Raw genomic sequence first — 56,478 nt, forward strand, 5'->3', positions numbered from 1 at the left:
CTTTGCCCCACCACTCGGTGCCTCGCTAGGGCTCGGCATGCCCTCACTCCGGCATTGCTCCGTGGGTCGCCGCGATGGGCCATCCATGGCCCAGCGCGGCTAAACCGGCGTCCTGCCGGTTTCCCCACTGCGCAATGCCTGCGTTCGGCCAGCGTGGTTTAACGGGGCACCCAGATCAAAAACAAAAGCGAGGCGGCCTGACAGCCGACCTGACTTTTACGGGGGTACCTGATCCCCTGTAGGAGCCAGGCTTGCCGGCGAACCAGGCGCTGCAGTGTGTCTGTTACACCGCATTATCGTTCTTCGCCGGCAAGCCTGGCTCCTACAGGGGGAAATGCGTACGGCTCCCGATCAGGTCGGCTGTCAGGCCGCCTCGCTTTGGCTGTTGATCTTGATCTGGCTTTTGATTTTCTTGCCCCATCGAGAGGCCGAGTGGAGGTTCTGCGCAGTGGCTAANNCCATGGATGGCCCATCGCGGCGACCCACGGAGCAGGACCGGAGCGAGGGTACCCCGAGCATTAGCGAGGGGCCGAACGCCAGTGGCAAGAGCCCTCGGTTACTTGGGGCTTTTCCAAGTGACTCGCTGTAAGAGCGAAACCCTAAGTGGCCGTTACCGCAGGAATGGATATGTACACCTGCAAGACAATCATCGTCTGCCAGGACGCCTTCGCCGGCAAGCCTGGCTCCTACAGTAGATCGGGGATATCCGCCCGCACCGAGACGTCAGCGTGAAGAAAAGCTGATCTTAAATCCAGGCCACCGCCAACAAACCTGCCCCCAGCACCACACACAAGGGCGAATAAACCCAAGTGTCCCAGTAGGCAAACCGCGACCCCTTGACCTCCTTGAAAAACCCCATCAGTTCCGAGTCGCCAATCGCCCGGGCAAACAGCAATAGCGCAATGGCGCTGATCATCCACTGCAACCCTCGATGATCCACCTGCGGCAGCCACCAGCCAACCCGCAAGCACACCAACAGGGCAATAATCAGCAACCCCGCCGCCACCAGCATCGTCATCCAGCCACGGGGATTGAAGGCCGGCTGCAACCGCGCACCGCCCTCCACTGGCACTTGCGGCACCACCGCCACGGCGGCCCATTCACCACCCAACGCCCAATACACGTGTACCAGAGCGATCGCCGAAATTACCGTCGCCAGCCATTGAGCCAACACGAAGGTCATGGTCTGAAATCCTTGAAAGGGATTTGAACAAACACATCCTAGTCGGCTTTTTTTGCCGTGCACGCCACGACGCCAGCGACCCGACCAACGTAACCCATGGGCCATTTTTGCAGCCGGCATCTACAGGGCGGCAGACACCTTGTCCGCGATCTCCTTGGGCAACCAGGCCTTCCAGACTTCTGGATGCGCCTTCATGAACGCTTCGGCGGCCTGACGCGGTGGCGTGTGTTTTTCACTCATGTCGGCCAGCGCGCGGTTCAACGGATCGATGGGGAAATCGACCTTGGCGAAGAACTCGGCAATCTGCGGGTACTGCTTCTGGAACGACGTGGACACGCCGATGGACAGCTTCGAAGGCAGCGAACGGGTCGGTTGCGGATTGGGGTTGTCGGCGTCGGTCAGGGTTTTCCAGGCCTGCGCATCGAAGGGCGGCTCCTCCAGCTGGATCAACTTGAAACGACCGAGCAACGGCGTGGGCGACCAGTAATAGAACAGCACCGGTTTGCCCCGGCGAATCGACGAGCTGATCTCCGCATCCAGCGCCGCGCCCGAACCGCTGCGAAAGTTTACAAAGCTGTCATCGAGCCCGTAGGCCTTGAGCTTCTGCTTGTTCACCACTTCCGAGGTCCAGCCGATGGGGCTGTTGAGGAAGCGTCCCTTGTTCGGGGCTTCCGGGTCCTTGAACACGTCCTTGTACCTGGGCAGGTCCGCGACACTGCGCAAGTCCGGTGCCTGCGCCTTGATGCCCTTGGCCGGGTCGCCCTTGATCACGTACTCCGGCACCCACCAGCCTTCGGTGGCGCCCTTGACCGTGTCGCCCAGGCTCACGACCTTGCCTTCGGCCTCCGCCTTGACCCAGACCGGGCTGCGCCCCGCCCACTCTTCGCCAATGACCTGGATGTCATTGTTGGCCAGTGCGGTCTCCAGCGTGATGGTGGTGCCCGGCAAGGTGTCGGTCGGCAGCCCATAACCTTTTTCGACGATGATCCGCAGGACATCGGTGATCAGGCTGCCGCTTTCCCAGTTGAGGTCGGCGAAGTGGATCGGTGTGCTGGCAGCCAGCACCGGAACGGGTGACGCCAACAATCCGAACGTGGCCACGACAGCGGCCAGCAACCGGCGAATGCCTTTCATGCTTGTGCACCTCGTGCTGTTCACAGCAATAGCAGGATGGCCTGGCAGAAGACCGCGAAGCCTCTGAATACTCAGTCAACTGACTGTAGTAGAGGTTCCTGCTTTCGAGGGAGGTGGATCAGTTTTCACACGTTTGCTGCAAAAGGGCCAATTCTCTCCTCACCATGCTGGCGTACGCCGCAGGTCGCAACGTGTAGATCTGCGAGGCCACCCAGTTCAGCCAGGCACCCTGCAGGACAGCCTTTTGCTCAAACAGACGCTGGGCCTCGGCTTGCGCACTGGCCTGGTGCTGCTGGTGGAAATCGGCGCGGGGCAGGTCCACTACTCACTGGCCTTGAACGTCACCAGTTCACCCTTGCGCCACTTGGCGGCCTTGCCAGTCACGGCCTTGAGGGTCTTGGTCAGGCCTTCCTGCAGCTGCTGGTGGGCGGCGAACACCGTCACCACGTTGTGGCCTTCCTTGAACAGGATGGCCTGGCCGTCGGCGGTGGTCACGAATGCGTAGTCGCCCAGGCCGTAGACGGTCAGTTTGATGTCGCGGAACTTGATTTCCAGTTTGCCGCCTTCGCGACTGGGCAACACCGACGCGCTGAAATGATCGCCGACCTTGAGTTTGAGCCCAGGTTTATCGTCCACCACCAGCGCTGACTCGGTGTCGATCTCGGCAATGTAAATGCCTTCAGCGTTCTGTTCGGTAATGTAAACGAAACGTGACTGAAACTGTTTAACCAGCTTTGCGCGCAAATCACCCAGCACAAACAAAGCATGCATATCGAGATTACTTACTGCCAAGGAAACATCCCCACATCTGAAAATGACGCCGCACGCGAAAAAAGCGCACGGCCAAAAAAGCGGCAATGCCGAGGTGAAGCCAGATAACCCGGGTTGAGATCCTGGATGAGCAGAGCGCTCATCCCTCTCGAAGCGTGAGCAGATTACTGGATGCCGCTCACATCGTCTCGCCCGGCGTTCGACAAAGGCTGAAGGAAAACGCCCTTGGAACGGCCAGAGAAATACGGACTATCAACTTTAAGGAAAAAACTCTTATAAAAAAGCACTTTTCTTACATATCGCTAGCCAGAAATTGCTTTAGATAAGCCGTGTCCACCCACCAGTGACGCTGATTCTAGAGCAGCGATGCTCACCGAGACTACCCATGACGACGTACATTACGTCGGCAAACCCAAGAAAAGGACTTCATATGTGCACACTGACACACTTTGCCCATCCCCAGGCATCTTACTCCAACACCCCACCTTCCCTGCACCCTGCGGTGTTTCTTGCTACCGAAGCCGGCCCCCGGGCCCCTTCGCCGCCACGATTTCACGTGGTCCTGGCGGGCAACGCCTTCTTTCATATCAAGGAAACTTCCACGGGGCACGTAAGAGGTTTCCGCGGCGATCATAACCAGGCCTGCGCCCTCGCCCGCGCGCTTGAGTCACGTATGTGACACTTTCGTCCCATTTTCCCTGGAAGGTTTCGTCAGGCCGGCGACTTTACCCAGCCGCCGGACTGCAACTACTGCCATACTGCCCGACCAATCAAACGCGCCTTCCCGTGGCAGGCGCGTTAAACAACAATATTTTTCATGGGATGGCCGCAACGTGACGGAATTTGATATCGGCGAGTTTTTCATCCGGGGCGAAGCCAGGGAGATCGACGGCGAGTTCCAGGCCGTGATCGTGATGCGCGCCAAGCCGCCGCTGAAAACCGTGACCTATCATCAGGTCGAGAAAGATCGCTGGTTCAAGTCCGGCGACATCGCCGCCCTCGCCGCACAACAATCGGCCAGGGATCTGAAAGCTGCCGTCGATGCGGGTGCCTTGAAAAGCTGATACGCGGATTTGCGGTCTATGCTCACTGCTGCGTTTGCACATCGTTTTCGAACTTACTGAAGCACGTCTCCCTCAGAAGTAACAGAGGCGTCCTTCATCTCTCTCATTCGACGCGACCTAGAGCTGCCAGGAGATCAAGATGGAATCACCGACCCACGACTTGAAAGGCTTGTTCGACCAACTCGGCCTGGACTCCAGTCAGAAAGCCATTGACGATTTCATTGCCAGCCACTCCCCCCTGCCCAACGACAAAAAACTCATCGATGCCGAGTTCTGGACCTCCCAACAGGCAGGCTTCCTCAAGGAACAACTGCGTGAAGATGCCGATTGGGCGCGGGTGGTCGACGACCTGAACCTGCGCATGCATCAGCGTCACTAGCCTCAGGCGCAGTGCAGGTTGCCTGGCGTTTCGGCGCGCAATTGCGCCAGCCAGGCCGCCTTGCACTCCTCGGCTTCATTGCGACTGGAATAGGCCGTGCCACGGCGTTCGCCATTGAGCAGCACCACCCAGCAGATGCTTTGCCCCAACGCCCGCAGAGTGGCGGGTACTCCGCTACCGATCATGACCGCGACATCAACTTTATTGTGCATGCTGCGCCTCGAATTCCGTTAGCAACCTAACTAATATAGGTATGGTAACGACTTCACAGGCGCGAAAACAATAACGACTTTGTACAGCTCAGTTACCAAAATTGTAACAATCCTCATCCATCATCGAGGGTTTTCCGGCTTGTAGCCCAAGCGCAAACCACCCCAATGACGCCCCTTGAGCATGATCGGCACCGACAGGTCATGCATCAGCTCGCCGGTGTCACGGGTGTAGGTTTGCAACAGCACCGCCTGCTGATGACTGCCACAGCGAATCCCCGTTCGGTCGGTGAACTTGCGTTTGCTGCGGTTGTGCTGAGTATCCCGTTGTATGTCGCCGGTCAGTGGCTGGCTGAACGCTTTGTTATGCGTCGGCACATAGCCCTGCTGGGTGCAGGCGATAGCGAACACCAGGCCTTCGTGGCGAGGCAGCAGCGGCTCCTGGATCGCCGGCAAGACCTGATCGGTGTAACGATCGAAGCGCGTGCGGTATTTGGCCGGCTGGGTATCGGGAATCGGCTGGTACTGGCGGTCGAACAGGTCTTCGAGGCTGATCTGCCCCGCATCAATGTCCGCCTCGAAACGCGCCGCAATCTGGCTCGCGCCTTCCCGGGCCAGGTCGTAGATCCGCTGATGGTAGTCATCCAGCCCGACTTCGGCGAGGCGCTCGCTGATGGTCTCGGCCTGGCCTTCCATCTGCACCGCTGCCAGGGCCAGGCGCTGGGTCTGTTGGTCACTGATCGCGAGGTCGCTGCGCATCTGCTCGATGGCGTGAAACAGGCTATCGAGTTGTTCGCGGTTGGTTTCCGCACCGCGGGCGATTTCCCCAACCTGGCTTTCGACACCGGCAGCCAGCCGGGCAATGTTGTCCAGGTGCTGGCCAGTCTGTTCGACCTGGCCGACGCCGGTGTCGAGGTCGCTGGACAGCTGGCGGATCTGCTCGACCACTTGCGCGGTGCGTTGCTGGATATCGGCCACCATGTCGCCGACTTCCCCGGTGGCCGTGGCGGTGCGCGCGGCAAGCCCGCGCACCTCATCGGCCACCACCGCGAAGCCACGACCGTGCTCACCGGCCCGCGCCGCCTCGATGGCCGCGTTCAAGGCCAGCAAGTTGGTCTGGCTGGCAATGGACTGGATCACTAGCGTGACACGTTGAATCTCGTCACTGCGCTGGCTCAGGGCTTCGATCAGCTCACGGCTGTTGTTGGCCCGCTGGCTGAGTTGGTGCATGCGCGCAATGGACTCGATCAACTCGGTACGCCCTGCCACGCCGCTTTGATGCGCTTCACTCGCGGCACTCAGGGCCTGGCGACTGAGATTTGAGGTGGCCTGCTCGGTGGCGATCATGACGTCGGCATTGCCGACGATTTGCGCTGCCGCCCCCAGTTGCGATTGCAACTTGTCGGCCAGTTGCTTGACCGAAAAGGCCACGCCCGCGGCGGACAAGGCGTTATGACTGGTGGTGTAGGACAGTTCGCGGGTCAACGCCGAGAGCGCGCTGGACGTATCGACAGGCACGGCTTGGGGGATTGCGCGCGAGCGCAGGCGCGGCAGCCAGATGATCAGCACGGCCAACGGCAGGCCAAGGTAGAGCGACCAGCCACCCAGGGTCATGCCACACAACAGCGGCACCAGGGCGATGCTTTGCAGTGTCGGCGTCAACCAGCGGTTGTTCGGCAAAAGCACGGGTGCAGGCACTGCCGCCACCCGAGATCCGTCTCTCGTCATCTTTTTCACCCCGCCACTTTCTAGTTATTGTCTTCGCATTAAACGCCAGCATAAGGCTATTATCCATGAGCCTTTAGTCGGGGACGTTGCAGCAGATCAATAGAAGTTGGGGGGGAATTTTGTAGACGTCGAAAAGCAAAGATCGCAGCCTTCGGCAGCTCCTACAGGTGTTCACTTGAACCCGTAGGAGCTGCCGAAGGCTGCGATCTTTTCCAGGCAGCCCCGGTTAATTGGGCTACCCGACAGAATCACGCCTGACGCTGGTGCTTGTCGATCTGCTCGTGACGTTCTTGAGCTTCGATGCAGTACTTGGTGGTCGGGCTGATCAGCAGGCGCTTGAGGCCGATTGGCTCGCCGCTGTCATCGCACCAGCCGAAGCTGTCTTCCTTGATGCGTTCCAGGGCTTGCTCCAACTGCGGCAGCATGCGCTGATCACGATCGATCGCGTTCACCAGCCAAGTGCGCTCTTCTTCGACAGAAGCGGCGTCAGCCGGGTCGGCCGGGGTGTCCAGGCTTTCGATGGCGATGCGGTTCTGTTCGATGCGCTCATGGGTTTCGACTTTCATGTTCTGCAACAGCTCGGAGAAAAAAGCATGTTGCTCAGCATTCATGTAGTCATCCGCCGGCATGGCCAGCAACTTGTCCTTTGTCATTGATATCTCTATAAAAAAACGTGCATTAAGGCGAATTAGGGAGCGTTGCGGCGGACCATCGAAGGTCATCGCAAAGGCGCCGTTTATACCAAGCGCCACCCGGCACTCAATTTACGAGGGGCGGCAGTCTAAGGCCGACTTGAGGCCTCAGCAACTGAAAAGACAGCGAATTTGTCCGACAAAGCCTCGAAAATGCTCTAAGACAGGCATCCAGGCGCATATCGGAGTGCGTTTATAGCAAGAAATTCAATCCTGCGAAGCTTATATGGAAGACAAACCGCTGAGCTGCATGCCCCGGTTTGCACGTCGACCGGGCTCAGCTAAGGTTGTCCCTCGCGAAATGGCTATCTCAAGGAGCGGTTATATGAAGCTGATCGGCATGCTGGATTCACCTTACGTGCGACGCGTCGCCATTTCTGCCAAACGCCTGGGCATTGCCCTGGAGCACGAATCGGTGTCGGTGTTCAGGACTTTCGAACAATTTCGGCAGATCAACCCGGTGGTCAAGGCGCCTACCCTGCTCCTGGATGACGGTGAAGTGTTGATGGATTCGACGCTGATCATCGATTACCTGGAGGCGCTGGCCGGCCCGGAGCGCAGCCTGATGCCCGCGGGTATCGAACATCGCCTGCGCTCACTGCGCCTGATTGGCCTGGCGTTGGCCGCCAGCGAAAAGTCGGTGCAGCTTTTTTATGAGCGCAACCTGCGTCCGGCGGAGATCCAGTTCCAGCCCTGGGTCGAGCGCGTCGAGGGGCAATTGGCGGCCGCCTATTCGGCGCTGGAACGGGAGCTGGAAAAGCAGCCGCTGAAAACCGATGGCTCGATTGGTCAGGATGGCATTACGCTGGCGGTGGCCTGGAGCTTTACTAATCTGGTGGTGCCGGATCAGGTGAATGTGGCGCAGTTTCCGCGGATCGCTGAATTTACCGCGTATGCCGAGGGGCTTGAGGCGTTTCTCACAACGCCGATTGATGGATGAATTTGTTGCGCCTAATCTGCCCTCTTCGCGAGCAGGTCGAAACGTCGCACCGTCGCTCCCACATTTGGAATGCATTCCTCCTGTGGGAGCGAGCCTGCTCGCGATGACGCAATCACAGCCAACATCTATGTACCTGTCCAAACAAAAACGCCGCTCCTGCCAAAGAAGGCAGAAGCGGCAGAGGCACAAGCCCCGCAAGATCAGTGCATGAACAAGGCGATCAGGATGATGATCGGGATCGGTACGCCGAGAAAGAACAACAGTAATGAACGCATGATGATTCTCCAGGGTTAACGAATCGCAGCGGTGGTGACGTAGGTGTCGGTTTCCAGATACACCACGGCATCCCGGCGACGACCGCCGAAGGTGGCGGCAAGGCTGGCGAAGAACGCACCGGCCAACAGCGCGACGAACATCCACAAGGTGGTCCAGGCGGCGACTTTGGCGGCGGTGTCAGCCGCTTGTTGCGCCGCCAGCTTGGCGTCGGCCACGGCTTTTTGCGTGCGGGCATAGACCTCGTCGACACGACGTTCGGCGTCTGCCTGCGTCATGTTGGTCCGCTGCGCCACCAGTTGCGCCAGGTAGGTGCGATCTTCAGCAGACAACTGGCCGTCTTTCAGGGAGCGCACGAAAATGCGCGTCACAGCGCCTCGGGCGGCATCATCGCTGACGGCGGCCGGTTGGTCAGTACGAAACAGGCTGTCGATGTAATACCCATACTGATCGCTGTCAGTGTTGGCTGCCGCGGTGCCCGCCGCGGCTGTCATGGCCGTGGCGGCGCCACCGGCAACCTGCGCCCCGGCCTGAACGCCACCGCTGACAATGCTGCTGACTGAACCCGCCACCAGCGTGGCCGTCACCAGCGTCGCTACGCACCAGGCCAGAAAGCCGTGGGCGGTGTCGCGGAAGTAAACTTCATCGCCATGCATATAGGCCCACTTCACCCGCAGCCGACCGGCAATATAGCCGCCGGCCCCGGAAGCGACGATTTGCGTGACAGCCAGCCAGACAATCGTCGAGATGCCCAGGCCCTTGGCGCTCATACCTTCATTGGCCCACGGCGAAACCGCCGAGAACCCGAGGCCAAATCCGAGCAGCACCAGGATCAGCGACAACGCCGCCGCAGCCGCGGCCCCGGCGAAGATCGCCCCCCAGGACACGCCCGACGCCGCACTCAACTCTTCGGTGACGGGATAGAAACCCTCAGAGGATCTATTCATTGTTATATCGCTCCAGGCAGAAAGATGGTGTTACAAGTCTCGAAGGAGCAATTGCAGTCAGCGTGCCAGTCGCGGTTTTTTAATAAATGCTGCGCTTTCAGCGGCTTAGAAAGTTTGAACTTCCCGGACCCATGCAATTTGCAACGAAAGGGTGGCCACAGCGGGTTTTATGCATTGACCAACACTGGATTTGTCCATGAACTTTTATTTAGTCAGCGGTCGATCATTTCTTGGCAAAATGGCCCACCACGTTGTGAATACCTAATCAGGCCAGCCTTATGACCCGCATCTTGACCATCGAAGACGACGCCGTGACCGCCCGGGAAATTGTCGCCGAACTGAGCAGCCACGGCCTCGACGTCGACTGGGTCGACAATGGCCGCGAGGGACTGGAACGTGCGGTCAGCGGCAACTATGACCTGATCACCCTCGACCGCATGCTGCCCGAACTCGATGGCCTGGCAATCGTCACCACGTTGCGCACCATGGGCGTGGCCACGCCTATCCTGATGATCAGCGCCCTCTCGGATGTCGACGAGCGCGTGCGCGGCTTACGTGCCGGGGGCGACGATTACCTGACCAAACCCTTTGCCACCGATGAAATGGCCGCCCGGGTCGAAGTCCTGCTGCGCCGGCAGAACAACGTGACGGCCCAGGCCACTACGCTGCGGGTGGCGGACCTGGAGCTGAACCTGATCAGCCATGAAGCCAGCCGAAACGGCGAATTGCTCACGCTGCTGCCCACCGAATACAAACTGCTGGAATTCCTGATGCGCAACACCGGGCAGATCCTCTCGCGGATGATGATTTTCGAAGAGGTCTGGGGTTATCACTTCGACCCCGGCACCAACCTGATCGACGTGCACATCGGTCGCCTGCGCAAGAAAATCGACCCACCTGGCAATGTTCCATTGATTCGAACCGTACGAGGCTCGGGTTATGTCATTGCCGAACCCGTCTAAAGGCTGGCGCTCTTCCACCAGTCGTTTGCTGGCGCTCTACAGTGCGCTATTCGTGGCCTGGAGCGGGATTCTCATGGGGGTCATGTACTACGAGGTGTCCGCTTACCTCGACAACCTGGCCAAGCATTCGCTGATGCAACGCCAGCATCTGTTTTCACACTTCCAGGGCGATCAACTGACGGACGCCCTCGCCGTCAGCATGACCTTCGACATTCGCGGCATCGACGCCTATGGCCTGTTCGATGCCGAGCACCGTTACCTCAGCGGCGCCCTGCGCCACATTCCAAAAGGCCTGCCGCTGGACGGCAAGATTCACATGCTCAACGATTGCGCCGAGTCCGACGACCCGACCCTGCCCATCGACAGCTGCGACGCCGTGGCCACCCAGACAAGGGATGGCCGCTGGCTGATCCTGGTGCGGGACAACGGTTCGTTGTTTGCCGTGACCCGGATCATCCTGCATGCCTTGTTCTGGGGCGTGACCCTGACCATCCTGCCGGGCATCGTCGGTTGGCACCTGTTGCGCCGCCGGCCGCTGCGACGGATTCGCGCGATCCAGGGCAGCGCCGAAGCCATCGTCGCCGGTGACCTGACCCGGCGCCTGCCGCTGTCCAACCGCCGCGATGAACTGGACATGCTGGCCGCCATCGTCAACGCCATGCTCGAGCGCATCGAGCGTTTGATGAACGAGGTCAAGGGCGTGTGCGACAACATCGCCCATGATCTGCGCACCCCGCTGACCCGCCTGCGCGCGCAGCTTTACCGCATGCAGCAACAGGCCGGCGAAGGGTCGACGCAAGCGACGCAACTGGATGCGGTGCTGGCCGAGGCCGACACCCTGATGGCGCGTTTTCGCGGGTTGCTGCGGATCTCCGAACTGGAGGATCGCCAGCGCCGGTCCGGTTTCGTCCAGCTCGACCCGGTGTCGTTGCTGCAGGAACTGCATGAGTTTTATCTGCCGCTGGCCGAGGACGATGGCCTGACGTTCGAACTGCAACTGCCCGCATCGCTGCCTTCGCTCAATGGCGACCGCGCCTTGCTGTTCGAAGCGGTGGCCAATCTGCTGAGCAACTCGATCAAATTCACCCCACCCGGTGGCCAGGTGATTTTGCGTGGGGTCAATGAGAACGGGCATACCCGCATCGAAGTGCACGACACCGGTCCCGGTATTCCGGAGGCTGAACGCGAGGCGGTGTTCCAGCGTTTCTATCGCGCCGAGGCGGGCAATCTTAAAAGCGGTTTCGGCTTGGGGCTGTCGATCGTCGCGGCGATTGTCAGCCTGCACGGGTTTGCGCTGGAGGTGGGGACGAGCGAATTGGGCGGGGCGCGGTTGGTGCTCGATTGCCGGGAGAGTTTGATTACCCCCTCATGATCGTTCCCACGCTCTGCGTGGGAATGCCTCAAGGGACGCTCCGCGTTCCAGCTTGCGAAAGGGACGCGGAGCGTCCCGGGCTGCATTCCCACGCGGAGCGTGGGAACGATCATCTGTGGTGTTTATCAGGCTGGGTAGTTGGCCCGCAGTGCCTCAAGCCCACCCTGATAGATCCCGGTAAACAACGCCACCACTTCCTCGTCACTCACCCCCACCGGCTCAAACCGCCCGGACCAGGTCACCCGGGCGCCCTGCCCCTGCGCTTCAACGCGGATCGTCGCCAGATAATCAGTGGCCGGAAACGGCGCCTGCAGGATCGAGTAACTGTAGGTCTTGCCATCGTTGTCGAACGCTTGCAGACGCTCGACTACCACCGCGCCGTCCGCCGTCTGCAAGCTGCGCACTCGCCCTCCTTCGCTGAGTTCGCTCTTGGGAATGAACGGCAGCCAGTCCGGCAGCGAATTGAAACCGCCGATCAATTGCCAGACCTGATCGGCCGAAGCCGGAATGTCGATGGATGCTGAGGTTGTTGCCATGAAAAATAGACTCCAGATTGAAAAAGGTTCAGATGGCCAGGCTGTCGACGACGCCGCCGTCGACCCGCAAGGCTGCGCCGGTGGTGGCCGAGGATAAAGGCGAAGCGATGTACGCCACCAGGTTTGCCACCTCCTCGACATCCGCCACGCGCTGGATGATCGAGCTCGGCCGGGCTTTGCGCACGAACGCGTCGGCTTCTTCCCGGACGCTGCGTCCGGAAGCGGCGATGGCATCCTTGAGCATTTCCTCCACACCGTCGGTGAGGGTCGGTCCCGGCAGGATCGAATTGACCGTCACCCCGGTGCCCGCCAGGCGCTTGGCCAGGCCATGGGACACGGCCAGGTTGGCGCTTTTGGTCACGCCGTAGTTGATCATCTCGGCGGGGATCGCCACGCCGGATTCCGAAGACAGGAAAATCACCCGGCCCCAGCCCTGCTTGACCATGTCCGGCACGTAATGCCGGGCCAGGCGCACACCGGAGATCACGTTGACTTCATAGAAGCGTGTCCACTCGCTGTCCGGGGTCTCGAAGAAGTCCACATCGTTGTAGATCCCGAGGTTGTTCACCAGCACGTCGGCGCGGGGTTCGGCGGCGAACAGTTTTTCCGCGCCTTCAGCCGTACCCAGGTCGGCGGTCAGCCCGCGCAGTTGAGCATCGGGCACTTGCTGACGAATGCTCGCCAGCGCCTGCTCGACCTTGGCCGTATCGCGGCCGATCACCACCACCGTGGCGCCGCATTCGGCCAGCGCCTTGCTGATCCCCAGGCCAATGCCCGCCGTGCTGCCGCTGACAACCGCCAGTTTTCCACTCAGATCGATTTTCATGCTCAAGCTCCAATGATGGGTAATGGGGCACGCTCGGAGACCAGCTTCGCGTCACGCAGTGCCTGCCAGAAAGCGGCGGGAATCACCTCGGACAATGCGGCGACATCTTCGGCAATCCGCTCGGGACGGCTGGCACCTGGAATCGCCGCCGCCACCGCCGGGTTGGCCAGGGAGAACTGCAAGGCAGCCGCTTTGATGCTGACACCGTGGGCAGCGGCGATGCGCTTGATCTGCTCGACTTTATTGATGATCTGCGGGCTGGCCTTCTGGTATTCGAAGTGCGCGCCACCGGCCAGGATCCCCGAGCTGTACGGACCGCCGACCACGATCTCGACGTTCTGCGCCAATGCCGCGTCCATCAGGCGCTGCAAGGCACGATCATGGTCGAGCAGAGTGTAGCGGCCCGCCAGCAGAAAGCCGTCCGGCTGCGCTTCGCTCAAGTCCAGGGTCAGTTCGCACGGCTCGACCTTGTTCACGCCCAGGCCCCAGCCCTTGATCACGCCCTCTTCACGCAGGCGGGTCAGCACTTTGAACGCACCGGTACGCGCCTGGTTGAAGTACTCCAGCCATTGATCGCCGTAGAAGTCCTGGGCGATGTCGTGCACCCAGACGATGTCCAGGCGATCGGTTTGCAAACGCTTGAGGCTGTCTTCGATCGAGCGCAGGGTCGCATCGGCGCTGTAGTCGTTGACGATCTTGTTCGGCAGACCGTGTTCGAACACCCCGCTCTTCTCGCCCAGATCACGGGCGGCGGCGTCTTCGACTTCGTCGAGAATCACCCGGCCGACCTTGCTGCTCAGTACATAGTCATCGCGGTTGTAGCGCGACAGTGCCTGGCCCAGGCGAATTTCCGACAGGCCCGAACCGTAGAACGGCGCGGTATCGAAGTAACGCACCCCGGCATCCCACGCGGCGTGCACGGTGGCTTGCGCTTCTTCCTCGGGAATGGCGCGGAACATGTTGCCCAAGGGTGCAGTACCGAAACCCAGCGCGCCGGGCAGTTTGTCTTTCAAGCTCATATCTAAATCCTCGTCAGTTCAGAGGTCATTGGCTGACCGTTGAGCAGATCCTAGATTGCGACCATCGGACCGTCCAAGACATAATGTGCAGCACTTGAGTCCCTAGAGGTCTGACATGATCGACATCCGCCAATTGCGCTACTTCGTCGCCGTCGCCGAGGAAGAACACGTCGGTCGCGCCGCCGAGCGCCTGCACATTTCCCAATCGCCCCTGAGCAGGCAGATCGCCCAGCTCGAAGAACGCCTGGGCCTGACCCTGTTCGAGCGCAGCCAGCAACGCATCCGCCTGACCCGCGACGGCCAGACCTTCCTCGCCGAAACCCGCGCCTTGCTGACCCACGCCAATCGCCTGGAATCTCTCGGCAAACGCCTCGGTCGCGGCGAGGAAGGCGGCCTGTGCATCGGCTACATCGAAAACGCCATGCACGCCGGCGTCCTGCCCAATGCCTTGCGCGTACTGCGCAGCGACCGGCCGAACGTGCACGTCGCGCTGTACAACCTGAGCTCCAGTGAACAACTCGAAGGTCTGCGACAGCGTAGTCTGGATATCGCCCTGGTCAGTGAACCGCCGACCGATGACGACCCTGACCTGCTGGGCTTCCAGGTGCTGGACGACCCGATGTTGCTGGCCCTGCCCGAACATCACCCGCTGGCCAGCCAGGCGCAACTGACCGCCGCCGACCTCGCCGAACAGGAGTGGATCGGCGTGCAGCACCAAAATGTCACCGGCCGCGAGTACTTCGTCAGCGCCTGCATCCGCGCAGGCTTCACCCCGGATATCCGCATGGAAGCCACCGGCCCCTTCACGGCAATGGCGCTGGTGGCCTCGGGGCTGGGCATTGCCATGATCCAGAAAGGCTTGAGCCGCAACGCACCGCCGGGCGTGGTGCTGCGGGAAGTGCCGTGGATTCCACTGACCAGACCGCTGTGGGCGGCGTGGCATCGGATCAATTTGCGGCCGTTGGTGGAGACGTTCAGGAAGGTGCTGACGGAGTCAGAATCCAGCACATGACAATGTGGGAGATTCTGTGGTTCGCGGATGTACGCGTTCCCTGTAGGAGCGATGCTTGCTCGCGATGGTCGTGAACGATAACGCGGCCGGTCTGAATGATCGCGTCGTTCGGACCTCCATCGCGAGCAAGCATCGCTCCTACAGGGGAATGCATTCAAATGTGGACGAGCCCAGCTTTCTGCAGGGAACATCGAGCAAAAAACCTAGCAGTTCTGATAGTTCCAACACACAGCGCATAAGCCAATACTAAGCGTCTGCCTGTTGGACCTTTGGAGCACTCTCCCATGCCATCGTCACACCAGTCCCTGCTATGCCAGTATCGCTACGACGCCCTTGACCGGCTGATCAACCATGCTCCAGCGAACGAAGCACAGCATCAGCGTTTCTATTGCAAAAGCCGCCTTGCGACCGAGATACAAGGAGCACTTCGCCATTCCATCGTTCAGAATGGCGAGTTGTTGCTGGCACAACAGCAAACTTCGGGTAGTACACTCGACACCACGTTGCTGGCCACCGATCAGCAGCGTTCGGTGTTGCACGTAGTTTCCAAAGCGGATCAAAAGCCAAAATCCATCACCTATTCACCCTATGGTCACCGCGGTACTGAAAATGGGCTGCTGAGTTTGTTGGGCTTTAATGGCCAGCGACCAGATCCGATAACCGGGCATTATCTGTTGGGAAATGGGTATCGAGCGTTTAACCCAGTATTGATGCGTTTTAACAGTCCGGACAGTTTGAGTCCGTTTGGGAAAGGTGGGTTGAATGCATATACGTACTGCTCGGGGGACCCGATCAATTTAAGCGATCCGACCGGGCACACACCTGGAGCATTTGGATTAATATCAACATTCAATCAATCCAAAAAAACTACAACACAATGGTTGAAAAAAACAGCTAAAAGATCTTCCACACCAAGAATAGAAAACCCGCAATTATCCGCGTACACAAAACTGCAAAACCGCTTCACACCAGAAGACCTCTTGAGTGAACACGTGACACACAAAAACAAGGAAAAAGAATTAGGAAAAAAACTAATAAAAACAATCTCAAATTCGAAAGATTTTAGAAAATTAAAAAGCAATCACGAATACGTATTCGTACTTTCAGATCAAGGCAAGTTTCTAATTGCCGCTCCATACAAGGCAACATCAAAAAGTGGCAGCGTCGCCCAGCTACATGCAACTTCACACGCCGTATTAGCCGATCTTAGCGGCGCCAATATCATTAGTGCTGGACACATACAAACCAAGACAATGCCAAACATCACGATAGAAAACTTCTCAGGACATTTCCATCCCCCTAGCGAAACACTAGGGCCTGCTGTAAAACTTCTAGAACAACTCGGCGCCAACATCATCGAAGTAATTAGACTGGGTTAGATCCTCCACACTATTAATTTGAGATTCACACCCCATTAGTTAAGGATAAGTTCCTTGCACAATGGAGCTGAGTAGACCAAAAAACGCCGTTCGCCTTAGGGTTTGATGCTTTACTGAAAAGACCCCAAACCCAGCGAGCCTGCACCATGAACCGCAACGACCTGCGCCGCGTGGACATGAACCTGTTGGTGATTTTCGAAACGCTGATGTTCGAGAAGAACCTGACCCGGGCCGGGGAAAAACTGTTCCTCGGCCAGCCCGCCGTCAGTGCAGCCCTCGCCCGGTTGCGCGATTTGTTCGATGACCCGTTGCTGGTGCGCAACGGGCGGGTGCTGGAGCCGACGCCGCGGGCGCTGGTGATTCTCAAGGAGCTGCAACCGGCGATGGACACCATTTCCGGGGCGGTGAGCCGGGCCAAGGATTTCGACCCGTCCGTCAGCCGCGATGTGTTTCGCATCGGCCTGTCCGACGATGCCGAGTTCGGCCTGTTTCCGCCGCTGCTCAAGCAGATTCGCGAAGAGGCGCAGAACGTCGTGGTGGTGGTGCGCCGGGTCAATTACCTGTTGATGTCGTCGATGCTGGCCAGCGGTGAGATTTCCGTCGGCATCAGCTACACCACGGAGCTGCCGGCCAACGCCAAGCGCAGGAAGCTCCGGGACCTGAGTGTCAAGGTGCTGCGCGGCGATGACCGGCCTGGCCCTCTAACCCTGGATCAATTCTGCGAGCGTCCCCACGCGTTGGTGTCGTTTTCCGGGGACTTGAGCGGCGCCATCGACAATGACCTGGCGCGCATCGGCCGCTCCCGCCGCGTGGTGCTGGCTGTACCGCAGTTCTCGGGCCTGCGCGCCTTGCTGGCGGGCACCGACATGCTGGCCTCGGTGCCCGATTACGCCGCCTGCGCGCTGATCGAAGGCAGCAGCCAGTTGCGTGCCGACGACCCGCCGTTCGAGATCGTGCCGTCGGAACTGTCCATGGTCTGGAACGGCGTCAACGATAACGATCCGGCAGAACGTTGGTTGCGCTCGCGAATAGTGGAGCACATGTCAGCCCCACTGCCGGGGCATTGAGCGCGTTGAAGTGCGGGTCGGTCTCGCGCAGGTAGATCGGCATGTCCGTCATCGGCGGCATGGCCGGGATTTCGAAATACATCTGGATCACCCAGCCACGGTGATAGCTGGCGTGGTTGACCACGTGCATCAACATCGCGCCGGCGCTCATGGTGCCGCTTTCGCCGGAAACGAAAGTGAACCTCAAGGGTTTGTCCAGCGAGGCATCGGTTTGCCGCGCGCTCCAGTTGCAGTACCAGCGATCCACGTCCTGTTGCGCCAGGCGCAGCACCGCCAGCTCAGGGTGCACCAGGTCATAGGAAGTCTTGAAGCCGTGCCCTCGGCCTTCGAGGTGAGCCTGCCAAATACGGTCCACCACATAGATGTGATTGAGCGTGCCGATCATGTTCTTGAAGACTCCGGCGCGTTCTTTTTCGACTTCGCCGGGTGGCAGTTGCGCCAGGTTGTCGAAGAGGCGCTGGTTGGCCCATTGTTTGTAATCGGTAAGCATGCGGGCAGTGCGTACGTTGATCATCAGATGTCTCCGATGGCGAAGAGCACATCCTCCAAGGATAGCGCTATCTGCGCGTTGCGGCGCGGGTACTGATTATCGGTCGCCCACCCCTCCCCTGCACTTGTGGCGAGGGGATTTATCCCCGTTGGATTTGCAGGAATCACGACTGCTTCGCAGCCGAACGGGGATAAATCCCCTCACCACAAAATCTTGCTCGGCCGTTACCTATCCAGCGCACCCGTCACACGCTCGGCCAACGCCAGGCAACTGGTCAGGCCCGGCGATTCGATGCCGAACAGATTGACCAGCCCCGGCACCCCATGCTCGGCCGGACCGCTGATGCGAAAGTCCGCGGCCGGCTCGTTCGGGCCGCTGATTTTCGGGCGAATGCCGCTGTAGGCCGGTTGCAGGCTGTCATTCGGCAAGCCCGGCCAGTAGCGCCGGATGGCTGCGTAAAAGCCGTCGGCCCGGGCTGGATCCACCCGGTAGTCAACCCTGTCGACCCATTCCACATCCGGCCCGAAACGCGCTTGGCCACCGAGGTCGAGGGTCATGTGCACGCCCAGCCCGGCGCTTTCCGGCGCCGGGTACACCAGGTGGCGGAACGGCGCGCGGCCGCTGAAGCTGAAATAGCTGCCCTTGCACAATCGCGCCTTGGGAACGTATTGCCCTGGCAGGCCGGCGATGCGGCTCGCCACTTCCGGCGCGGACAATCCCGCACAGTTGATCAGCTCGCGGCAGCTCAAGGTCATGGGCTCGACACCGCCCATGTGCAACTCGAAACCCTGTTCGCTGCAACGGGCCGACAACAACGGCGTATGCAAGGCCAGCGACGCGCCCCAGGCCTCGGCATCGGCCTGCAGCGCCAGCATCAGGCCATGGGAGTCGACGATGCCGGTGGACGCCGACCACAGCGCGGCAACACAGGACAACTCAGGTTCCAGCCCCCGCGCCTGACCGGCCTCCAGCCATTGCAGGTCATCGACGCCATTGCGCCGGCCCTGCTCCAGCAAACCCTGCAACGCCACACGCTGCGCATCGTCGGTGGCGACGATCAACTTGCCCAGCCTTTGATAATTGACGCCGCGCTCGTCGCAGAAAGCGTAAAGGCGTTGCTTGCCCTCCACGCACAACTGCGCCTTGAGACTTCCGCTCGGATAATAGATACCGGCGTGGATCACCTCGGAATTGCGCGAGCTGACGCCCACCCCAATCCCTTCGCCGGCCTCGACCAGGATCACTTCGCGCCCGCCCATGGCCATGGCCCTGGCCACTGCCAGCCCGACCACACCGGCCCCGACCACCACGCAGTCGACATCAACGCTCATCACACCAGCCCTCGCTCCCGGTAATCGATCAGGCTGGAGAATATCGCCAGCAGCATGGCCATGACCACGAAGAAGATCAGCACCAGGAAATACGAGCCGGTGAACTGCACGATCAAGCCGATCAGGATCGGCACGATCACCCCGGCCATGTTGCCGCAGAAGTTCATGGTGCCGGCCAGCACACCGGTCTTCGACGTGCCGCCGAGGATCGACGGAATGCACCAGTACATGCCGCACCAGCGAATGAAAAACATCGCCACGCACAGCAGGCCGATCGCCTGGCTGGCCTCGGAGGCGTAAGCCGTTCCCAGCATGCAGAGTGCCGCGACCAGCGCCGAACCGCTGAACATGCTGCGCATCACCAGGTTGGGCGAGGCGCCGCTGGATTTCCATTTATCCCCCAGGTAGCCGCCGACCAGTTCGCCGACGAAGCCGCACATGAAGATCAGGAACGTCGCGCCGCCCATGCCGGAAATGTTCAGGCCGTGGGTCTGGTGCAGGTAGCTCGGCATCCAGGTCAGCAGGCCGTAGAACACGCTGAGGATGCAGCAGTAACCGGCGAACATCGCCAGCACCGAACGGTCCTTGAGCAGTTCCTTGAACGCAATGCTGGTGACCGCGCCGGGCTGGCTGACCGTGGCGTTGCCCTCGGTGATGTGCGCCAGTTCCGCGGCATTGACGCCGGGGTGTTCGCTGGGGTGGTTGCGGATGTACTTCCAGGCCAGCACACCGGCGAGCATGGTGCCGACCCCGGCGATCACGAAGGCGATGCGCCAGGAGTCAAACCAGCCGATCAGCCCGGCAATGATGATCGCACCGAAGGCACTGCCCAGCGGCGCACCGCCGTCGACCAGTACCGCGCCGCGCCCGCGTTCATTGGGCGTCAGCCAGGCGCCGTTGAGCTTGGCGCCGGCGGGCATGATCGGCGACTCGGCGATGCCCAGGCCCATGCGGGTGAGCAACAGGGTGATCCAGTTATGCGCCCCGGCCGCCAGGGCCTGGAACGCCCCCCAGGCCACCGTCGCGACGACGATGACACGGCGGGTGTGGAAGCGGTCCAGCAACATCCCGCCGGGGATCTGCATCAAGGCGTAGGACCAGAAAAACGCGCTGAGCATCAGGCCCTCGAGGGCCGGCGGGATCTGGAACTCGCTGGAAATCAGCGGCAACGCCACCGACAGCGAAGCGCGGTCGATGTAGTTGATCGCGGTCAGCAACAACATGATGAGGAAAATTCGCCAGCGCACGTTGGTGGCGCGCATCGTTGCGTTTGCGGCTGGCAACGCCAGGCTTTCGGCACTCGGATTGTTCATGTGGGGCGCTCTTATTGTTGTGGATACGAGCAGCCCAATGCCTGTCAGTTAAGGTTTGAAATCCACAATCCACTGTAGGAGCGAGCCTGCTCGCGATGGCGGCAGCACATTCAACATCTATGTGACTGACCTACCGCTATCGCGAGCAGGCTCGCTCCTACAGGTTCAGCTTTTTGACTGACTGGCATCAGGCAAGCGGCCCCACTCTAATCACGCCCCCGAGTGCTGAATAATGATGGGATCTGATTGGGGGATCACCAACGGTCATCCCCCCTGCGATCAGAACGTACCTGGGTAACTACCACCATCGAGCAACAGGTTCTGCCCGGTGAGAAAACCGGCTTGGGCGCTGCAAATGAACGCGCAATAAGCACCGAATTCATCGGGCTGGCCGAAGCGCTGGGCCGGGACGTTTTTACGTCGTTGCTCGGCGATGCTTTCGACGCTGGTGCCCTTGGCCTCGGCGGCGGCATTGAGGGTCTTGTGCAAGCGTTCGGTCTCGAACGGTCCCGGCAGCAGGTTGTTGACGGTGACGTTGTTGCCGGCCAAGCGGGCCTGGCGTGCCAGCCCGGCGATGAAACCGGTCAAGCCACTGCGGGCGCCGTTGGACAAGCCCAACACATCGATCGGTGCCTTCACGGCGCCTGAGGTGATGTTGACGATGCGCCCGAAACCACGCTCGGCCATGCCGTCGACACAGGCCTTGATCAGCTCGATGGGCGTGAGCATGTTGGCATCCAGCGCCTTGAGCCAGTCTTCGCGCTGCCAGTCGCGAAAATCCCCCGGTGGCGGCCCGCCGGCGTTGTTGACCAGGATATCCACCTGCGGACACGCCGCCAGCACCTGTGCCTGCACCTCAGATGTGCTGATGTCCCCGGCTACGGTTCGCACTGCAATGTTCGGCGCCAAAGAGCGCAGTTCAATGGCCGCCGCCTGCAACGTTTCGTCGCCACGGGCGTTGATCACCAGGTTCACGCCCTCCTTCGCCAAGGCCCGCGCACAGGCCAGGCCCAAGCCCTTGCTGGCGGCGCAGACAATGGCCCAGCGCCCCGAAATACCCAAATCCATGACGATGCTCCCGACTGTTCAAAGCGCTCACGTTACCACCGCGTACCCGCCACTCGGGGGATGACAAAGGGTGATCGCTGGATCAGGTCTTTTCATTATCGACAGGCGGCGGTGCTCATTACTGTTTCTGGACCCAATAAGAAACCGGAGACTCCTATGAACCCGTTCCAGTTCTATTTCCCCACGACCCTGAAAAGCGGCAACGGCCTGGTGCGCCAGGCCGGCGCGTTGCTCAAGCCCCATGTTGGAAAAAAACTGCTAGTGGTCACCGACGAAGGCTTGATGGCGTCGGGGGTGATGGAGAGTTTTTTCGCCTCGCTGGCCGGGAGTGACATTGGCTTTGAGGTGTTCGCCGGCGTCGAACCCAACCCCACCACGGATGTGCTGGAGCGCGCCGTGGCCTTCCTGAAAAACCACGAATGCGACGCCGTGATCGGCGTGGGTGGCGGCAGCAGCATCGACACCGCCAAGGGTGTCGCGGCCATGGCCACCAACCCGGGCAACATCCTCGACTATGAAGGCTACGACAAACTGCTGCACCCGCCCCTGCCGATCTTTGCCATTCCCACCACCTCGGGCACCGGCAGCGAGTGCACGGCGTCCACGGTATTCACCAACACCAAAACCCTGTTCAAGACCGTGATCATCAGCCCGGCACTGTTTCCAAAACTGGCGATTCTCGACGCTGAACTGACCCTAAAGCTGCCGCCGTCGATTACTGCCGCTACCGGCATGGACGCCCTGACCCACGCCATCGAATCCTACGTATCGAAGCAGGCCAATCCGGTCAGCCAGGCCTTGGCCCTGCAGGCGATCAAGATGATCTGCACCCACCTTCCAAAAGCCTTTTTCAGTGGCTCTGACCTGTACGCCCGGGAGCAAATGCTGCTCGGTTCATTCCTCGCCGGGGTCGCGTTCGCCCAATCGAAACTGGGCAACGTGCATGCGATCTCCCACACCTTCGGTGGAGTGTTCAACATCCCCCACGGCATCGCCAACGCCACGCTGCTGCCCTACGTCATCGAATACAACCTGCCGGCCTGCCCGGAGCTGTTCCGCGACATCGCCCTGGCCATGGGTGAGGACGTCAGCGGCCTGAGCCCCGCCCGTGCCGGGCACAAGGTGGTGGAGCACGTGATGGCGCTGAACAAGGCCATCGGCATTCCCGACAACATCAAGGACCTGGGCGTGGACCTGGACTACATGCCGCAAATGGTCAGCGACTCGATGCGCAGCGGCAACGTGCTGGTCAACCCGCGCCTGACCCGTGCTGCCGACGTCGAGCGAATCATCGGCAACGCCTTCCACGGCATTCATTCCTGAGAGAGAAACCCCATGTTCTACGAGATGCGCACCTACACCCTGCAGATCGGCAAGATGCAAACCTACCTCAAGCACTTCGAGGAAAACGGCCTGCCGGTGATCTCCCGCTACGCCACGCTGGTGGGCTGGTGGTACACCGAAATCGGCGAGTTGAACCAGGTGATTCACATCTGGGCCTACGAGAGCCTGGACGAGCGCATCAAGAAACGCGCCGCGCTGTACCAGGACCCCGACTGGCTCGAAGGCTTCGTGCCGATCGCCTTCCCCATGCTGGAAAAGATGGAATCGAAGCTGCTGATGCCGGCGCAGTTTTCGCCGATCAAATAGTTCCTGAATCCACCTCCCCTGTAGGAGCGAGCCTGCTCGCGATGGCGGTGTGTCAGACACCATTGATGTGCCTGAGACACCGCCATCGCGAGCAGGCTCACTCCTACAGGGACTGCGCAATCCGCTCGAACAAGGACAGATCCCATGTGCGACCACAACACCAATAACACCGCCGCCGACCGCTCTCCCGACATCAAGGCCTTGCTCGAAGGCCTGCCCACCAACTGGGGCAAATGGGGACCGGACGATGAAGTCGGCGCCCTGAATTACCTGCAAAGCGCCGAGATCCTGCGCGGTATCGCCGCCGTGCGCCAGGGCAAGACCTTCACCCTGCAAGTGCAGATCGGCCATCCCAAGGGTGAACCGCTGTGGCCCGGCCGGCGTCCGTCGATGCGGGTCAACGTGCTGGACAAAGGCCACTTCCTGGCCGGCAAGACCCACTTCGACGGGCACGTCGAATACGCCGACGACGTGATTTTCATGCACCTGCAAGGCTCGACCCAATACGACGCCCTCGGCCACGTCTGGCACGACAACAAACTGTGGAACGGCTACGACGCCATGAGCACCATCGGTGGCATGGACAAGGCCAGCATCCTGCCGATTGCCGAGCGCGGGATTGTCGGGCGCGCGGTGCTGATCGACATGGCCCGCCATCGCGGCAAAGCGGTGCTGGACAAGGGCGAAACCTTCAATCACCTCGACCTGCTGGCCGCTGCGAAAGCCCAGGGTATCGAGATCCACAAACGCGACATCCTGATCATCCGCACCGGCTGGATCGGTTCGTTCTATGAACGTGAGCCGGAGGAGTTCTACAAGGATTTCGCCGAGCCGGGCCTGACCTTCAGCCGTGAACTGGTGGAGTGGTTTCACCAGATGGAAATCCCCAACCTGGTGACCGATACCATGGCCAACGAAGTGGCGGTCGACCCGGCCACAGGGGTGTTGATCCCGCTGCACAACGCCTTGATGCGCAACCTTGGCGTGACCTTCACCGAAGTCGCGATGCTCGATGACTTGGCCAGCGATTGCGCCGAAGACGGTCAGTGGCAGTTCCTCTACACCGCCGCACCGCTGAAGATCGTGGGCGGTACGGGAGCACCGGTGAACCCGATCGTCATCAAGTAAGCAGATCTCGCTGCAATTCGTTGATCAGCAGGGTCGCCGCCGGAGACAGATCGGCGCCGACCCGGCTGATCACGCCATAGGGCTCGATCAGCGCACGCATGGACACCGGCAGCTTCACCAGCAACTCGTGTTGTTCGCAGAACTCGGCCACTTCCACCGGGATCACTGCCAGCAACGTCGGGTCCTGTTGCACCAGCAAAATGGTGGCGAAGGTCGACGAGGTTTCCAGCGGATACCGCGGAATCTCCAGTCCCGCCTCGTTCAGTTCGCGCTCCAGGGCCTGGCGCATCGGCATGTCCTTGGGATAGACCACCCAGCGGTAATCGCTCAATTGCGCCAGCTGCAGCGACTCGGCACTGGCCAGCGGATGATCCTTGCTGGCAACCACGGCCAACGGCTCTTCGCTCAGCTCGATGCAGTCATAGGCATCAGAGCGCTGGCCGACACTGGTCCGACAGATCGCCAGGTCCAGGCGCCCCTGATCCAGCAGCCCGAGCAAAGTCGCGCTGGTGTTTTCCACCAGCTCCACCGACAGCTCCGGTTGCTTGAGCCGCAACTCGGTCAGGGCCCGGGTCAGCAACGGCACTGCGCCCATGATCACCCCCACCGACAACCGTCCGCCCTGCCCCTGCATGATGCTGAGCATTTCTTCGCGCAGATGCTCCACATCGCTGTAGATCAGCCGCGCATAACGAATCATGCAACGCCCCATTTCATTGGCCACCAGGCCCTTGGGCTGGCGTTCGAACAAGGGCATGCCGAGCAATGACTCGACCTCATGCAGGGCCTTGGTGGCGCCGGACTGGGAAATCGAAATCTGCTCGGCGGCCTTATGCAGGGAGCCGCGGTCATCCAGCGCGATCAACAAGCGCAGTTGCTTGAGGCGCAAGCGTGAAGCGATGCTGCCAAGGGAAGGAACCATATCGGTGTGTACTCGATTCAATGTGCAATCCATCAAGGCCCACGCCAGCCGCGCCGACGTGGGCGGCGGGTCAGTTCAGGGGCAACCGGCTCCACTGGCCGTCGACCAGTCGATCGAGGCCCAGCGGGTTGGCGTTTTGCAGCGCGGGCGGCAGGTACTCATCAGGATAGTTCTGGTAGCACACAGGACGCAGGAAGCGATCGATGGCCAGGCTGCCAACCGAGGTGCCACGCGCGTCCGACGTCGCCGGATAAGGCCCGCCGTGCACCATCGCATCGCTGACTTCGACACCAGTGGGATACCCGTTGAGCAGCAAGCGCCCGACCTTGTCCTCCAGCAGCGGCAGCAGTTCACTGAAGCGATCCAGATCCGCCGGTTCTGCGATCAACGTGGCGGTCAGTTGGCCGTGCAAACCGTCGAGCACCGCGCGCAACTGGGGCTGGTCAGCCACCTCGACCACCACCGTGGCCGGGCCGAAAATCTCTTCCTGCAACAGCGCATCGCCGTCGAGCAACAGCTGCACATCGGCCTTGAACAACTGCGGTTGCGCCTGGGAATTTCCCTGGGGCTGGCCGGCCAGATGATCGACAAGGTCGTGCGCCGCGATGTGCACAAGGCCTGCGCGATAACTCTTTAGCGCGCCTGCGTTGAGCATGGTCTGGGGCGGCTGGCTGCCCATGTTCTGCGCGAACGCCTGCAGGAACTCGCTGAACTGCGGCGAGCGCAGGCCGATGATCAAGCCGGGGCTGGTGCAGAACTGGCCGCAGCCGAGGTTGACCGAGGCCGTCAGTTCCTCGGCGATCTTCTGGCCACGCTGGCCCAGGGCTTCGGGCAGCACGATCACCGGGTTGATGCTCGACATCTCGGCGAACACCGGGATCGGTTGCGCCCGCGCGGCGGCCAGGTCGGCCAAGGCCCGACCGCCCTTGAGCGAGCCGGTGAAGCCCACGGCCTTGATGCCATCGGCCATGACCAGCGCCTGGCCCACGCCCGCGCCGTAGATCATGTTGAACACACCCGATGGCATGGCCGTGCGTTGTGCCGCGCGAACGATGGCGCCCGCCACCCGCTCGGCCGTCGCCATGTGCCCGCTGTGGGCCTTGAACACCACCGGGCAACCGGCGGCCAGGGCCGAGGCGGTGTCGCCGCCAGCGGTGGAAAAGGCCAGGGGGAAATTGCTCGCACCGAACACCGCGACCGGACCGACGCCGATGCGGTACTGGCGAATATCCGGCCGTGGCAACGGTGTGCGCTCAGGCATTGCCCGGTCGATCCGTGCAGCGAGAAAATCACCCCGGCGCAGCACCTGGGCAAACAGACGCAGCTGGCCGCTGGTGCGGCTGCGCTCACCGCGAATCCGCCCCTCGGGCAACGCGGTTTCCTGGCAGACCAGGGCGATGAAATCATCCCCCAGGCCATCGATTTCCTCGGCGATGGCGTCGAGAAATTCGGCTCGGCGCAGCGGCGACAGTTGACGAAACGGCGCAAACGCGCGCGTTGCTGCCGCGACCGCCAGCACCACTTCCTGCTCGGTGGCCTGATGGAAAACATACGGCAGCGCATGACCGGTGTTGGCGTCGACGCTGTGCAGGGTCTCGCGGCCCAGGGCGCTGCGCTGCCCGTCGATGAACTGCTGGCCCAAGATATCGGACATCAAAAATCTCCCTCGCCTGGGGTCGCCAGGCGATGACTGGAATGAAAGGGATGCGCCAGAAACGCACGCTTCACTCTAGGGGCCGGGGTCATGGGCAAACAAATGACAACAACGGGCCGGGGGATGAGCGTTTGTCATCCCCTTGTGGGAGCGAGCCTGCTCGCGATGGTGTATCAGCCACATAGATGTCGACTGACACTCCATCGCGAGCAGGCTCGCTCCCACAGGGGTTTGTCAGCGAATCGCCACCGGGTTGATGTTGACCTGGGTCGAGCCCTTGTACAGCGGCTGCCCGAGCACGAACATGAAGGTCCAGGCCTTGTCCCGCACCAGCGCACGGCTGTCGATCAGCTCAAGGTTGTAGATGCCGTTTTTCGCCAGCATGAACTGGTTGACCGGAAACTCCTGGCCGTCGGTGCCGGGGTAGATTTCCGAGGCCCAGGTATCGCCGCCGAACGCGACGATCTGTTTGTCCGCCAGCCATTTGGCCGCTGCCATGCCGATGCCCGGCTCCACGGCGAGGAATTTCTCGTTGTCCTTGCCCAGCAGCTCCAGCCAACCGGTATTGAACAGCACCACATCGCCCTTCTCGATGCGGATGCCTTGCAGGTTCAGGGCTTTCTGGATATCGGCGACAGTGAACTCGGTTGTCTCCGGCACGATGGCGCTGCCGTACACGGCGGTCATGTCCAGCACCACGCCACGGGTGACGATGGGCGGGACTTTTTCGATGCCGAGTTTTTGCACGCCTTCCACGGTCACGAAGTCCGCCGCGCGGTTGCCGTTGTAGTAGACGTTGTCGATGCCAATGTGGCCGATGCCGTTGAGTTGGGTGCCGACCCCGGTCCAGCCCACCACCAGCTCATCGTTGAAGGTGAACTTGTTCGGGCCCATGGTGGTGCCACCGGCTTCGCCGGGCTGGACGTTGGTCAGGTGAAAACTGCGATGCCGGAACGCCGGCAGGTTTTTATCGATGGGCACGGCCAAGGGGTAGGTCTTGCCGGTCTTGATCAGCTTGGCGGCGTTCAGTACCGAGTCGGCATCAAGCAGGTTCAGCGCACCGATTTCATCATGGGCGCCAAACCTGGACGGGTACCAGTTTTCGCCATCGGCGGCGTGTGCGGCATTGAAGGTGAGCAGCAGGGCAAAAGGCAGGGCCAATCGATTGAACATGAAGGAGGTCCGTGTCTGGTTTCAGTGAAACCAAGGTACGCAGCCCTTTTGTGCGGAAACAGACAGCCATGGACAATACAATTGTTCTGGATTTTCACGAGTGGTTGAACTTGAAGTTTTCCTGCCTGAGTGACATAAAACCCTGAAATCCGGACAGCCGACCAACTGCGATAACGCTTATACCGTTTGCGAATTATCATTATTCCAACGCGTCAACACAGAAGCTTATGAACGATATCGCCAGCAATCCCGACACCTACCAGTTACCATCCGACCAGCCACGCTTGATCGTCTTCCTTGCCTACCCCGAAATGGGCCTGCTCGACCTGACCGGCGCGCAAACCGTGTTCTGGGCTGCCTCCAGGTACAGGCACGCGCTCAATTTGCCAGGTTATACGCTGCATACCGCCAGCCTGGCTGGCGGCTTGATACACACCGCAGAGGGCCTGGCCGTTCACACGGCGCCCTTGAGCGACTTCGACGTTCACTCAATCGACACTTTGATAGCACCCGGCGCGCCGAAGATTCTCGACGCGATGAACCTTTCGCTGGACCTGGTCGCTTGGCTCGCGCAGGCATCGGGCAAAGTCAAACGCACCGCGTCGGTGTGCAGCGGTACCTTCCTGCTGGCTGAGGCCGGCTTGCTGGAAGGCCGACGCGCCGCTACCCACTGGAAGATGTGCGACATGCTCAAGGAGCACTATCCCTCGATTGAAGTCGACAGCGATGCGATCTTCGTCAAGCAGGATTCGGTCTGGACGTCCGCGGGTGTCAGCGCCGGTATCGACCTGGCCCTGGCGCTGGTCGAAGAAGATTGCGGGCGAGAAGTGGCGTTGCAGGTGGCGCGGGAAATGGTGGTGTTCCTCAAGCGCCCGGGTGGCCAGGCCCAGTACAGCCAGTTGCTGCAGTCGCAAACCAGCGAAGGTGCGGCCTTCGACGACCTGCACCTGTGGATCACGCAGAACCTGTCCGGTGCCAACCTCACCGTCGAGACACTTGCACAACAAGTCCAAATGAGCCCGCGCAACTTTGCCCGGGTCTACAAACTCAAGACCGGCCGCACGCCGGCCAAGGCCGTGGAAGTGCTGCGCGTGGAAGCCGCGCGACGCCTGCTGGAAGATTCAGAGCGCAACATCGACCAGATTTCCCGATTGTGCGGCTTTGGCGATGAGGAGCGCATGCGCCTGACCTTCCAGCGCAACCTCGGGGTTTCGCCACGGGATTATCGCAACCGGTTTTCGCGCTGAATACCGGGCTGAAAACAACGACAAGGGAACTCCTGACGACCGCCATGCATCCTAGAGGTGAGAGACTTCCTTTTTGCGTCATGTCTTCAGAGGACACCGTCATGCGCCGTCTGATTATCATTTCTTCCCTTGCACTGTGTTTACCCGTGGGCTCCGCGATGGCCGATGTCGATGCAGGCGATGTCGCCACCTCGGCCGGGGTTTCCGCCTCGCTGTATTCCACGTTCAAGGATGACAAACTGATGATTCCCGCCCGGGATGACGCCTCCAGCTTCGTAGCCAGTGGCGGTGCGATTCGTGGCGTTTATCTGGAGCAGGTATTGCAGCGTGTCCGTCAGGAACACCCTGACCTCAGCAGCGCCAGCGACGAACAGCTGGCTCGCGCCATCCTCGTCCAGGAAGGCGTTCCGGCGGGTCAATAGATCGCAACGACGTGAGTCCTGAACCTGTAGGAGCCCGGCTTGCCGGCGAAGAACGATAACGCGGTCTGCCTGTAAGACCGTGTCATCGTTCTTCGCCGGCAAGCCGGGCTCCTACAGGTTCGCGCTTTATTTTCGTTTAACGATAACGCGGCGCCGATTCTGAACTGCCAAACAACCCGGACAGCACCTGGCGCTGGGCTTCGTATCGATCCCACTGCTCACCGTCGTGCAATCCCGGAATCGTCACCACTTCCCCCCTTTCCAACCCCACCAGAGCGGCATCGACCATGTCTTCGGCAGACATGACGATCTCCTGCGGCAAATTCTCCACCGGGTTGCCGGCCTCGCTCCAGAAGTCCGTGGCGGTCGCGCCCGGCAGTACCGCCTGGATACGAATGCCCTTATCCGCCAGTTCGCGCTGCATCGATTGGCTCAGGCCCAGGACAAAGGCCTTGGTCCCGCCATACACACCGTTGAGGATTTCCGGGGCGATGGCGACGATCGACGAAATGTTGATCACGGTCCCGGCACCGCGCGCGACGAAGCCCGGTACCACTGCGTAGGCCAGGCGGGTTAGCGCGGTGATGTTGAGGGTGATCATGTCTTCCATGTCATCCACGGGGCTGCCGAGCAATGGCATTACCGCGCCGACGCCAGCGTTGTTGACCAATAAGGTGATGCTCGCGTCATTACGCAGAATCTGTTCCACCCGCAGCAAATCGGCCTTGTCTTTAAGATCCGCAGCGACCACTTCCACAGTGCGGCCGGTCTGGTCGCTCAGGCGATTGGCCAGCGCGTTGAGTTTTGCTTGACTGCGCGCGACCAGAATCAGGTCGTAACCCTGCCGGGCGAGACGGTCGGCATAGACCGCGCCGATACCGGAAGAGGCGCCAGTGATCAGTGCAGTGCCTTTGGAGGAGAGAGCCATGTTCAATTTCCTTCAATGTGAGGCGAGACAGTCGCCAGCCATGAGCCGTTATAAATGGACTCGTGCCCGTCGCAAATGACGTTTAAACTACGTTTTTCGGACATCAGGTTGAGGACGCGGCGATGATCAGCGTGGCGTTTGTAGTTTTCGAGGGTTTCCAGTCCATGGCGCTGGCGGCCATGCCAGTGTTCGAGTACGCCAATTTCAGTGCCGGGCAAGCGCTGTATGACGTGCGTTTACTGTCTGAAGACGGCCGCACCTTGCGCGCTTCCGGCGGCCTGAATGTCGGCACCGAGGCGTTCGACGAGCGGGTGTTCGATACGGTGATCGTGGTGGGTGGCGACACCATCCTCGAACAGGCGCCCGAGGGCGTACTCGACTACGTGCGAGCCAGCGCCAGGACCGCGCGCCGCACCGCGTCGATTTGCTCCGGAGCCTTTGTCATGGCCCAGGCCGGATTGCTCGAGGGCCGACGGGCAACCACGCACTGGGCCTATGCACAGCAACTGCAAGAACGCTTTCCATCGATCACGGTAGAACCCGACCGCATCTACGTGATCGACGGCTCGATCTGGACCTCCGCCGGCATGACCGCCGGCATCGACCTGGCGCTGGCCATGGTCGAAAAGGATCACGGCGCCGATCTCGCGCGCTCTGTGGCGCAGAAACTGGTGATGTACCACCGCCGTGCCGGCGGCCAGTCACAGCACTCGGCGCTGCTGGAACTGGCGCCGAAATCGGACCGCATCCAGACCGTCCTCGCCTACGCCAGGGAACACCTCGCCCAAACGCTGTCGGTGGAACAACTGGCGCAAGTGGCACGCCTCAGCCCGCGGCAGTTCAGCCGTGCGTTCCGTACCGAAACCGGTCAGTCGCCCGCCAAAGCCATCGAAAACCTGCGCCTGGAGGCAGCACGGCAGATGCTCGAACGGGGGCGCCTGACGCTCGAGCAGATTGCCTTGGAAACCGGCTTTGTTGATCCTCGGCGCATGCGCGAAACCTTCCTTCGCGTGTTCGGGCAGCCGCCGCAGGTGATCCGGCGCAATGCGCGATCAGCCGCACATTGATCGTTCCCACGCGCAGCAAAGGAATGCCTCAAGGGACGCTCCGCGTCCAGTGACGCGGCGCGTCACGGGCTTCATTTCCACGCAGAGTATGGGAACGATCGGCGCTACACTGAAACTATGAAAATCTCCGCAAAACTGGCGTTTTTTGCCATCGTTTCGACCCTCGCTTACCTCTGGCTGGCGATCTGGGGGCTGGGCGGCTTCGCGGCGTTTTTTTCCCATGCTGCCTTGGTGGTCGTTGTGCTGGCAACGCTGGCCATGGCCATCGTTTCGCTGTTTACCGAGGTCAACCTGAGTTCCGGCGAACGTGAGGATCGGGCCAATCGCTGGGTGCTGCCCACGTTCGGGGTGATCGGTTTGCTGAGTGGTTTTTTGCCGGCCTACACCGACCGGATCGACGTCTGGACCTTCGGTGGCGAAGGCGTGCGTTGGCTCGGGGCGCTGCTCTTTATCATCGGTGGCGTGCTGCGGATGTGGCCGGTGTTCGTGCTCGGCAAACGCTTCAGTGGGCTGGTCGCGATTCAGCCGGGCCATCGCCTGGTGACCGAGGGGATCTATCGCCGCTTGCGCAACCCCAGTTACCTGGGGATGTTGGTGATTGCCGTGGGTTGGGCGCTGGCCTTTCGTTCGGGGGTCGGGCTGCTGCTGGCCGCGCTGACGGTGATACCGCTGATCGCGCGCATTCATGCCGAGGAAGCGCTGCTACGGGCGCAATTCGGGGGTGAATACGAAGCTTATTGCGCCCGGAGCTGGCGGTTGATTCCCAAAATTTACTGAGACACATAGCCCCCAATGTGGGAGCGAGCCTGCTCGCGAATGCTGATTTCCAGCCGACATGGATGATGACTGACACGCCGCATTCGCGAGCAGGCTCGCTCCCACATTAGATTGAGTGAAGTCGAATCATTCCGTCGGCATCCAAACTTGCCACCACTTCGTCATACTTTGCCAACGTGGCATGCGCCGTCGCAATCGGCTGCTCATGCGTCGCCGTGACGATCAGCAAGTCCGCCCCCGCCGCCTCGGCCGCAAGAATGCCGACCGTCGCATCTTCGAAAACCAGGCAATCCGCTATCTCGACACCCAGCCGCCGCGCAGCCAATTGATAACCGGCCGGGTCGGGTTTGCCAGCGCTGACGTCTTCGGCGGTGACCATCACATCCGGCTCGGGAATCCCCGCGGCAGCCATCCGCCGCAACGCAAGCGCCCGCGGTGCAGAGGTCACGATCGCCCATTGATGAGCCGGCAAGGACTTGAGAAAGCGTGCCGCGCCGGCCACCTCTTCCACGCCATCGACATCCTCGATTTCGGCTTCGGTGATCCACGCCGCCTCGACTTCGGCATCGACCCCGGGCAAAGCCAGGCGGTTGATGGTGTCGATGGCGCGAGCGCCGTGAATGGTCGGCAGGAAGGTCTCGACATCGACACCGTGACGCACGGCCCAGGTGGCCCAGACGCGTTCGGCGGCGGCAATAGAAGTGAGGATGGTGCCGTCCATGTCGAACAGGAAGGCGCGGTAAGGGACGTTCAAGACGGATTCGGGAGCAGACAAAGGGTCCTTCCTATTTCGAGGATCTGGCGGTAAGTCCCGACAAATGTACAGGAACCTACAGGGTACGGCGTGACTTCAGCGCGCCATCCACGCAATCAAGCAACTGCCCCAGCGCCCAGGGTTTCTTGATGAACGAGACATCGTGCCGCACGCCAGAGCTTTCAGGGGTTTCGAAGCCGGACATGATCATGATCGGCTTGTCCGGCCAGCGATCACCGAACACATTGGCCAGGTCCGCACCGTTGAGCGTGCCCGGCATGGTGATGTCCGTCAGCAACATCCCGACTTCGGGCGCATGCTCCTGCAAATACTCCGATGCTGCGTCGGCACTGGTCTGCGGTTGCACGACATAACCTTCGTCCTGAAGAATTTCGCAGAGAAACTCCAGGATCAGCGGGTCGTCTTCAACCACCAGAATCAACCCGCCATGAAGGTGTCCGCCCGCCGTCGATTCTCGACTCATGACCTTGCCGCTCCCTGATCGCATCAATGATTTCGCGGGCTCAGAATCCGCTACCTACAGGTATGAGCAACGGTATCTGCGGAAATTCATTTTTGATACCACAAGCCGACGAAATCAGGCGTCTTGCAAAATCAGGTCTGCCCCCTTCTCTGCCACCATCAGCACCGCCGCGTGGGTATTGCCCGAGGTCACATTGGGAAAAATCGATGCGTCGACGATGCGCAGCCCCGCTATGCCATGCACCTTCAGGCGTTTGTCCACCACCGAGTTCTGCTCGTCTGCACCCATGGCACAGGAACCGCACAGGTGGTAGATCGAACCGCTGTTTTCACGGAAGTACTGCAGCATCTGCTCGTCGGTGTCGATGGCCGGTCCCGGCAGCACTTCCTCCACGGTGATGGCTTTGAGCGCGGGCGCCTGCATGATTTTGCGCATCAGCCGACTGCCCTGGATCACCTCGTCGATGTCCTTTTGCGTGCTCAGGTAGTTAGGGTCGATCCGCGCCGCGTCCCGTGGGTTTTTCGAAGCGATCTCGATGTGCCCGCGACTGGTGGGCCTGCAAGGATTGAAGCACAACAGGAAGCCTGAGTACGGCTCGGGCTTGAGGCTGGCCTTGTTGTTTTTCGGGATCTGGTACGACAGCGGGTTGAAGTACAACTGCAGGTTCGGGTTGGCCTGCTGCTCGTTACCACGGAAGAAACCACCGGCCTGGTTGACGCTCATCGCCAGGGCGCCCTTGCGAGTGAACAGGTACTTCAGACCGAGCTTGAACTGGCCAAACAACGAGCTCAGTTGATCGTTGAGCGTCGCAATGTTGGCTTTGTAGTAATAACTGGCGCACAAGTGGTCTTGCAGGTTCTGCCCCACGGCCGGCAGGTGCTTGACCAGCGGAATGTCGTGCCTGGCCAGCAGTGCCTGATCGGCGACGCCGGACAGCTGCAAAATCTTCGGGGTGTCCACGGCACCGGCACAGAGGATCACTTCCTTGTTCGCGGTGAAGGTTCGTACCACACCGTGCTGGGTAATGGAGATTCCCGTTGCCCGCTGCTGTGCATCGAACAGCACACGGTCGACCAGTGCGTAATGCTCGACGGTCAGGTTCGGTCGGGTCAACGCCGGGTGCAGGTGCGCGAAGCTGCTGGAACAACGCTGGCCGTCGCGAGTGTTGACGTCGTAGATCCCCGCACCTTCGAATTTCGGCCCGTTGAAATCGTCGCTGTGCGGGTAGCCAAGCTCATCGCAGCCCTTGAGGAACACATCGCAGATGGGATGGGTCTGGCCCTTCATCGGCGTGATGCTGATCGGTCCGCTTGCGCCATGGTATTCGCTGTCGCCCAGCGGATGGCTTTCCAGTTTGCGGAAGTACGGCAGCACATCCTTGAATCCCCAGCCATCGTTGCCGTTGGCCGCCCAGTCGTCGAAATCATGAGCCTGGCCGCGCACGTAGATCATCGCATTGATCGAGCCCGAGCCGCCTTGCACCTTGCCGCGCGGGGCGTAGATTTCACGGTTGCCCAGCTGCTTCTGCGGCTGGCTGTAGTACATCCAGTTGAAGGTCGGGTTGTAATACATTTTGGCGAAGCCGACCGGAATCTTGAACCACAGGGAACTGTCTTTTCCGCCCGCTTCCAGCAACAGCACGGTGTATTTTCCGGAAGCCGAGAGGCGGTTGGCCAGAACGCAACCTGCGGCGCCAGCGCCAGCGATGATGTAGTCGTATGTCATGCACGGTTACCGCGTAAGTCGTTGTACAAAATTCGGATGGACGATGCGATCCCCTGTGGGAGCCAGCCTGCTGGCGATGGTGGCCTGACATTCAACATCAATGTCGACTGATCCACCGCTATCGCCAGCAGGCTGGCTCCAACAGGAACCGCATCAGTCCTGTCAGCCCTTGGCCGGCGATGTGTCTTTGACGTCAGCCGGGGTCGGCGCCATTTGCAGGTGCAGGCGCTCACCGGTGTACGGCGAATGCTTGCGCACCACGTCCATGTTCAGCTCCACGCCAAGGCCCGGCTCGGTGGACGGGATGATGTAGCCGTCCTCCCACTGCAACGGTTTGGTCAGGACTTCGGCATGGAAACCGCCCCAGGTCATGATGCTTTCCTGGATCAGGAAATTCGGCGTGCAGGTGGCCAACTGGAAACTCGCCGCTGCGCCAATCGGTCCGTTGTAGAGGTGCGGAGCGATCTGCGCGTAGTAGGCCTCGGCCATGCTGGCGATCTTCTTCGCCTCCAGCAAACCGCCACAACGCGCCACGTTCATTTGCAGGATCGAGGCGCCGCCCGCCTGCAGCAACTTGAAGAATTCGTACTTGGTGGTCAGGCGCTCGCCGGTGGCAATCGGGATGCTGGTCTTGGCCGCGACCTGCGCCATGGCGTCTTCCTGCCCCGGCGGCACCGGTTCTTCAAACCACAGCGGGTCGTATTTTTCCAGGCGCCTGGCCAGGCGGATCGCCGAGGACGGCACCATCTGCCCGTGGGTGCCGAACAGCAAATCGCACTTGTCCCCCACCGCTTCGCGGATCTTGCGGCAGAACGTTTCGCAGCGCTCGAGCACCTCCAGCGAGATCTGGTGACCGGAGTACGCGGTGTACGGCCCCGCCGGGTCAAACTTCACGGCGGTGAAGCCTTTGTTCATGTTTTCGATGGCGCATTCGGCGGCCAGGTCCGGGTCGTCGTAGTCGTATTCGCCCTTGCTGTTGACCGGGTACAGGTAGGTGTAGGAACGCAGGCGTTCGTTGACCTTGCCACCGAGCAACTCGTAGACCGGCTTGTTCGCCGCCTTGCCGATGATGTCCCAGCAGGCCATCTCCAGGCCGCTGACCACACCCATCATGGTCAGGTCCGGACGCTGGGTAAAACCGCTCGAGTACGCCTGGCGGAAGAAACGCTCGATGTGGTGCGGGTCCTGGTTCAGCAGGTAGCGTTCGAACACGTCTTCGATGATCGGCAGCATGGCTTTTGGGCCGAAGGTCGCGGCGTAGATCTCGCCCACGCCTTCGATGCCGCAATCGGTCTTGAGCTTGACGAACAGCCAGTACATCCCACCGATATGCGGTGGCGGTACGGCAACGATATGGGTTTCAAGGGCGACGATTTTCATGTCAAACACCAGTCTTGTTCGAAGTTTTACGATTGATACGCGCACGCAGGGTCAGGGCCGCCAGGGTCCCGAGCAGACCGACGAACGCGATGTAGCCGAAATACAGCTTGTAACCAAAGGCGCCGGGGAAATGTTCGGTCAGGTAGCCGTTGATCAAGGGGATAAAAGCGTCCGGCAGATAACCCACCACCGAGACAATGCCGATGGCGAGGCCAGTGATACGCAGCGGTATGTTGCAGGTGTCCAGAATGGCCCAGTACAAGCCGCGAATGGCGTAGGTCATCAGGCCGATGAAAATCACCGTGCCGATCAGCAAGCCCATGCTGCCCAACGCCGGGAACACGATCAGGCCGACCATCGCCAGTGTCGCGAGGAACAGCGCCACGATCAGCACCGAGATGTTGGAGAACTTGTCGCCCAGCCAGCCACCGCCAATACCGCCGATGGGACGCATCCACAACTTGATGGTGGTGATGGTGCCGGCCATGACCGCGGTCATGCCGCCGCCCTGCAGGTAGTCGGAGAAACTGTAGGTAGCCCAGAAGATGTGGTAGCCGCAGAACACGATAGCGGTGACCAGCCACAGTTCAGGAATTTTCACCAGCGTGCCCAGGTCGCTGAGCAGGTTGAACTTGCCCTTCTCCACCGCCGCAGTGTCCTCCATCGACTTCGGGTCCTTGATCAGCACCAGCACACAACCGATGGCGATACAGGTGAAGGCGTAGAGGTAGACCACATGCTTGAAGCCTTCGGCCGTCGACTCGCCACGGGTTTCGGTGGCGAAGGCGAACAACCCCAGGGCGACGGTCGCCAGCAAGGCTTCGACCAGCCCGCGGCCGCCATCGAGGATGCCGAAGAAGCGGCCCTGCTCGGAGTGATGGGCAATCATCTTCACGCGCTTGAGCACTGAAGCCCAAAACGTCAGGCCGGTGGTCAGGCCCCAGCAACCGAAGATGATCATCAACCCGGTCAACGAAGGCGCGGTGGAGTACCACAAGCCCAAGGCACCGGTGGCCACCAGCGAGAAGAAAATCAGAAAGCGCGGGGCGATACGGTCGGCGAGCCAGCCGCTGGGCAAGTAGGACAAGAGGAAAATCGTGCCCAGCATCGAATACAGGTAACCCAGTTCACTGTGGTTGATCTGGAACACTTCGAGCATGGTGGTCTGGTAGACCTGACGCAGGTACAGGATCGGGTAGATCGCACCGGCGGCCAGTACCAGCAGCATCAGTTGGAAATAGCGACTTCCCTTGTCACTGTGGCTTTTCGAAGCCGTGTTGGAACCCTGAACAGCGGCAGCAGAAGATGCTTGCTTGGACATTGAGTAGACCTCTGGCGCCCGGTGGACCGGGCGGCCGTGTTAATTGTTTTTATGGGTGCAGCGTGAGGCGTGTTACGGGTGGATCAATACTTCATGACCACCAGTCGGGTCTGGGTGAATTCGAGCATGCCGTGCTTGCCGTCATCGCCGCCCAGGCCCGAACGTTTCCAGCCGGCATGGAAGCCCTGGTACGGGTCGGCCGGGGTGCGATTGACGTACAACTCGCCCGCCTCGATGGCACTGGCGACTTTCATCGTGGTGCGGTAGTTCTCGGTATAGAGCACCGAGGACAGGCCGAACTGATGGTCGTTGGCCATGGCCAGGGCTTCGTCGATGTCGCGGTACTTGAGCACCGGCAGCACCGGACCGAAGATTTCTTCCTGGATGATTTCCATATCCTGGCGGCAACCGCTGAGCAGGGTTGGCGGATAGAAATGGCCTTTGCACTCAGGCAGGACACCGCCGGTTTCCAGTACCGCACCCTCGGCGACGGCACGCTGGACCATGGCGTGGATGTTCCGTTGCGAACTGGCGTTGACCAGTGGCCCCATGAATGCCGGGTCAACGGCGCGATCGCCGAATTCCACGGCGCTGATTTTTTCTTTCAGCAGGCCGAGGAATTTTTCATAAATGCTTTCCTGCACATAGACCCGCTCCACCGCCGTGCACAACTGGCCGCAGTGGGTAGTCTTGGAGGCCACGATTGCGGTCGCCGCAGCTTCAAGATCGGCATCGGCTTCGATGATCGCCGGGGTTTTGCCACCCAGTTCCAGGGATGGCTTGGCAATGTTGGCCTTGCAGTAGTCGAGCACGATGCGCCCGGCGTTGACGCTGCCGGTCAAGGTGATCAAACCCACGGCCTTATGGGTGCAAACAGCGGCGGCGGTGGCGTGATCCATGGTCAGGATATTCACCACGCCCGCAGGCAAACTGGACTGCTGCACGGCCTTGGCGATTTCGAATGCCGAGATCGGCGTGTTGTTGCTCGGGCGCACCACCACCGTGTTGCCGGCAATCAGCGCCGGGGCGATCTTGCGCAGCAAGGTGTAGACCGGGTAGTTGAACGGAATCAGGCAAGCGACCACGCCAATCGGTTCGCGGTGCAGGAACAGGTTTTCGTTCGGCGTGTCGCTGGGAATGATCTCGCCTTCGATGCGGCGCGCCCATTCGGCGTGATAGCGGGTGATCTGCGCCGCATAGCGGGCTTCGTTGCTGGCATCGGCCAGGCTCTTGCCGGACTCGGCAGCCAGGGCTTCGCCGATGCTTTCGGCACGAGCCTCAAGGGCGTCGGCAAACGAGCGCAGGTGTTCGGCGCGCTCGATGCTGGTGAGCTTGCCCCAGGTTTTCTGCGCGACCGCGGCGGCTTCGACCGCATAAGTGGCTTCAGCGGCGGTAGCGGCCGAGACCTCGCCGACCAGTTTTTCGGTCGCCGGGTCATAGACCGCGATCAGCGCAGCGCTCGCCGGCTCAATGAATTGACCATCAACAAAGTTTCGCTCGAGTCGCATGTGAATCGCCCATCGTTGTTTTTATCCAGTTCGAACAGTCTTGGCATCCGGGCCCGGTTGAACAAACGATTTATTGAGCGATGTAACATTCGAAAAATGCATGTTACCTGCAAACGATCGAAATCCCCTGTGGGAGCCAGCCTGCTGGCGATGGCGGTGTGACATTCACCATCAATGTCGACTGATCCATCGCTATCGCCAGCAGGCTGGCTCCCACAGGGTGACTGCGGTATTTAGACGGCCGCGGTAGAGGGCTCCAGTTGTCTTTGCGCCAACCAGATCTCTTCCTGCAACCACTGGCTGAACACCTGAAGTTGCGGCATCAGCGTCTGCTCCGGCCGGGTCACCAGCCAATACGACTGATGGCCTTCAACGTGCACGTTGAGCACCTGGGTCAAGTGCCCGCTGGCCAGTTCCGGGGCGACCATGTGCCAGTCGGCGATGGTGATGCCCAGGCCGTCGATGGCCGCGCGGATCGCCAGGTCCAGCAGATCGAATTCATAGCCGCCCTGGGTATCGACCCCGCTGATGCGTGCGGCGTCCAGCCAGTGTTTCCACGTCAGGTAGCGCTGGTCTTCCCGGGCCAATACGTGCAGCAGTGTCAGGCGGTTGAGGTCGATGCCCTGGGCGCTCCACTCCCGTGCATACAACGACGGTGCACACACCGCGATGTGGCGTTCCTGGAACAACAGCGAACTGTCCAGGCCATCCCACTCGCCGTCGCCAAAACGGATCGCACAATCGAGCGTACTGGTTTCCGCCAGGCTGTCCTGCAGGCGCGTGGTGATACTCAAGTCCAGCTCCGGATGCTTCTCCCGCAGCCGCCCCAGGCGCGGCATCAACCAGCGATTGGTGAAGGTCGGCGGCGCATTGATGTGCAAGCGGTTGGCGTGGGACTTCTGCTGGATGCTGCGCACCGTCAGCTCGATCTTGTCGAAGGATTGGTGCAATGCCCGCAACAACACCCGGCCGGCGCTGGTCAGTTCCAGGTGATGGTGACGCCGCTCCAACAGGTTCTCACCCAGTTGCTCTTCCAACTGGCGCACCTGGCGGCTGACTGCACTCTGGGTGACGTTGAGCAACTCGGCGGCGCGGGTAAAGCTCCCTGTGCTACCGGCCACCTCGAACGCTTTGAGCGCGTTCAGGCCGGGCATTTTGCGTTTCATGGAAGGCTCTCAAGGACCAGTGACAAGGCGCCAAGGATCCCATGCCGGCGGTACATTGTCCTACAGCATTTTTTCAGTAACATGCGTTGGACGAAGGTTTCAGCAGATTTTTAATCGTTTGTTCATCGCGGCGCAGATCGCAAGACTTGCCGGCATCTCTAATAAAAATAAACGAGAGCTGCACATGCCCTTCCCTGCTTCCCTGCGCCTTAATCCTTCGTATCTCGCTCTACTCTGCACCTTTGCGGCCCCGGCCATGGCCGTGCAAGTCACCGACCAACTCGACCTCGGCGGTGCCGTTCGTGCCCGCTGGGACTATGACCCGGATCGCGACATCCAGAAGTTCGGCCTGGACACGGTGTTCCTCAGCGCCAAATACAACTCCGACACCTGGATCGGTGAAGCCCAGTACCGTTTCTATGGCCGCTCCTATCCCTACCAGTACACCAAGGACTACGGCGACATCCAGTTCGCCAAGTTTGCGTGGGTCGGCTACCGGTTCAATCCCGACCAGCAGGTGCAAGTGGGCCTGAACACCGTGCCGTTCGGTTTGCAGCCGTACTTCGGCAGCACCTTCTACGAAACCCTGGGCAACGTCATCGGCCTGGAAGACGTGCAACAGGTCGGCGCCAAGTACATCCAGCAAGCAGGCGACTGGAACCTCCAGGCCGGTTACTACCTGCGCCCGGCCTGGCAAGGCAAAGGCACCAGCAACGGGGTCACCTACTCCAGCGTCGTTTCCGAAGCCGACAGCTATGTCACCGACGGCAGCGACAACCAGGAGCGCCACATGGTGGTGCTGCGCGTCGCCAAGGCCCTGGACCTGGGGCCATGGAAATCCGAAGTCGGCCTCTCCGGCCTGACCTCGTCCCTGGAGAACAGGGACACCGACAACGACGGCCGTCGTAACGCAGTGGCGGTGCACTACCTGGGCAAGAACGGCCCGTGGGGCGTGCAATTGCAAGCGGCCCGCCAGCAGATGTCACCGCGCAACCCGGGCACCGACGAACTGGTGACCCTCGGTGGTTACGACGGCACCTACAACGTCGCCAGCCGCGGCAATCTGTATGTGGCGGACCTCAGCTACGACGTGGCCGGCAAGTACCTGTTCGACCAGGTCAGCGGGGTCAAGCTCTACGCCAACTACAGCGCTTTCGACAAATCCGCCAGCGCGTTCAAGACCTCGGAGCGGGTGATCCTCGGGACATCGTTCTCCCTGAGCAAACTGTGGGTCGCCACCGAATGGATATTCGGCAGGAACGATCCGTACATTGGTGGCAGCAGTTACACCCAGAGCCTGGGGGCGGGCGGGACGGATCATTGGGAAAACCAGTTGTACATGAATATTGGTTATTACTTCTGATCGAGAATTTTTAGCGCTCCGGAGGACGCCTTCGCTGGCAAGCCAGCTCCTACAGGGATTTGCGCGCTTCACTGTAGGAGCTGGCTTGCCAGCGAAGGCGTCAGCCCAAACAACACTTGCATCGGCTCATTGCCAATAGTCAGATAGACGCTACAAAACAACATCAAAAAATGAGCCCCCTCCCATGCGCCAACTGCCCTCGCTCAACATGCTGCGCGTCTTCGAAGAGGTCGCGCGGCATCGCAGTTTCAGCCAGGCAGCCTTGGGGCTGAACGTCACCCAGGGCGCAGTGAGCCGCCAGATCAAGCAGCTCGAAGACTACCTCGGCGTGGCGCTGTTCATCCGCACGCCCCAAGGCTTGTCGATGACTGAAGCCGGCACCGCCCTCTCCCCGCACCTGAGCGACGCCTTCGACCAGATCGAACGCGCGCTGCAGGCCGTGCGCATCCCCAACTTGCGTCAGCGCCTGCGCATCGTCGCACCACCCACCTGGGCAACGCGCTGGCTGTCGGCGCATCTACGGGTGTTCTGCCAACGCTACCCTGATATCAGCCTGAGCGTGACCAACCAGGCCACTCACGACAACCTCGCGGAAACCGACTGTCACATCCGCTTCGGGCTCGAAGCCGCCACGCATTGCCATAGCCAGTTGCTGGTGATGGAGCGGCATATCGCCGTGGCCAGCCCGGAGCTGTTCATCGACGATCGACCGCCCGACCTGCAGCGGTTTCCATTGCTGCACATCCTGCACAACGGCAAGCGCCTGAAGGTCTGGGAGAACTGGCTGGCGGCGATGGGCCGCGAAGATGTCGATGCCGGACAGGGCCTGGAATTCAGCACGCTGGACCAGGTCATCCATACGGCCCTGGCCGGTGGCGGCCTGGCGGTAATCGACCGGCAGATGATCGAAAAGGAACTGGCCAATGGCAGCCTGGTGCCGATCACCCCCGTGGAAGTGATCGGGCCGTATGGCTACTGGCTGGATGTGGCGAATGACAAATGGGGATTGTCGAAGGTGCGGTTGTTTACCGAGTGGTTGGAACTGGTCAGCAATCCCTGACACACCAGAGCCCCCTTGTAGGAGTGAGCCTGCTCGCGATAGCGTCGGCACATTCAACATTCATGTGTCTGACACTCCGTCATCGCGAGCAGGCTCACTCCTACATTGGGCCGGTGTAGATTTTTAGACCGGTGTCGCTACCTTAACGGCTACAGGCACACCCTCCTCCACCAGACTTTGCGCCTTGCACGCCTGGCTCAAGGTCAGGGATTTGGTTTCCGGCGCCCAGGCCCAGGACAGCCATGCCCCTATCGCCAGGATCGCGGCGAGAATGCCCATGGTCGGGCTCAAGCCAATCCCCGCCACACTCACTGGCAACAGGAAGGTGCTCACCGCGGAGCCCAGGCGACTGACGGCCGTGGCCAAGCCGATCCCGCTGGCGCGCACCTCGGTCGGAAAGCTCTCGGCCGGGAATACGCCCACCAGGTTGCTCACCGCCGACAGCACCAGGGTGAACAGCCCGAACACCAGTACCATCAGCCACGCCGCGCTACCCGGCAACACGGCCAACAGGAACAGGGCGACCGCAAGAATGATGAACGAGTTGATCAGGAACCCGCGACGCGTGAACTTGATCGTGCACCAGATACCGATCAGCGCCCCGAGGATCAGCAACATGTTCAGCATCAGCTCGGTACCGAAACCTTCTGCCAGGCCCATTTTCTGCAGGATCGACGGCAGGAAGGTGTAGATGGCGAAATACGGCATGACGATGCAGACGAAGAACAGGCAGTTGAACGCCGTGCGTTTGCGGTATTCACGGCTGAACAGCACCGCATAGCCGGAGCGGGTTTCGGTGGACCGGGTTTCATCCAGCTCGACGTTGGCGCCCAGGTGTTTTTTCACGATCGCCCGCGCTTCGGCAATGCGTCCCTGATTGACCAGCCAGCGCGGCGATTCCGGCGTGCCGATGCGAGCGATCAGGATCAGCGCCGCCGGGATCGCCGAGGACGCCAGCATCCAGCGCCAGGCATCGTCACCGAGACTGAGCATGGCAGTGCCGACGAAGGTCGCCGCCACATAGCCGAAGGTCCAGATCACGCTGAAAGAACCAAGCAACACACCCCGGTGCTTCTTCGGCGCAAACTCGGCGAGCATGGCGTGGCCGACACTGAAATCACCGCCCAGGCCGATACCGATCAGCACCCGGCACAGAAACAGCGCCATAGCCGACTCGACGTAGAACTGCATCACGGAAGCAATGGTGATCAGCACGAAGCTGACCAGGAAGATTTTCTGGCGGCCGACCTTGTCGGAAATCCAGCCGAAAAACAGGCTGCCGAGAAACAGGCCAATCAACGCCGAGGCGCCGATCAGGCCTTGCCAGAAAGCGTCCAGTTGCATCTGCGGGCTGAGCAGCGTGAACGCGATGCCGATCAGGCCGAGAATGTAGCCGTCGGTGAAATGCGCGCCAAAGGTCAGGCCAGCGATCTTGATGTGGAAGCGCCCGATGGGCAGGTCGTCGATTTTTACCGGTTGTGCGGACATGTAAGTCTCCAATTGTTGTTATTGACGGAGAAATGAAACCGATCGTTTTGCTGTGTGCGGGCTTGTGTGGCGAGGGGATTTATCCCCGCTGGGCTGCGAAGCGGCCCCGAAATCAAAAAACGCGGTGTATCAGGTACACCGCATGTAATGGTTTTGCGACTGCTTCGCAGCCGAACGGGACGGTGCGACGCTTCGCTAAATCCCCTCACCACATAGGCTCGCTCCCACAGGGGATTTGGGTGAAGTTAGAGGCCACCCATCAACAGGTATTTGATTTCCAGGTAGTCATCCAGGCCGTACTTCGAGCCCTCGCGACCCAGACCCGATTCCTTGATGCCACCGAACGGCGCCACTTCCGTGGAAATGATCCCTTCGTTGATGCCGACCATGCCGGCTTCCAGACCTTCGGCCATGCGCCACACGCGGCCGATGTCACGGCTGTAGAAGTAGGCGGACAAGCCGTATGGCGTGTCGTTGGCCCGCTGCAACACTTCGGCCTCGTCCGTGAAGCGAAAGCACGCGGCCACAGGGCCGAAGGTTTCGTCCTGGGCAATCAGCATGTCGCTGCTCGCTTCGGTGAGGATGGTCGGCTCGAAAAACGTGCCACCCAGGGCGTGACGACGACCGCCGCACAACAGCTTGGCGCCTTTCTCCAGGGCATCGCCGACATGCAGCTCTACCTTGGCCAGCGCTGCCGCGTTGATCAGCGGACCTTGCTCGGTTTCCCCTTCCAGGGCATTGCCCACGCGCATCGCCGCAACGGCTTCGGCGAGCCTGCCGGTGAAGGCTTCGTACACGCCTTCCTGGATGAAGAAGCGATTCACGCAGACACAGGTTTGCCCGGTGTTGCGGAATTTCGAGGCCATCGCGCCCTTCACCGCCGCATCGATATCTGCATCGTCGAAGACAATGAACGGCGCGTTGCCACCCAGTTCCAGCGAGACCTTTTTCAGGGTGTCGGCAGCTTGGCGCATCAGCAATTTGCCGGTGCGGGTGGAACCGGTGAACGACAGCTTGCGCACGATGCCGGAAGCTTGCAGCGCCCCGCCAATCGCCACCGCATCGCCAGACACCACGTTGAACACGCCGGCCGGAATGCCCGCCTGCTCGGCCAGCACCGCCAGGGCGAACGCTGACAACGGGGTTTCTTCCGACGGCTTGAGAATCATCGTGCAGCCCGCCGCCAGTGCCGGCCCAACCTTTCGCGTGACCATGGCCAGCGGGAAGTTCCAAGGGGTGATCGCGGCGACCACACCAATGGCTTCCTTGACCACGACTATGCGCGCATCAGCCTTGTGGCTCGGAATCACATCGCCGTAAGCGCGCTTGGCCTCTTCAGCAAACCACTCCAGGAAGCTTGCGGCGTACACCACTTCGCCCATGGCCTCGGCCAGCGGCTTGCCTTGCTCACGGCTGAGCAGGGTGGCCAGATCCTTCTGGTTGCCCAGCATCAACTCGCCCCAGCGCTTGATGCGTTGGCTGCGCTCCTTGGCCGTGAGCTTGCGCCAGGCCGGCAACGCGCGGTTGGCGGCGTCGATGGCCAGGTTGGTTTCTTCGGCACCGGCCTTTTGCACGTCGGCGATCAGTTCGCCAGTGGCAGGGTTCAGCACCGGGTAGGTCGGACCACCGCTGGACCATTGCCCACCGATGAAGTTGCCGTGACGAATCAACGCGCTCATGCCACAGCCTCGGTCAGGGTGAAGCGCTCCGAACCCGGACGGGCCGAACGCAGGATACGTTTGCCAGCGGTGTAATCGTTGATCACGTCGCATGGCGTGTAGTTGCGTTCCAGCTCATGCAGTTCTTCGGCATCGAGCCTGGTCTCCAGGGCCGCCAGGGCGCTGTCGAACTGCTCGGTGGTGTCGGCGCCCACCAGCATGCAATCCACGCCCGGATGGTTGGCCACCCAGGCCTGGGCGATCTGCGCGTTGGATACGCCACGGGCACGGGCCACACGCTGTACCGAACGGGCGATCTCGAACGAGGCCTCGTCGCTGTACATCTGCTGGGTGAAGAAGTCGGTCTGGTTGCGGGTCGACTGCACGTCGCCGGTCAACAAACCACGGGCCAGCGGGCTGAACACCGAAACGCCCAGGCCCTGGTCGCGACAGAACGGGATCATCTCGCGCTCTTCTTCGCGGTAGGCGCAGTTCAGTTGCAGCTGCATGTTGATCGGCTTGACCCAGCCATTACGCTCGCAAGCCATGAGGATTTTCGCCAGTTGCCCGGTGAGCATGGTCGACACACCGATGTAGCGCGCCTTGCCGGAGCGCACGATGTCGTTCATGGCACTCATGGTTTCTTCGACCGGTGTGTTCACGTCGAAGTAATGCAGCATGAAGACGTCGACGTAATCCATGTCCAGGCGTTTGAGCGACGCATCGATGCTGTCCATGATGTGCTTGCGCGAATGGCCGCTGGCGTTGATCCCGGTGCGGGTGCCGTAGCCGACCTTGGTGGTGATCACCAGGTCTTCGCGACGGGCCAGGCGCTTGACGATGCGCCCCACCACTTCTTCGCCGACACCGGCCGAATAGAAGTCCGCCAGGTCGATGAAGTTCACCCCGTTGTCCAGCGCATGCTTGACGATTGGCTCGCTTTTCTTCTCATCGAAGATCCACGGTTTCCAGTCCGGGGTACCCATGTTCATGGTGCCCAGGCACAGGCGGGAGACTTGCAGGCCGGAGTTGCCCAAACGAATGTATTGCATGGCGCGGACCTCAGGCTTTTGGCGTGTAGAAAGGGTTGCTGATGTGGTTGACCACATCTTTGAGCTGTGCGGTTTCCGGCTTGCCGGTCAGGGCGGCGCGAATCGCGGTGCGGCAGGCGTTGTAGTTGTTCAGGTACACCGCATCGAGGTCGTCGCAGGCCGGGTTGACCCAGTTGGCGGTGACGATGGCCCACTCGTCTTCAGCTTCCGGCGGCAGGGTGCCGTCCAGCAACGCTTCAAGAACCGCCTTGGCGATACCGGCCTGGGACGCACCCCAGGTGGCGTTGCCGTGCAGTTCGCTGCTGATCGCTGCCTTGTTCACATACAGGGTCATCGGCTTGACCGGAATGTTCGGCTGGGCGATCACCATGAACGGGCAATGGCCCTGGCTTGGCGATGCCAGGCTATTGGCGAACGCCTGGCCAGCCGGGCCGTTGCGCGGACCGATCAGGATGTTGATGTGCGCGGCGTTCACGCCAGGGCCTTCGAAACCTTCACCGATGTACAGGTCGAGTTCTTTCATGGGTCGTTGCTCTTCAGGGATTTGGGGTCAGGGATTTGGGGTGATCAGAGGTGCACGCAAACCGTGGGGATTGCGTGGCAGATGTCAGGATTCGAAGAGCGCAGCAGGTTGCTGGCGAAGACGCGGCATTGATGATGAGTCATGGTTGCAAACGCTCTTTTTTGTTGTTGATGAGCTGGTTTGCGATTTTTTAACACTGGGGGCTGGCGGGCCTGTAACCATTAAATGTCATGGGGCTATGACTTGAAATCATACCCACTGCGCAATGCAAAAAACTGTGGGAGCGAGCCTGCTCGCGATGGCGGCAGGTCAGTCAACATTAATAGCGACTGAGACTACGTCATCGCGAGCAGGCTCGCTCCTACAGGTATTGGGTCGCTCGTCGTTACTGCGACATAGCGTCCTTTTTTACCGCGTCCTTGGACATGGCGTCTTTCTTCATGCCGTCCTTGCTCATTGCATCCTTGGACATGCTGTCCTTGCTCATCGCGTCCTTGGCCATGGCGTCCTTTTTCGTGGTGTCTTTGTGCATGGCGTCCTTGGACATCGAATCCTTGCTCATGCTGTCCTTGCTCATCGTATCGCCAGCAAAAACACTGGCAGCGCCGACGGCCAGGCACATGGACAGAACAACGGTGGTCAACTTTTTCATGATGAAACTCCTTGATGCATGGGGTGTGGACGAGGGGATTTGCCGGGGTTTTGTCAGCTGCCGCCGAACCAGTTGTAGCCCTGGTCTTCCCAGTAGCCGCCGCTGTAGGTGTTGCTGACGAAAATCGCCTGGATATGCTTGGGGTTCTTGTAGCCGAGCTTGGTGGGCATGCGCAGCTTCATCGGGAAGCCGTATTCGCGCGGCAGCACGGCGCCGTCATAGGTCAGCGTCAACAGGGTTTGCGCATGCAGTGCGGTGGCCATGTCGATGCTGGTGTAGTAATCGTCGGCGCACTTGAAGCCGACATACTTGGCGTCGGTATCGGCCCCGACCCGCTTGAGGAAATCGCTGAAGCGCACACCGCCCCAACGACCGATCGCGCTCCAGCCTTCGACGCAGATATGCCGGGTGATCTGCTCGGTTTGCGCCATGGCGCGCAGCTCTTCGAGGCGCCAATTGCGTTTGTCCGCCACCAGGCCGGTGACTTCCAGCCGGTAGCTCTCTTCCTCCACCGTCGGCGCCTCGTCGATGCCGTAGAAGGCATTGAACGGGAATGGCCGGGTGATCATCGACGCCGGATAGGTCGGTGCCATGGCATTGGGGTTGAACAGCCAGCCTTGCACTCGGTCATTGAAGCGTGACATGGACGACAACGCGGTCTCGACGCTGTCGTTGTCGGTGAGGTTGCAACCGGACAACATGGCCACGCCGCCGAGTGTCAGGCCACGCAGCAGGAACGCGCGGCGCGAGCGGTCTTCAATCTGCGGGGCGAGGATTTTCCGGGCGTCGGTCAGGATGGAGGACTCGTCCAGCCCGGAGTCTTGAATGCGCTTTTTCATACGGGCTCCTTGCGACCGACAATCATGGCCAGCAGTGTTTTGGGAACCAGTGCCACCATCACCAGGTGCACTGCGACGAATGCCACCAACAGCGCCATCGCGACGAAGTGCACATGGCGCGCACCTTCGTAGCCCCAGAGCAATTCACGCAACAGCGGGAACTGCACCGACTTCCACAGCACCAGCCCGGAGATCACCAGCAGTGTGATATCGACCATCACGAACAGGTACGCCACACGCTGCACCTGGTTGTAGTGACTCAGGTCGGCATGCGCCAACCGGCCCCGCAGCGCGGCCCACAGGTCCTGCAGAACACCCTTGGGGGAAACCGGGAAGAAACGTCGCTTCAGGCGGCCACTGACCAGGTTGATGAGCAGATAAACGAGACCGTTGAGCACGAGAAACCACATCGCCGCGAAGTGCCATTGCAAGGCGCCGCCCAGCCAGCCACCCAGGGTGATCGACTTGGGAAAGCTGAAATCGTAGAGCGGCGAGGCGTTGTAGATGCGCCAGCCACTGGTGACCATCACCAGCACCGCCAGGGCGTTCAGCCAGTGGGTGAGCCGCAGCCAGCGTGGATGGCTGGCCTTGGGTGAAGCAGTTGACTGCGACATGTCCGGCTCCCGGTTGTGGTTCGTTGGAGCCAAGTATGGGAGCCGGAAGATCGCCAAATCCTCACGTAAAGTTAAATTAAACGTGATAACTCTGTGGGAGTGAGCCTGCTCGCGATTGCGTCGTGTCAGGCGATGCAACTGTTGGCAGGCACACCGCTATCGCGAGCAGGCTCGCTCCTACAGGGTTTTGTGTCGTCCACCCGACCCGCATCTATGGTTAAATGCCGCCCCCGCAAATTGCCGATCCAGACCCATGAACGCAGACGCCCTCTCCACTCTTCACGACCACTTGCTGGCGGCACTGACAACCCCTCCCGCCGAAACCCGCCGCCTGTTCCACGGCCGCGGCCGTTGCTGGCCTGGGCTTGAACAACTGACCGTCGACTGGTTGCAGGGCGTGGTGCTGGTGGCGCTGTTCAAGGAGCCGGAAGCGGCGCAACTGGACGCCTTGAAGCAGCTGTTGCTGGAGCTCACGCAGTCACCGGCATGGGCGCAGTCGGGCGCGCATACCTTGCTGCTGCAACACCGCTACCTGCTGCAAAGCACCACCGAATGGCTACTGGGGGACGTCATCGAGGAAATGACCATCACCGAGGGCGGCCTGAAGTATCGAGTGGACTTGGGGCGCAAACAGAACACCGGGCTGTTCCTCGACATGCGCTACGGCCGCGACTGGGTGCGGGCCAATGCCCTGGGCAAACGCGTATTGAACCTGTTCGCCTACACCTGCGGCTTCTCGGTGGCGGCCATCGAAGGCGGCGCGACCCATGTAGTCAACCTGGACATGTCCAGCCCGGCCCTGAGCCGTGGCCGCGACAATCACCGGCTCAACGGGCATGACCTGGGCAAGGTGACCTTTCTCGGCCACGACCTGTTCAAGTCCTGGGGCAAAGTCATCGGCAAGGGCCCTTACGACCTGGTGATCATCGACCCGCCGTCCTTCCAGAAAGGCAGTTTCCTGCTGACCAAGGACTACCAACGGGTGCTGCGTCGCCTGCCGGAACTGCTCGCCCCCCAAGGCACGGTGCTGGCCTGCATGAACGACCCGGCCTTCGGTGCGGACTTCCTCATCGACGGTGTGACCCGCGAAGCGCCGAGCCTGCGCTTTGAACGGCGACTGGACAATCCGCCGGAGTTCCCGGATGCCGATGTGGAGTGTGGGTTGAAGGCGTTGGTGTTTAGCCTGGCGGATTGAGCACCAGCGCAAACAACTCGCCATGCCCGTTCACGTTGAGCTTGTGATACAGGTTGCGCCGATGCACCTTCACCGTCTCCGGGGAAATGCCCATCTGCTGGGCGATGGCCTTGCTGGAGAAGCCCTGGAGGATCAGGCGCGCGGTTTCGATTTCGCGCACCGACAGGCGAGCATCGAAGCGATCGAGCAAGGTCGCCAGGTCCCCGGCTACCGCTTCTACAACCGGGCCTTCTGGCGGTAGCAATTGCAGGTGCCGACGCATCGCCGCCAGCACCCAGTCGCGCACGCACAGCAAGCTGCCCTGCTCTTGCAGCGTGAAGCGTGTCGCGCGTCCCAGGGACAAGCCGAGGACCGCGCCGTCGACGTTGACCATGAACTGCAACTCGTCCCCGCCCACCACCGTGCGAAAGTAGCTCAGGTAGTACTCGCTTTGCTGGAACTGATCGGGGGCCACTGAATCGAGGCTGTGCAAGCCATCGGCGATACCGGCGCAAACGGCCAGGTAAAACGGGTCGAGCAGGTACATGCCGGCGCGGTAGTCCGCCAGTTCTTCATGCTCATCGCCGTTGCCTGTGGCGTCGAAATCGATCAGCAGGCGCGGCACCCGTCCCGGTCGCATCACCGCGACCAGGGCGTTGTCCAGCGGCACCAGCAAGCGCAGGGTATCCACCAGCGCACGCCAGAACCCGTCCTGGCCCAGCACGCCAAAAACCCGCGCCAATCCCTGGTGCAGCGGCAACTCTTTCAACAACGCGTCCACGCACTACCCCTTTTGAGTAACCCATGATGGGAATGGGTAACCGCCACTCCGCTCGATACGCTGCACACTCCTGATCATCACCGGCCTGCAGCAGGCCAGGAGTGCCGCATCATGAGTGGTCACCGCTCGTATTTCAATCTGGGGCTGGGCGCCTGTCTGGTGGCCTCGCTGTCAGCGGTTGCCGCCGATGGCCCGACCGTGCACGTGTACAACTGGTATGACTACATCGGCCCCACCACCCTGCATGACTTCAAGCGGGACACCGGAATCCAGCCGGTCTACGACACCTTCGACAGTGCCGAAGTCCTCGAAGGCAAACTGCTGACCAGCCGCAGCGGCTACGACGTGGTGGTGGCCAGCAACTTCAGTTTGCCGACCCTGATCAAGGCAGGCGCCCTAGCCCCGCTGCCCCACGCGCAGATGCCTGACTTCAAGAACATGGACACCGACCTGCTGGCGAAACTGGCCAGCAACGATCCGGGCAACCAGTACGCCGTGCCGTACCTGTGGGGCACCAACGGCATTGGCTACAACCTGGACAAAGTGCGTGCCGTCCTGGGCGACAAGGCGCCGGTGGATTCCTGGGACCTGGTGTTCAAGGAAGAGAACCTGGCCAAACTCGGCGAATGCGGCGTGGCGATGCTCGACTCGCCCGCGGAAATGCTGCCGGTCGCCTTGCACTACCTGGGCCTGCCGCCCAACAGCACCAATCCCGAGGATTACAGGAAGGCCGAAGCGCTGCTGCTCAAGCTGCGTCCGCATATCGCCTACTTCAATTCGTCGAAGTTCATCAGTGACCTGTCCAACGGCAACATCTGCGTCGCCGTGGGTTGGTCCGGCGCGATGCTCGAAGCCAAGGCCACCGCGGAGCAGGCCGGCAATGGCGTGAAGATCGCCTACAGCTTACCCAAGGAAGGCGCACCGGTGTGGTTCGACACGCTGGTATTACTCAAGGACGCACCGCATCCGCAACAGGGTCTGGCCTTCATCGACTACCTGATGCGCGCGGAGGTCATCGCCCCGGTCAGCAATCACCTCAACTACCCCAACGGCAACCGCAATGCGACCGCGCTGGTGGCCGAGGCGACACGCACCAACCCTGCGGTTTACCCATCAGCCGAGGCCCTGGCCACGCTGTTCACCCTGCAACCCTTGCCGCCGGCCACCGAGCGTGTGCGTACGCGGATCTGGAGCAAGGTCAAGAACGGTCAATAGGCCCACCTCTCCCACTTGTGGGAGCGAGCCTGTGTGGCGAGGGGATTTATCCCCGTTGGGTCGCGAAGCGGCCCCAGCATTCCTTCAGGCACACCGAGTTGTATGGCTTTGCGACTGCTTCGCAGCCGAACGGGGATAAATCCCCTCGCCACACAGGCTCACTCCTACAGGGGATGCGGTGCTCACAAAAGCATTTTTCCACCACGAATATGAAGACGAGAGACCCCATGAAACCACGTGCCCGCGATCTCAACATCCAATTAGGCCAACTGCAACCCGGCCCCCTCAATGCCATCACCGATGTACCCGGCGTGCGGGTCGGCCACAGCGATGTGCGCGGTCGCACCGCCAAGGGTCGCGATATCCTCACCGGGGTGACCGTGATCGAACCCCGTGCCGGTTCCACCAGCCAGCAACCCTGTTTTGCCGGAGTCCATGTGCTCAATGGCAACGGCGATGCCACGGGCCTTGAGTGGATTCGCGAAGCCGGCCTGTTGACCAGCCCGATCGCCTTCACCAACACCCACAGCCTGGGCGTGGTGCGCGATGCGTTGATCGTGCAGGACCGTGAGCAGCAACCGGACGACGGCCGGCTCTACTGGAACATGCCGGTGGTGCTGGAGACCTTCGACGGCTTGCTCAATGACATCAACGGCTTCCATGTGAAGCCAGAACATGTCGCCCAAGCCCTGCGCTCGGCAGTAGGCGGCCCGGTAGCCGAAGGCAATGTCGGCGGCGGCAGCGGCATGATCTGTCACGAGTTCAAGGGCGGCATCGGCACCGCTTCGCGACGCTTGAACAGTGCCCAGGGCGGCTGGACGGTTGGCGCGATTGTCCAGGCCAACCATGGCATCCGCAATGAGTTGCGCGTCGATGGTTACCCGGTCGGGCGCTACATGCTGCAGGTCGACTCACCGTTTCTCAAGGCTTCACTGCCGCACCCGGGCATGGGTTCGATCGTGGTGTGCCTGGCCACCGATGCGCCTTTGCTGCCACACCAATGCACGCGCCTGGCCCAGCGCGCCAGCCTCGGACTGGCCCGCACCGGCGGCGGCAATGAAGACCACAGCGGCGACATCTTCATCGCTTTCGCCACCGGTAACCAGCATGTACCACCGGCCGCTTACGAGAGCAAAAAAGCGCCGACCTGCGACAACCTGAGCATGGTCAATAACGATCACATCAGCGAATTGTTCCTGGCGGCCACCGAGGCCGTTGAAGAAGCCATCATCAACGCCTTGCTCGCCGCCGAAACGACGGAAGGTAACGGCCACGCGGTGCCGGGGCTGGATGCCGAAACGCTGCTGGAGGCCCTGAACCAGGCCGGTTGGCCCGGGGAGCGCAATCGCAGAAGCTGACACTTGTGGGGGGATTCGACTAGCGGTACTTGAGACCGTCCCCCCATCTTCCTACGATGGAGTTGCGCAGCCGCTTGCTTGTCCAAGCCGTTGCGTAGGTGGTGAGTGCATTGAACCCCTATCAAGCTCACCGCCTGCTTCATGCGCATCTTGAGCCTCAATGGCTCCACTTCTCCCCATCAAAGAGCTTTGAGGCTCTTTTTTAACCGCGCGAAAACCAGACACTGAAAGCCCGGCACCTGGCCGGGCTTTGTGCTTTCTACAACCCAACCCAAAATCCCCTGTAGGACTGAGCCTACTCGCGATGGCGGTATTACATTCAACATCATTGTTGACTGACCTGGCGCCATCGCGAGCAGGCTCACTCCTACAATTTAACCGCGTTTTTCCAATCGTTCCTGGACAAACTCGCTGGCCTTGCGCGTCAGCTGGTCCAGGTGCCGGTCACGTTGTTTTTCCGCATCGAGCATCGCCCGCTTGCCGTGCTTTTGCAGCAGGTAGGTATGAATCTGCCGCACCTCCAGCGAGCCATAGATGGGCGCCACATCCAGCAGCGCCCTCAAGCCGTCGCTGCCGTGATCGCGGGTGTTCATCAGCACCTGGGTGGCACGCGCGCCCACCACCTGGAAACCCATCGATTCAAAGTACGGCACCTTGGCCACCGAGCACGCCAGTTCGGCATGCGGGTAACGGCCGACCATCTCGCGCAGCATCCTGCGCGCAATCCCTTGTCGCCGATGACCGGCATCCACGGCCATATAGGCCACGCTGCACGCGTCTGGATCGTCCTTGACCGGCAGGTACAACAGGAAACCTGCGACCTTGTCCGGATCGTCCAGATCCGTGGCGACGATCAACTCCACCTCAATCCCTTTCGCCCCGTTCAAGGCCTCCAGGTACAGGTGCACCTCGTAGCCGATCGCGTACTGGTAGACGTTGTACAGCAGGTTGCTCGGCGCGATGGCGACCATGCTGATGTCGGTCAGGTTGTCGACCACCATCTGCAGGATCTGACTGTTGACCGACTCAGGGCACGGGGTTTTGTAGTGGGTGATCTGGGGCATTGCGGGGATTGACTCCGGGAAATGGACGCGACTGCCTATCATAGCGTGCCGGAGCGGGTTACTTGCTTGTGATCGTTCCCAGGCTCCGCCCGCCATCAGCAGAATCGACAGGACTTTGAGCACATCACGGCGTTTGGCATGGGCGCTGGTCCTTTTAACGCGTATGCACGGCCTGTTGCAGCGAGAGATCGACAGAGGACATGGAGAAAGCCCCACACAATTTTATTTAATAATGACTCTCATTTCCTCCCGTGCCGACACGTTTTCGCAAGCCAACCTGTCATTGGTGAAAGTAACCCAATGAAATAAGAACGTTTTCCCCGCTTATGCGGAATTTCCCCCACCACCCACTGACACAGCCCTGAAACACTCAGAAACAACTTACTAATTAATCACAAATTTTTTTCCCACTTTTGACATGGCCCGTCTGTTGCACCAGCCCTTTCACCGCAGCAGTCGTCCCCCACTCGGGGACGTGGGTTTCGCCAATTTGGCATGCGTAAGGGGAAACCAAATGAAAAATGCACCACCCGCATTTCGTTCCTTGAGCTACTTACGGAGGTCGAGTGTGGCCTCCCTGATGCTGATCAGCGCCAGCCTCGCCACCGTCAGCGCGGCCCCGCTCGACGATGAAAG

At 60.7% G+C, this 56,478-nt stretch carries 57 protein-coding genes (1 of these 57 only partly in view); 22 read left to right on the forward strand and 35 right to left on the reverse strand.

Annotated elements, in window-relative coordinates:
* Positions 1–745: 745 nt before the first annotated feature.
* From HFK74_RS28990 to HFK74_RS29005, 4 genes are all read right to left on the reverse strand, one after another.
* Positions 746–1,183 (reverse strand): DUF3995 domain-containing protein, encoded by a 438-nt coding sequence (locus HFK74_RS28990; protein ID WP_180206511.1) that lies wholly within the window; start codon positions 1,181–1,183, stop codon positions 746–748.
* A 120-nt stretch (positions 1,184–1,303) separates the two neighbouring features.
* A complete protein-coding gene (locus HFK74_RS28995; protein ID WP_180206512.1) occupies positions 1,304–2,317 on the reverse strand; it encodes an ABC transporter substrate-binding protein in 1,014 nt (337 codons plus the stop codon).
* 118 nt (positions 2,318–2,435) lie between these two features.
* Complete coding sequence (locus HFK74_RS29000; protein ID WP_180206513.1) at positions 2,436–2,639, reverse strand: hypothetical protein; 204 nt, start codon at positions 2,637–2,639, stop codon at positions 2,436–2,438.
* A complete protein-coding gene (locus HFK74_RS29005) occupies positions 2,639–3,109 on the reverse strand; it encodes a hypothetical protein (protein ID WP_008064261.1) in 471 nt (156 codons plus the stop codon). The genes HFK74_RS29000 and HFK74_RS29005 overlap by 1 nt, the downstream gene beginning before the upstream one ends.
* A 409-nt stretch (positions 3,110–3,518) precedes the next feature.
* Here HFK74_RS29005 and HFK74_RS33335 point away from each other — a divergent pair, with 409 nt between their 5' ends.
* The 3 genes from HFK74_RS33335 to HFK74_RS29015 all read left to right on the forward strand — a co-directional run bounded on the left by HFK74_RS33335 (position 3,519) and on the right by HFK74_RS29015 (position 4,531).
* Entirely contained in the window at positions 3,519–3,767 is a 249-nt protein-coding gene (locus tag HFK74_RS33335; RefSeq protein WP_257230459.1) for a hypothetical protein, read from the forward strand.
* Between the two features lie 154 nt (positions 3,768–3,921).
* A complete protein-coding gene (locus HFK74_RS29010; protein WP_180206514.1) occupies positions 3,922–4,152 on the forward strand; it encodes a hypothetical protein in 231 nt (76 codons plus the stop codon).
* Between the two features lie 139 nt (positions 4,153–4,291).
* Complete coding sequence (locus HFK74_RS29015; RefSeq protein WP_008064247.1) at positions 4,292–4,531, forward strand: DUF2789 domain-containing protein; 240 nt, start codon at positions 4,292–4,294, stop codon at positions 4,529–4,531.
* A 2-nt stretch (positions 4,532–4,533) separates the two neighbouring features.
* Here the strand turns inward: HFK74_RS29015 and HFK74_RS29020 are convergent, their stop codons facing one another.
* From HFK74_RS29020 to HFK74_RS29030, 3 genes are all read right to left on the reverse strand, one after another.
* Positions 4,534–4,743, reverse strand: a complete 210-nt coding sequence (locus tag HFK74_RS29020; protein WP_180206515.1) for a hypothetical protein — start codon at positions 4,741–4,743, stop codon at positions 4,534–4,536.
* 120 nt (positions 4,744–4,863) lie between these two features.
* On the reverse strand, positions 4,864–6,468 hold the full coding sequence (locus HFK74_RS29025) for a methyl-accepting chemotaxis protein (protein WP_180206516.1): 1,605 nt from the start codon (positions 6,466–6,468) through the stop codon (positions 4,864–4,866).
* Positions 6,469–6,716: 248 nt separating this feature from the next.
* Positions 6,717–7,121, reverse strand: coding sequence for a TraR/DksA C4-type zinc finger protein (locus HFK74_RS29030; RefSeq protein ID WP_007935965.1), 405 nt, complete (start codon positions 7,119–7,121; stop codon positions 6,717–6,719).
* A gap of 364 nt (positions 7,122–7,485) precedes the next feature.
* Here HFK74_RS29030 and HFK74_RS29035 point away from each other — a divergent pair, with 364 nt between their 5' ends.
* Entirely contained in the window at positions 7,486–8,100 is a 615-nt protein-coding gene (locus HFK74_RS29035; RefSeq protein WP_180206517.1) for a glutathione S-transferase, read from the forward strand.
* Positions 8,101–8,390: 290 nt separating this feature from the next.
* On the opposite strand, the gene HFK74_RS29040 is transcribed toward HFK74_RS29035, so the two are convergent.
* Positions 8,391–9,320, reverse strand: a complete 930-nt coding sequence (locus tag HFK74_RS29040; RefSeq protein WP_180206518.1) for a hypothetical protein — start codon at positions 9,318–9,320, stop codon at positions 8,391–8,393.
* A 278-nt stretch (positions 9,321–9,598) separates the two neighbouring features.
* Between HFK74_RS29040 and HFK74_RS29045 the strand changes: the two genes are divergently transcribed.
* A complete protein-coding gene (locus HFK74_RS29045; protein ID WP_180206519.1) occupies positions 9,599–10,282 on the forward strand; it encodes a response regulator transcription factor in 684 nt (227 codons plus the stop codon).
* Positions 10,260–11,654: a HAMP domain-containing sensor histidine kinase gene (locus HFK74_RS29050; protein WP_180206520.1), complete on the forward strand. Its 1,395-nt coding sequence runs from the start codon at positions 10,260–10,262 to the stop codon at positions 11,652–11,654. Before HFK74_RS29045 ends, HFK74_RS29050 begins: the two co-directional genes overlap by 23 nt.
* Before the next feature lie 125 nt (positions 11,655–11,779).
* On the opposite strand, the gene HFK74_RS29055 is transcribed toward HFK74_RS29050, so the two are convergent.
* From HFK74_RS29055 to HFK74_RS29065, 3 genes are read right to left on the reverse strand one after another with little or no spacing between them, the layout of a single operon-like run.
* Positions 11,780–12,190 (reverse strand): SRPBCC family protein, encoded by a 411-nt coding sequence (locus HFK74_RS29055; protein ID WP_180206521.1) that lies wholly within the window; start codon positions 12,188–12,190, stop codon positions 11,780–11,782.
* Between the two features lie 28 nt (positions 12,191–12,218).
* Entirely contained in the window at positions 12,219–13,016 is a 798-nt protein-coding gene (locus tag HFK74_RS29060) for an SDR family NAD(P)-dependent oxidoreductase (RefSeq protein WP_180206522.1), read from the reverse strand.
* 2 nt (positions 13,017–13,018) lie between these two features.
* Positions 13,019–14,035, reverse strand: coding sequence for an aldo/keto reductase (locus HFK74_RS29065; protein WP_180206523.1), 1,017 nt, complete (start codon positions 14,033–14,035; stop codon positions 13,019–13,021).
* Between the two features lie 115 nt (positions 14,036–14,150).
* Here HFK74_RS29065 and HFK74_RS29070 point away from each other — a divergent pair, with 115 nt between their 5' ends.
* From HFK74_RS29070 to HFK74_RS29080, 3 genes are all read left to right on the forward strand, one after another.
* The gene (locus tag HFK74_RS29070; protein WP_180206524.1) at positions 14,151–15,047 is read left to right on the forward strand and encodes a LysR substrate-binding domain-containing protein; all 897 of its coding nucleotides are present in this window, start codon (positions 14,151–14,153) and stop codon (positions 15,045–15,047) included.
* A gap of 284 nt (positions 15,048–15,331) precedes the next feature.
* Positions 15,332–16,426, forward strand: coding sequence for an RHS repeat-associated core domain-containing protein (locus HFK74_RS29075; RefSeq protein WP_180206525.1), 1,095 nt, complete (start codon positions 15,332–15,334; stop codon positions 16,424–16,426).
* Between the two features lie 146 nt (positions 16,427–16,572).
* Entirely contained in the window at positions 16,573–17,493 is a 921-nt protein-coding gene (locus HFK74_RS29080; RefSeq protein ID WP_180206526.1) for a LysR substrate-binding domain-containing protein, read from the forward strand.
* Here the strand turns inward: HFK74_RS29080 and HFK74_RS29085 are convergent.
* The 4 genes from HFK74_RS29085 to HFK74_RS29100 form a co-directional block, all read right to left on the reverse strand.
* The gene (locus tag HFK74_RS29085; protein ID WP_180206527.1) at positions 17,414–18,007 is read right to left on the reverse strand and encodes a DinB family protein; all 594 of its coding nucleotides are present in this window, start codon (positions 18,005–18,007) and stop codon (positions 17,414–17,416) included. The genes HFK74_RS29080 and HFK74_RS29085 overlap by 80 nt on opposite strands.
* A gap of 200 nt (positions 18,008–18,207) precedes the next feature.
* Positions 18,208–19,314, reverse strand: coding sequence for an NAD(P)/FAD-dependent oxidoreductase (locus tag HFK74_RS29090; RefSeq protein ID WP_180206528.1), 1,107 nt, complete (start codon positions 19,312–19,314; stop codon positions 18,208–18,210).
* A complete protein-coding gene (locus tag HFK74_RS29095) occupies positions 19,314–20,627 on the reverse strand; it encodes an MFS transporter (protein ID WP_180206529.1) in 1,314 nt (437 codons plus the stop codon). Before HFK74_RS29095 ends, HFK74_RS29090 begins: the two co-directional genes overlap by 1 nt.
* Before the next feature lie 279 nt (positions 20,628–20,906).
* Positions 20,907–21,695, reverse strand: a complete 789-nt coding sequence (locus HFK74_RS29100) for an SDR family oxidoreductase (RefSeq protein WP_180206530.1) — start codon at positions 21,693–21,695, stop codon at positions 20,907–20,909.
* Between the two features lie 156 nt (positions 21,696–21,851).
* Between HFK74_RS29100 and HFK74_RS29105 the strand changes: the two genes are divergently transcribed.
* The 3 genes from HFK74_RS29105 (at position 21,852) to HFK74_RS29115 (ending at position 24,473) form a co-directional block, all read left to right on the forward strand.
* Positions 21,852–23,018 carry an iron-containing alcohol dehydrogenase gene (locus HFK74_RS29105; protein WP_180206531.1) on the forward strand — a complete coding sequence of 389 codons (1,167 nt, stop codon included), beginning with the start codon at positions 21,852–21,854 and terminating at the stop codon, positions 23,016–23,018.
* Positions 23,019–23,030: 12 nt separating this feature from the next.
* Positions 23,031–23,345 (forward strand): NIPSNAP family protein, encoded by a 315-nt coding sequence (locus HFK74_RS29110; protein ID WP_008054497.1) that lies wholly within the window; start codon positions 23,031–23,033, stop codon positions 23,343–23,345.
* 144 nt (positions 23,346–23,489) lie between these two features.
* Positions 23,490–24,473, forward strand: coding sequence for a cyclase family protein (locus HFK74_RS29115; protein ID WP_180206532.1), 984 nt, complete (start codon positions 23,490–23,492; stop codon positions 24,471–24,473).
* On the opposite strand, the gene HFK74_RS29120 is transcribed toward HFK74_RS29115, so the two are convergent.
* The 3 genes from HFK74_RS29120 to HFK74_RS29130 all read right to left on the reverse strand — a co-directional run bounded on the left by HFK74_RS29120 (position 24,466) and on the right by HFK74_RS29130 (position 28,222).
* Positions 24,466–25,395, reverse strand: coding sequence for a LysR family transcriptional regulator (locus HFK74_RS29120; RefSeq protein ID WP_180206533.1), 930 nt, complete (start codon positions 25,393–25,395; stop codon positions 24,466–24,468). The two genes, HFK74_RS29115 and HFK74_RS29120, sit on opposite strands and share 8 nt — an antisense overlap.
* A gap of 70 nt (positions 25,396–25,465) precedes the next feature.
* Positions 25,466–27,049 (reverse strand): aldehyde dehydrogenase (NADP(+)), encoded by a 1,584-nt coding sequence (locus tag HFK74_RS29125; protein WP_180206534.1) that lies wholly within the window; start codon positions 27,047–27,049, stop codon positions 25,466–25,468.
* Positions 27,050–27,283: 234 nt separating this feature from the next.
* Positions 27,284–28,222: a cyclase family protein gene (locus tag HFK74_RS29130; protein WP_180206535.1), complete on the reverse strand. Its 939-nt coding sequence runs from the start codon at positions 28,220–28,222 to the stop codon at positions 27,284–27,286.
* A gap of 227 nt (positions 28,223–28,449) precedes the next feature.
* On the opposite strand from HFK74_RS29130, the gene HFK74_RS29135 reads away from it, so the two are divergent.
* Together HFK74_RS29135 and HFK74_RS29140 are read left to right on the forward strand one after the other, a co-directional pair.
* On the forward strand, positions 28,450–29,469 hold the full coding sequence (locus HFK74_RS29135) for a GlxA family transcriptional regulator (protein WP_180206536.1): 1,020 nt from the start codon (positions 28,450–28,452) through the stop codon (positions 29,467–29,469).
* 101 nt (positions 29,470–29,570) lie between these two features.
* The gene (locus HFK74_RS29140) at positions 29,571–29,891 is read left to right on the forward strand and encodes a DUF2388 domain-containing protein (RefSeq protein ID WP_180206537.1); all 321 of its coding nucleotides are present in this window, start codon (positions 29,571–29,573) and stop codon (positions 29,889–29,891) included.
* Between the two features lie 136 nt (positions 29,892–30,027).
* Here HFK74_RS29140 and HFK74_RS29145 read toward each other — a convergent pair whose 3' ends face one another.
* Positions 30,028–30,819 (reverse strand): SDR family oxidoreductase, encoded by a 792-nt coding sequence (locus HFK74_RS29145; protein WP_180206538.1) that lies wholly within the window; start codon positions 30,817–30,819, stop codon positions 30,028–30,030.
* A gap of 122 nt (positions 30,820–30,941) precedes the next feature.
* Here HFK74_RS29145 and HFK74_RS29150 point away from each other — a divergent pair, with 122 nt between their 5' ends.
* On the forward strand, positions 30,942–31,886 hold the full coding sequence (locus HFK74_RS29150) for a GlxA family transcriptional regulator (RefSeq protein WP_180206539.1): 945 nt from the start codon (positions 30,942–30,944) through the stop codon (positions 31,884–31,886).
* Between the two features lie 117 nt (positions 31,887–32,003).
* A complete protein-coding gene (locus HFK74_RS29155; RefSeq protein ID WP_180206540.1) occupies positions 32,004–32,663 on the forward strand; it encodes an isoprenylcysteine carboxylmethyltransferase family protein in 660 nt (219 codons plus the stop codon).
* 106 nt (positions 32,664–32,769) lie between these two features.
* On the opposite strand, the gene HFK74_RS29160 is transcribed toward HFK74_RS29155, so the two are convergent.
* The 7 genes from HFK74_RS29160 to HFK74_RS29190 form a co-directional block, all read right to left on the reverse strand.
* Positions 32,770–33,438 carry an HAD-IA family hydrolase gene (locus HFK74_RS29160; protein ID WP_180206541.1) on the reverse strand — a complete coding sequence of 223 codons (669 nt, stop codon included), beginning with the start codon at positions 33,436–33,438 and terminating at the stop codon, positions 32,770–32,772.
* Between the two features lie 55 nt (positions 33,439–33,493).
* Positions 33,494–33,901 (reverse strand): response regulator, encoded by a 408-nt coding sequence (locus HFK74_RS29165; protein WP_180206542.1) that lies wholly within the window; start codon positions 33,899–33,901, stop codon positions 33,494–33,496.
* A 114-nt stretch (positions 33,902–34,015) separates the two neighbouring features.
* On the reverse strand, positions 34,016–35,626 hold the full coding sequence (locus HFK74_RS29170; protein ID WP_180206543.1) for a GMC family oxidoreductase: 1,611 nt from the start codon (positions 35,624–35,626) through the stop codon (positions 34,016–34,018).
* Positions 35,627–35,788: 162 nt separating this feature from the next.
* Positions 35,789–37,006 (reverse strand): mandelate racemase/muconate lactonizing enzyme family protein, encoded by a 1,218-nt coding sequence (locus HFK74_RS29175; RefSeq protein ID WP_180206544.1) that lies wholly within the window; start codon positions 37,004–37,006, stop codon positions 35,789–35,791.
* Between the two features lies 1 nt (position 37,007).
* Complete coding sequence (locus HFK74_RS29180; protein ID WP_180206545.1) at positions 37,008–38,327, reverse strand: nitrate/nitrite transporter; 1,320 nt, start codon at positions 38,325–38,327, stop codon at positions 37,008–37,010.
* An 83-nt stretch (positions 38,328–38,410) separates the two neighbouring features.
* Complete coding sequence (gene aldA, locus HFK74_RS29185) at positions 38,411–39,835, reverse strand: aldehyde dehydrogenase (protein ID WP_180206546.1); 1,425 nt, start codon at positions 39,833–39,835, stop codon at positions 38,411–38,413.
* Between the two features lie 233 nt (positions 39,836–40,068).
* Positions 40,069–41,001 (reverse strand): LysR substrate-binding domain-containing protein, encoded by a 933-nt coding sequence (locus HFK74_RS29190; RefSeq protein ID WP_180206547.1) that lies wholly within the window; start codon positions 40,999–41,001, stop codon positions 40,069–40,071.
* A 184-nt stretch (positions 41,002–41,185) separates the two neighbouring features.
* Here HFK74_RS29190 and HFK74_RS29195 point away from each other — a divergent pair, with 184 nt between their 5' ends.
* Together HFK74_RS29195 and HFK74_RS29200 are read left to right on the forward strand one after the other, a co-directional pair.
* Positions 41,186–42,364 carry a hypothetical protein gene (locus HFK74_RS29195; RefSeq protein ID WP_180206548.1) on the forward strand — a complete coding sequence of 393 codons (1,179 nt, stop codon included), beginning with the start codon at positions 41,186–41,188 and terminating at the stop codon, positions 42,362–42,364.
* Positions 42,365–42,548: 184 nt separating this feature from the next.
* Positions 42,549–43,424, forward strand: coding sequence for a LysR substrate-binding domain-containing protein (locus HFK74_RS29200; protein ID WP_180206549.1), 876 nt, complete (start codon positions 42,549–42,551; stop codon positions 43,422–43,424).
* A gap of 123 nt (positions 43,425–43,547) precedes the next feature.
* On the opposite strand, the gene HFK74_RS29205 is transcribed toward HFK74_RS29200, so the two are convergent.
* The 7 genes from HFK74_RS29205 to HFK74_RS29235 form a co-directional block, all read right to left on the reverse strand.
* Entirely contained in the window at positions 43,548–44,912 is a 1,365-nt protein-coding gene (locus tag HFK74_RS29205; protein ID WP_180206550.1) for an MFS transporter, read from the reverse strand.
* A 245-nt stretch (positions 44,913–45,157) separates the two neighbouring features.
* Positions 45,158–46,591, reverse strand: a complete 1,434-nt coding sequence (locus tag HFK74_RS29210) for an NAD-dependent succinate-semialdehyde dehydrogenase (protein WP_180206551.1) — start codon at positions 46,589–46,591, stop codon at positions 45,158–45,160.
* A complete protein-coding gene (locus HFK74_RS29215) occupies positions 46,588–47,622 on the reverse strand; it encodes an aldo/keto reductase (protein WP_180206552.1) in 1,035 nt (344 codons plus the stop codon). The genes HFK74_RS29210 and HFK74_RS29215 overlap by 4 nt, the downstream gene beginning before the upstream one ends.
* A 10-nt stretch (positions 47,623–47,632) precedes the next feature.
* Complete coding sequence (fae, locus tag HFK74_RS29220; RefSeq protein ID WP_180206553.1) at positions 47,633–48,145, reverse strand: formaldehyde-activating enzyme; 513 nt, start codon at positions 48,143–48,145, stop codon at positions 47,633–47,635.
* Between the two features lie 385 nt (positions 48,146–48,530).
* Positions 48,531–48,797, reverse strand: coding sequence for a pentapeptide MXKDX repeat protein (locus HFK74_RS29225; protein WP_180206554.1), 267 nt, complete (start codon positions 48,795–48,797; stop codon positions 48,531–48,533).
* Between the two features lie 53 nt (positions 48,798–48,850).
* Positions 48,851–49,636: a molybdopterin-dependent oxidoreductase gene (locus HFK74_RS29230; RefSeq protein ID WP_008054516.1), complete on the reverse strand. Its 786-nt coding sequence runs from the start codon at positions 49,634–49,636 to the stop codon at positions 48,851–48,853.
* A complete protein-coding gene (locus HFK74_RS29235) occupies positions 49,633–50,250 on the reverse strand; it encodes a cytochrome b/b6 domain-containing protein (RefSeq protein WP_180206555.1) in 618 nt (205 codons plus the stop codon). Before HFK74_RS29235 ends, HFK74_RS29230 begins: the two co-directional genes overlap by 4 nt.
* A 253-nt stretch (positions 50,251–50,503) precedes the next feature.
* On the opposite strand from HFK74_RS29235, the gene HFK74_RS29240 reads away from it, so the two are divergent.
* Complete coding sequence (locus tag HFK74_RS29240; RefSeq protein ID WP_180206556.1) at positions 50,504–51,445, forward strand: class I SAM-dependent methyltransferase; 942 nt, start codon at positions 50,504–50,506, stop codon at positions 51,443–51,445.
* Here HFK74_RS29240 and HFK74_RS29245 read toward each other — a convergent pair.
* Positions 51,429–52,205, reverse strand: a complete 777-nt coding sequence (locus HFK74_RS29245; protein WP_180206557.1) for a helix-turn-helix transcriptional regulator — start codon at positions 52,203–52,205, stop codon at positions 51,429–51,431. The genes HFK74_RS29240 and HFK74_RS29245 overlap by 17 nt on opposite strands.
* Before the next feature lie 111 nt (positions 52,206–52,316).
* Here HFK74_RS29245 and HFK74_RS29250 point away from each other — a divergent pair, with 111 nt between their 5' ends.
* Positions 52,317–53,420 (forward strand): polyamine ABC transporter substrate-binding protein, encoded by a 1,104-nt coding sequence (locus tag HFK74_RS29250; protein WP_180206558.1) that lies wholly within the window; start codon positions 52,317–52,319, stop codon positions 53,418–53,420.
* Positions 53,421–53,647: 227 nt separating this feature from the next.
* Positions 53,648–54,778, forward strand: a complete 1,131-nt coding sequence (locus HFK74_RS29255; RefSeq protein WP_180206559.1) for a P1 family peptidase — start codon at positions 53,648–53,650, stop codon at positions 54,776–54,778.
* A gap of 374 nt (positions 54,779–55,152) precedes the next feature.
* Here the strand turns inward: HFK74_RS29255 and HFK74_RS29260 are convergent, their stop codons facing one another.
* Entirely contained in the window at positions 55,153–55,842 is a 690-nt protein-coding gene (locus HFK74_RS29260) for a GNAT family N-acetyltransferase (protein ID WP_180206560.1), read from the reverse strand.
* Positions 55,843–56,356: 514 nt separating this feature from the next.
* Here HFK74_RS29260 and HFK74_RS29265 point away from each other — a divergent pair.
* Positions 56,357–56,478 carry the start of an Ig-like domain-containing protein gene (locus tag HFK74_RS29265; protein WP_180206561.1) on the forward strand. Its footprint extends 3,301 nt past the window's final position, so 122 of the gene's 3,423 nt are visible here — the first part of the coding sequence; the start codon lies at positions 56,357–56,359; its stop codon lies beyond the right edge, outside the window.

Source organism: Pseudomonas sp. SbOxS1 (assembly GCF_013416725.1).
Lineage (GTDB): Bacteria > Pseudomonadota > Gammaproteobacteria > Pseudomonadales > Pseudomonadaceae > Aquipseudomonas.

Coding starts and splice junctions, on each gene's coding strand:
- HFK74_RS28990 (WP_180206511.1), bottom strand. CDS start 1,183: ATGACCTTCGTGTTGGCTCAATGGCTGGCGACGGTAATTTCGGCGATC.
- HFK74_RS28995 (WP_180206512.1), bottom strand. CDS start 2,317: ATGAAAGGCATTCGCCGGTTGCTGGCCGCTGTCGTGGCCACGTTCGGA.
- HFK74_RS33335 (WP_257230459.1), top strand. CDS start 3,519: ATGTGCACACTGACACACTTTGCCCATCCCCAGGCATCTTACTCCAAC.
- HFK74_RS29015 (WP_008064247.1), top strand. CDS start 4,292: ATGGAATCACCGACCCACGACTTGAAAGGCTTGTTCGACCAACTCGGC.
- HFK74_RS29020 (WP_180206515.1), bottom strand. CDS start 4,743: ATGCACAATAAAGTTGATGTCGCGGTCATGATCGGTAGCGGAGTACCC.
- HFK74_RS29025 (WP_180206516.1), bottom strand. CDS start 6,468: ATGACGAGAGACGGATCTCGGGTGGCGGCAGTGCCTGCACCCGTGCTT.
- HFK74_RS29030 (WP_007935965.1), bottom strand. CDS start 7,121: ATGACAAAGGACAAGTTGCTGGCCATGCCGGCGGATGACTACATGAAT.
- HFK74_RS29035 (WP_180206517.1), top strand. CDS start 7,486: ATGAAGCTGATCGGCATGCTGGATTCACCTTACGTGCGACGCGTCGCC.
- HFK74_RS29040 (WP_180206518.1), bottom strand. CDS start 9,320: ATGAATAGATCCTCTGAGGGTTTCTATCCCGTCACCGAAGAGTTGAGT.
- HFK74_RS29045 (WP_180206519.1), top strand. CDS start 9,599: ATGACCCGCATCTTGACCATCGAAGACGACGCCGTGACCGCCCGGGAA.
- HFK74_RS29050 (WP_180206520.1), top strand. CDS start 10,260: ATGTCATTGCCGAACCCGTCTAAAGGCTGGCGCTCTTCCACCAGTCGT.
- HFK74_RS29055 (WP_180206521.1), bottom strand. CDS start 12,190: ATGGCAACAACCTCAGCATCCATCGACATTCCGGCTTCGGCCGATCAG.
- HFK74_RS29060 (WP_180206522.1), bottom strand. CDS start 13,016: ATGAAAATCGATCTGAGTGGAAAACTGGCGGTTGTCAGCGGCAGCACG.
- HFK74_RS29065 (WP_180206523.1), bottom strand. CDS start 14,035: ATGAGCTTGAAAGACAAACTGCCCGGCGCGCTGGGTTTCGGTACTGCA.
- HFK74_RS29070 (WP_180206524.1), top strand. CDS start 14,151: ATGATCGACATCCGCCAATTGCGCTACTTCGTCGCCGTCGCCGAGGAA.
- HFK74_RS29075 (WP_180206525.1), top strand. CDS start 15,332: ATGCCATCGTCACACCAGTCCCTGCTATGCCAGTATCGCTACGACGCC.
- HFK74_RS29080 (WP_180206526.1), top strand. CDS start 16,573: ATGAACCGCAACGACCTGCGCCGCGTGGACATGAACCTGTTGGTGATT.
- HFK74_RS29085 (WP_180206527.1), bottom strand. CDS start 18,007: ATGATCAACGTACGCACTGCCCGCATGCTTACCGATTACAAACAATGG.
- HFK74_RS29090 (WP_180206528.1), bottom strand. CDS start 19,314: ATGAGCGTTGATGTCGACTGCGTGGTGGTCGGGGCCGGTGTGGTCGGG.
- HFK74_RS29095 (WP_180206529.1), bottom strand. CDS start 20,627: ATGAACAATCCGAGTGCCGAAAGCCTGGCGTTGCCAGCCGCAAACGCA.
- HFK74_RS29100 (WP_180206530.1), bottom strand. CDS start 21,695: ATGGATTTGGGTATTTCGGGGCGCTGGGCCATTGTCTGCGCCGCCAGC.
- HFK74_RS29105 (WP_180206531.1), top strand. CDS start 21,852: ATGAACCCGTTCCAGTTCTATTTCCCCACGACCCTGAAAAGCGGCAAC.
- HFK74_RS29110 (WP_008054497.1), top strand. CDS start 23,031: ATGTTCTACGAGATGCGCACCTACACCCTGCAGATCGGCAAGATGCAA.
- HFK74_RS29115 (WP_180206532.1), top strand. CDS start 23,490: ATGTGCGACCACAACACCAATAACACCGCCGCCGACCGCTCTCCCGAC.
- HFK74_RS29120 (WP_180206533.1), bottom strand. CDS start 25,395: ATGGTTCCTTCCCTTGGCAGCATCGCTTCACGCTTGCGCCTCAAGCAA.
- HFK74_RS29125 (WP_180206534.1), bottom strand. CDS start 27,049: ATGTCCGATATCTTGGGCCAGCAGTTCATCGACGGGCAGCGCAGCGCC.
- HFK74_RS29130 (WP_180206535.1), bottom strand. CDS start 28,222: ATGTTCAATCGATTGGCCCTGCCTTTTGCCCTGCTGCTCACCTTCAAT.
- HFK74_RS29135 (WP_180206536.1), top strand. CDS start 28,450: ATGAACGATATCGCCAGCAATCCCGACACCTACCAGTTACCATCCGAC.
- HFK74_RS29140 (WP_180206537.1), top strand. CDS start 29,571: ATGCGCCGTCTGATTATCATTTCTTCCCTTGCACTGTGTTTACCCGTG.
- HFK74_RS29145 (WP_180206538.1), bottom strand. CDS start 30,819: ATGGCTCTCTCCTCCAAAGGCACTGCACTGATCACTGGCGCCTCTTCC.
- HFK74_RS29150 (WP_180206539.1), top strand. CDS start 30,942: ATGATCAGCGTGGCGTTTGTAGTTTTCGAGGGTTTCCAGTCCATGGCG.
- HFK74_RS29155 (WP_180206540.1), top strand. CDS start 32,004: ATGAAAATCTCCGCAAAACTGGCGTTTTTTGCCATCGTTTCGACCCTC.
- HFK74_RS29165 (WP_180206542.1), bottom strand. CDS start 33,901: ATGAGTCGAGAATCGACGGCGGGCGGACACCTTCATGGCGGGTTGATT.
- HFK74_RS29170 (WP_180206543.1), bottom strand. CDS start 35,626: ATGACATACGACTACATCATCGCTGGCGCTGGCGCCGCAGGTTGCGTT.
- HFK74_RS29175 (WP_180206544.1), bottom strand. CDS start 37,006: ATGAAAATCGTCGCCCTTGAAACCCATATCGTTGCCGTACCGCCACCG.
- HFK74_RS29180 (WP_180206545.1), bottom strand. CDS start 38,327: ATGTCCAAGCAAGCATCTTCTGCTGCCGCTGTTCAGGGTTCCAACACG.
- aldA (WP_180206546.1), bottom strand. CDS start 39,835: ATGCGACTCGAGCGAAACTTTGTTGATGGTCAATTCATTGAGCCGGCG.
- HFK74_RS29190 (WP_180206547.1), bottom strand. CDS start 41,001: ATGAAACGCAAAATGCCCGGCCTGAACGCGCTCAAAGCGTTCGAGGTG.
- HFK74_RS29195 (WP_180206548.1), top strand. CDS start 41,186: ATGCCCTTCCCTGCTTCCCTGCGCCTTAATCCTTCGTATCTCGCTCTA.
- HFK74_RS29200 (WP_180206549.1), top strand. CDS start 42,549: ATGCGCCAACTGCCCTCGCTCAACATGCTGCGCGTCTTCGAAGAGGTC.
- HFK74_RS29205 (WP_180206550.1), bottom strand. CDS start 44,912: ATGTCCGCACAACCGGTAAAAATCGACGACCTGCCCATCGGGCGCTTC.
- HFK74_RS29210 (WP_180206551.1), bottom strand. CDS start 46,591: ATGAGCGCGTTGATTCGTCACGGCAACTTCATCGGTGGGCAATGGTCC.
- HFK74_RS29215 (WP_180206552.1), bottom strand. CDS start 47,622: ATGCAATACATTCGTTTGGGCAACTCCGGCCTGCAAGTCTCCCGCCTG.
- fae (WP_180206553.1), bottom strand. CDS start 48,145: ATGAAAGAACTCGACCTGTACATCGGTGAAGGTTTCGAAGGCCCTGGC.
- HFK74_RS29225 (WP_180206554.1), bottom strand. CDS start 48,797: ATGAAAAAGTTGACCACCGTTGTTCTGTCCATGTGCCTGGCCGTCGGC.
- HFK74_RS29230 (WP_008054516.1), bottom strand. CDS start 49,636: ATGAAAAAGCGCATTCAAGACTCCGGGCTGGACGAGTCCTCCATCCTG.
- HFK74_RS29235 (WP_180206555.1), bottom strand. CDS start 50,250: ATGTCGCAGTCAACTGCTTCACCCAAGGCCAGCCATCCACGCTGGCTG.
- HFK74_RS29240 (WP_180206556.1), top strand. CDS start 50,504: ATGAACGCAGACGCCCTCTCCACTCTTCACGACCACTTGCTGGCGGCA.
- HFK74_RS29250 (WP_180206558.1), top strand. CDS start 52,317: ATGAGTGGTCACCGCTCGTATTTCAATCTGGGGCTGGGCGCCTGTCTG.
- HFK74_RS29255 (WP_180206559.1), top strand. CDS start 53,648: ATGAAACCACGTGCCCGCGATCTCAACATCCAATTAGGCCAACTGCAA.
- HFK74_RS29260 (WP_180206560.1), bottom strand. CDS start 55,842: ATGCCCCAGATCACCCACTACAAAACCCCGTGCCCTGAGTCGGTCAAC.